Below are 52,679 nucleotides of genomic sequence, written 5' to 3' on the forward strand. Positions count from 1 at the left end.
CGAGAGATTTTGCTTAAAAATCTCTCGTAAAAACAACAAAATTTAAAGTGCTGTGGAATTTACTTTTGCACTGGAATTTACTTTTTCAAGTCACAATTAGTACAGTTTAGCCATTTCTTCGATGTTATCAGAGTTGAACTCCAGAGGCTGTCCAAGAACGATCTCTGTACCGCCGTCATCAGCTTCTGTGATTGTGTACTCGCCAAGATCTCCAGCTGTGAAAGTTTCATCAAGTTCACCTGTAATATCGCCCTTTACAAGAGAGATTGTTGCATAAGCACTAAGTTTTCCAAGGCCCTGCATATCCCACAGGTAGAAGTATGGGCAGGAATGCTCATCATCAGCACCTGTATACTCAACCATCTCAGATGGAAGTCCAAGACCTGTCAGCTTGCAGGTAGATTTCTCATCCTGAAGATATTTAGCAGCTGCTGCAATACCAACAGTTGTAGGAGCGCAGATTACTTTCAGATCCGGATATTTTTCAAGAAGAGCAGTTGTCTGGTCTGTAGATTTCTGTGGCTCATCATCACCATATGCAACCTCTACCAGATCCAGTTTGCTGTATTTCTCATCGCTTTCCATGATTGTCTTCATAGCATCGATCCATGCATTCTGGTTAGCTGCCTGAGAAGTAGCTGAAAGGATTGCCCACTGGCCTTCACCACCTGCAATATCAAGAACTGCATCAAGAAGAGCCTGTCCAACAGCTACAGTACCAGCCTGATTTACGAATACCTGACGGCTGTCTGCGTTAGGAGCAGAGTCAAAGGATGAAACCTTGATTCCTTCATCCATTGCTTCTTCCAGTTTTGCCTGAAGAGCGTTTACATCATTTGCAGAAATGCAGATTGCATCAAAATCCTGGGAAATCAGGTTGTCAAGAACTTTGATCTGTGCATCTGCTGTAGCTGCTTCCGGATAAACCACCTCAACTTCGCCGCCTTCTGCCTCAACAGTTTCTTTAAAGGATGCTGCTGCGATCTCAAAGAAAGCATTACCTGCTGATTTTCCAACCAGTGCGATCTTCTGTCCATCAGCCTCTCCGGCTAATGCAGGTGTTGCTGTTGCCAGTACCATTGTTCCGCAAAGTAATGCACTAACGATTTTTTTGTTCATGTTTTTTTCCTCCCTTGGAAATATAATTTTTAGTTTACATTATATGTGCAGCTGCTGTTACCCCATTTGCAGCCAACAACCATTTTAATAACATAGATCAGGCGTTTTTCTTAACCTTTAAAGCCTTTTTGATCTCTCCCACCACGTTGGGAAGTGCTACTGCACAGATCAGCAGTAATCCCAGGATCAGAAGGATAACCTGTGGGTGAAGATTCTGCTGTCCAAGCCCTACACGAAGACACACGATGATGAATGCTGAAATAATACCGCCTGCAAGATTTCCTTTACCACCTGTGGAAGAAATGCCTCCAAATACTGCCATTGCAATGGCATCCATCTCAAAACCGTTTCCTGTTGTGGTATTGGCTCCATAAGAAGAGGACACCATAAACAGTGCACACAATCCGCAGAAAGTTCCCATGAGTGTATAGATCAGCATACGGATCTTCTGAACATGTATACCAGAATAATAAGCTGTAAGGCGGTTGGTGCCGATAGCATATACTCTCCGTCCAAAGGTGCTCTTTCCAAGAATCAGCGCTGCTACGATGGCAAGAATCAGAACCAGGAAAAGAATGTATGGAATCCTTCCTACTTTACCACCGATTGCCTTGAATCCCTCGGAATTAACCAGGGAAACGGATCCTCCTTCACCAAGCACGATCTCTGCAATGCCTCTGAAAATAATCTGGGTAGCCAATGTTACGATCATTGGCGGAAGCTCCTGGAATCTGGTAAGGATAAACCCGTTCACTGCACCGCAGGCTGTACCTACAAGAAGAGAAATCAGGATCACCAGGATAAACGGAAGCCCTGTATTGGATACCAGGCAACTGATGGTTGCGGAAAGACATACAATCGATCCAACAGATATATCAATTTCGCCAAGAACCAGTATGTAAGCCATTGGCAACATAAGAAAGATCTCTGCCAGATAAACCGGCATCTGCCTGAGCACACTCTTTAAATTATAAAATTCTGAATACCATGCACAGAAAATGTTGACCAGGACAAACAGCAGGACCATAATCCCTTCCCAACTGAATATCATGCGTTTCACCGGATTTTCCGGCACATTGTTTATACTTCTTCCAGATTTTCCGGCCATGATCACATCTCCCTTCCTTTTAATGCATTTCTGTCAGCAATACGCTGCAGAATCACGTTCACCATTACTACCACAAGGATCAGTACACCTTTGATGGTATTCTGCCACAAAGCACCGATGCCAACCAGCGGAAGTGCTTTCGCAATGGTGGCCAGGATCAAGGATCCTAAAAGAGCGCCCAGAACAGTACCTCTTCCACCGCTCATACTTACACCGCCGATTACACAGGCTGCAATAACATCCATTTCACCGCCCTGCTGCATATCCGGCATTGCGGAAGCGTATACAGATACCTGAAGTGCTCCTCCAAGACCTGCAAGCACACCCATGATCATATAAACCATCAGTTTAATATTCTTAACATTAATACCTGAAACCTCTGCTGCACTGGGATTGCTTCCTACTGCGTAAATCTTTCTTCCTGTCCTTGTCCACTTCATAAAGAAGAAGAAAACTACATAACAGAGGATGATCACCCACACAACTGCATTGATTCCAAGCACACTGGATGTTGCAAAATTCTTAAAGCTTCCAAGTGCTGCTGCCCCGGCCCATTCACCATTATTAGATACCAGATATCCCAAGGCACGGAACACATACATAAATCCCATGGTTGCAATGATCGGCGGTACACTGGCTCTGGAAATCACCAGACCTACCAGGAAACCGCAAGCAAGTCCAATGGCAAGCGCGATTACAAAAGCAAGAATGGTGCTGGTAATCTGACCGTATTTCAGAAGCATACCAATGGACATTCCGGAAAGTGCCAATGTTGACATGATGGAAATATCAATTCCTCCTACCAGCATAACACACAGCATTCCAAGTGCCATGACCATTGTAACTGCATTGTTTTTCAACATATCCATCAGTGACTTAGGTTTCAGGAAAGAAGGGCTGATGGCTGTAATGATTGCAAATAGCAAAATCAGAATCACTGCAAGGAGAAACTCCCTGGAGCCGGTTATTTTCTTTAGAGTTGATTTCTGTTTCATAATCTTCCCGCCTCCTTTGATGTCTGTCCTTTTTCCATTGCAAGCTCAAGAATTCTTTCCTGGGTTGCCTCTTCTTTATTTAATTCACCTGTCTTCCGGCCATTGCACATCACAACGATACGGTCAGACATTCCCAGGATCTCCGGCATTTCTGAAGAGATCAGTACAATGGCATAGCCTTTCTTTGCCAGATCTCCCATAATCGCATAAATCTCTGCCTTTGCACCTACATCTACACCTTTGGTAGGCTCATCCATGATAACCACTTTCATTTCCTGGCTCAGTGCTTTGGCAACAACTACCTTCTGCTGATTACCACCGGAAAGAGAGCTTGCAGGCTGGAAAATGTCCACAGCCTTTGTATCTACTTCCTCAAGAAGCTGTTTTGCCAGCTCCCGCTCTTTCGGCTCATTATTAAATCCTTTTTTTGCATACTGGCTGATGGTAGGAAGTGTCACATTTCGTCCCAGCCCCCAGCTCATAATCAGGCCTTCCTTCTGTCTGTCTTCCGGAAGGAGGATGATGCCTTTTTTCATTGCATCAGATGGCTGTTTGATATGGATCTCCTGGCCTTCCAGATATACTTTTCCTTCATCAGGAGTAGTAATTCCGCAAATGCTTTCTACTACTTCGGTACGGCCTGCGCCAACCAACCCTGTAAGACCTATGATTTCCCCTGCATGTACGTCAAAGGAAACATTTTTAAAGTAACCAACCCTTGACAAGCCTTCCACCCGAAGCATTTCTTCACCAAGCTGTACTTCTGGCTTTGGAAACAGATCCTTGATCTCACGGCCAACCATAGCTTTGATCAGATCTGCATTTGTGATCTCGTCTACATTGTATGTGCCAATATACTGAGAATCTCTAAAAACGGTAACTCTGGATGCCAGACGGTACATATCCTCAAAACGATGCGAGATAAAGATAATGGAAACTCCTTCTTCTCTCAGATGATCTACGATCCGATACAATTCCTCGGATTCTCTTTTAGTAAGTGCTGCAGTAGGCTCATCCAGAATCACGATCTTGGCATTAGTAGAAAGTGCCTTGGCAATCTCAACCATCTGCTGCTGTGCAACACTTAAAGTTCCCATTTCAGCCGTAGCATCAAAATCTGCATTCAGCTGTCCCAGAAGCTTGTTGGCTTCCTCATTCATCTTTTTCCACTGGATCATCTTATGGACAATAATCTCATGTCCCATGAAAATATTCTCTGCAACTGTCAGATGCGGATAAGATGTAGGATGCTGATATACAGCAGCAATCCCGGCTGCCTGTGCGTCCTTAGGTCCTTTGAAGTCCACTTTCTGGCCATTCAGGAACATCTCTCCTTCTTCTGCTTTATGTACACCGGTAATAACCTTGATAAATGTGGATTTACCGGCACCATTCTCACCCATCAGCGCATGAACTTCTCCGGGCTTTAGCTGGAACTGTACATTGTTCAGTGCTTTCACTCCGGGGAATATCTTGGTAATGCCTTTTAACTCAAGAACATATTCCGACACTGTATGATTACCTCCCTCTTTGATCTGTACTAATTGTATCATGTGCCTTTTAGAGGCTAAACCGGAAAATATTTGGAAACAGGGTAAAATATTATTCAGTTAAAGAAAAATCCACAGATTTTCCCTGTGTTATGATATAATCCTTTTAACAGAATTACTAAGAGATCATAGAAAGAAAGAGGTTCTTCCTATATGAAATTACTAATTGTAGACGACGAGGAGCTTACACGGACTGGCGTTATTTCCTCCATTGACTGGAAATCATTAGACATAGACGAAGTGCTCCAGGCAGACGACGGGATCAACGGATTAGAAGCTGCCAGGATTCATAAGCCTGAGATCATACTCTGTGATGTACGGATGCCCCGTATGGATGGTATCACCATGCTTGAAAAGCTGGAACAGTTCCTTCCGGACACAGTTCCCATTTTTATGAGTGGCTACTCAGACAAGGAATACCTGAAAGCTGCTATTAAATTAAAAGCAGTGAATTATATTGAAAAGCCTTTAAATCCAGCTGAGATCCGTGAAGCTGTACAGGAAGCTTCTGAAGTCTATCGCCAGAAGCTACGTACTCATCGCGGGGAAACGCTTCATTCCATGGAAACAGCCTCACGGCTTGCTCTGGCATTGGCTACTCCTTACCGCTTCAGCGAAAAAGTGATCAGCGAATTAAGCCAGGAGCTTTCCCTTTATATGGAATCTGATACCTGTTTTACCGCCCTGATCGCCAAAATCGATACAGAGCAGGATTTCTCTGTGCCTGCTATTGACGATATTTATCAAAATATCTGCGATTATCTGTCCAATTTTCATCTTCAATGTATTTATGCAGAAAAGAAAGCACAATATCTTGTTTATTTTATTTTTGGCTCTTCCATGCCACAGGAAGCGACTCTGGATCTGATCCGGGATTATATCAGCTGCCAGTATCAGGCTTATCACAAATTTTATATCACAGCAGGCGGTTCCTTTACAGGTGTTTCCAAAGCCTACCAGTCCTATGAGTCGGCAGTGATCCTTCAGCAGAGCAGCTTCTTTTTCCCAAGCGGATCTTTTTTAAGTTCCTCTCTTCTGAAAGACAGGGATCTGCGCTCTCATCCCCCTCTTCCGGAATTTCCGGAGAAAGAATTTCAAGATCTTCTTGCCCTTAAAAATCAGGACGGCTGCAATGCCTTTCTTGGACAAATATACGATTTTTACAATCAGAATACACAGGTACTTTCCAATCACGCAAAGGATCTTTATTACAAGCTGTTCCGCTGTCTTGATGAGATTTACAGGCAGCTTCAGATCTCCCTTCCCTCTGACAGGGAAAATGCAGTAGACACTCTTGAAAACAGCTTTTCATTCCAGGATCTGCATAGCAAGCTGCTTGACCGGATCACAGATTTTTTCCGTGAGCTTCAGGATTCTGTACAGGAAAATCAGACCATTTTTCTGATTAAGGAATATATCAGCAAGAATTACGGAAATGAGTCCCTTTCGGTAAAGGATATCAGTTCTCATGTATTTTTGTCAGCTTCTTATGTATGTACCTTTTTTAAAAATGAAACCGGCAAAACCCTGAATCAATATCTGACCGAATATCGAATGGAAAAGGCTAAGCAGCTGCTTGCAGATCCCAGATTCCGAATTGCGGATATCTCCTCCAAGGTAGGATATAATGACGGGAATTATTTTGGTAAAAGCTTTAAGAAGTATACCGGTTTTTCTCCTTCTGAATATCGAGAAAGGATTTCCTGTAAACAATTATGAGAAAAATGCTGAATAAACTGAAGCACCGCTATGGGGATATGAAGCTTCAGTCCAAATTTACCATTGCACTTGTGCTTGCTGTGGCAGTTCCCCTTATCCTTCTGGGCATATTTTTCTATGGAAAACTTTACGAAATGATCGTCTCCTATACCATACGGCAGGAACAGGATATTTCCGCTAAAACTTCCCCCCAGATCGACGATATGCTTAAACAGGTCACAGATACCTATGACTCTCTGGCGGAAGAATCCTTTTATAAAACTTTATTTCACCAACCGGTAAATGCGCCCTTTTCCATGCTGACAGCTTCTGAAAGTGCAGATGATTTCTGTCAGGCTGTGAAAAAGCTTACAGACAGCTCCCTGATCACCAATATCCGGATCTACGTGGATCTTCCTGCTGCCTCTTCCTTGTTTTCCGGCACGAAAGAAAAGATTCTCTATCCGGTAAGCGGGATCCGGGGAACTTACTGGCATGGGATTTTCCAAAGCACCAATACTTCAAAGCTTTTCTGTCCTCCCTTTTATCTGGGGACTCAGGAAAAGTCTGACTGTGGGGATCTGGCTTACATCCATACTGCCAGCATTTATTATCATGGAAGCCCTATCAATGCTTATGTAGCCGTTTATTATTCCAGCAGCCGCCTGATAAAAGTATTAAATGAAAACCTTGGCTTAAAGGACAGCGTTTCCTATATTGTAAACGAAAGAAACAGCCTGGTGGCATCTTCTGATGAATCCCTGTCCGGTATTTACTGGCTGGGATACGAGGATATTTCCCAGTCCTTTATGTCTTCCAATAATTTTATCGAAAAAAACATCCTTGGCAATAAAATCTACTCCTGCTTTTACAGGATCAATCAGCCAGGCTGGTTTATGGTAACGATCCTGCCCTCCAAACCACTGATTGCCCAAAGTAATGAGATGATGATGCAGTTCGCTTTTTTCTATCTGCTTTTTCTCATCCTTGCCCTGTTCCTGTCCGGCCGGCTTTCCCGTTCTATTACAGGACGTATCTCTTCTGTGATCGGACAAATGCGTAAGGTCCGCCAGGGACCTCCGGTAGCTATGGACAGCCCGGTATATCACGATGAGGTAGGTGATCTGATCGATACCTACAACTATATGACAAGAAAAATGAACCAGCTGATGGATAATCAGGCAAAAGCCGCTGAAGATCTGAGAATCGCAGAGTTTAATTCCCTGCAGGCACAGATCAATCCTCATTTTCTTTACAATACCATGGATATGATCAACTGGATGGCCCAGCAGGGACGTACAGAAGAAGTAACAAACGCTGTACAGAACCTTTCCAGGTTCTACAAGCTGACCCTAAGTCAGAAAAAAAGCATCAGCACCATTGCTAAGGAAGAGGAGCATGTATCCATATATATTCATCTGCAGAACATGCGTTATCATGACAGCATCCAGTTTATCTCTGATATTCCGGATGAGCTGATGGATGACCAGATCCCAAAGCTGACCCTGCAGCCAGTAGTGGAAAATGCCATTCTTCACGGCATCCTGGAAACCGATTCCAAATCCGGCACCATTGTGCTTACCGGATGGCTGGAGGATCAGGATCTGGTACTGCTTATTTCAGATGATGGTGTTGGCATGTCCAAGGAAAAACTGGATACCATCCTTACCGGGACAGGCTCCTCTTCAGGCAAGGGCACAAATATTGCAATCTATAATACCCATCGCAGGCTTCAGATCCTGTACGGACCGGATTATGGACTTTTCTATTCCAGTGAACCAGGAAAAGGAACAGAGGTACAGATCCGTATTCCTGCCAGAAAGGCCTCCACATAAGAAACGTAACAGGAACATTACATCGCAGCCTCCTCTATTCGCACAGAAAATCGCACAGAAAAAGGGGCTGTCACAAAATCATCAACAATAGATGATTGAGCGGCAGCCTCTGCCGTTATAGACATAACCCCCATGCAAAGCAAAAGAATCTCTAGTTTTACTTTGGTTTTTCCACGGAGTAAAAATCTTTGGAATTCATAATCATTTTTCAAAACTCCGAATGCCCCTTCCACCTGTATGGAACGGTTCGTCCGGTACTGGATTCCGGTTTCGCTCAAGATATTTTCGTATGATTCCTGACGCTTCTCCAGAAAGCTTTTTGAAATATACAGTCGCTTATTTCCTTTCGCACGGGTACATTTTTCCTTATGGGGACAATTGGTGCAATCCTCGCATTCATACACGGTTACTTCCGATTCATAGCCACTTTTGCTTTTCTTAGTGCTGTGATCCGGAGCTTTTTGCCCAGCAAGCAGCCACATAAAGTTGATATCCCTGCGGCATGCCTACTTTTTCATTTTTGACCAAAAAGGAGCTGCTGCTCCATAGATGATTACTCATCTATTTTGCAACAGCCCTCTTTTCTTTCTTCTCATTCGGGCAATTTACTGCTTATTCCCCCAATGTCAGCATCGTATCAATACACGCTTTCGCTTTCACTCTCACATTCTCATCCAGGCTGATTTCCTCGCCTCCCTGTCCGCGGACACAATTGTACACATCCATCAGGGTCGTCAGCTTCATATTGTGGCATACACAGTCCTTTGACAGTGGATAGAATCTCTTATCCGGGCACTCAAACTGAAGATGCTGTACGATACTGTTCTCTGTACCAATGATAAATTCCTGTGCATCGCTTTCCTTTGCATATTTCATGATTCCCGTTGTACTTCCGATGTAATCGGCCATAGCAGAAACCTCTGGCAGGCATTCCGGATGAACCAGGAATTTTGCTTCCGGATGGGCTGCCCGAGCCTTTTTCACATCTCTTACTGACATTCTCAGGTGAGTAGGACATCCTCCGTGAACAAATTTAAAGGTTTTCTCAGGAATCTGTTTTTCCACCCAAGCGCCAAGATTACAGTCCGGGATAAACAGGATCTTGTCATTGTCAATATTTTTCACGATCTTCACGGCAGAAGAGGACGTTACACACACATCACAGAGGGTTTTCAGTTCTGAGGTTGTATTGATATAGGCCACAACTGTATAATCCGGATTTGCCTCTTTCAGCGCAGACAGCATTTCCACGTCCAGCTGCTCTGCCATAGGACATCCTGCTCCGCTGTTGGAAAGGTAAACTGTTTTCTCCGGTGAAAGAATTTTCACAGTCTCTGCCATAAATCTCACGCCGCACATCAGCACATTTTTCTGCGGTGCCTTTGCAGCCTGCTGACTCAGCCCATAGGAATCCCCGGTATAATCTGCCACTTCCAGGATTTCATGGTTCTGGTATGCATGTGCAAGAATACAGATGTCTTTTTCCTTCTTTAAGCGCAGAATCTCATCCTGCAGTTCTCTTGTAGTCATTATAATCGTATTTCACTCCTGTTTTTCTCTCAATTTTCTTTGGATTATATGCCACCTTTCTCTGACTGTCAACAAAAAACTTTACACCTATCTTGTCAACTGTAAATTTTAGTGTTATACTACAGGACATGTTGTCACAGAAAGGAATACCACTATGAAAACAAATATCCTCATCGCAGGCAGCGGCTGTTCCGGCCTTTACTGTGCCCTCAAACTTCCCCGCGATAGAAAAATTACCATTATAACCAAATCCGACCTTACCAGCAACGATTCCTATCTTGCCCAGGGCGGTATGTGCATGCTGAAAGAGACAGCTGACTATGACAGTTTTTTTGAAGATACCATGAAAGCCGGACATTACGAAAACGATAAAAAGTCCGTTGAGATCATGATCAAAACTTCACCTGAAATTGTAAAGGATCTTGTTTCCTACGGCGCACGCTTCGAGCGAAACGAAGATGGCAGCCTTGCCTACACCAAAGAGGGTGCCCATTCCACCAACCGGATCATTTTCCACGAAGATGTAACAGGAAAGGAAATTACCAGTACCCTGCTTCGTGAAGTTCAGAAGCTTTCTAACGTGGAGCTTCTGGAATACACCACTCTGGTTGATATTCTGGAAAAAGACAATCGCTGCTATGGTGCCGTGATCCGTCGTCCCGACGGCTCCCTTGACACAGTCACTGCCGACCATACTGTTCTGGCAAGCGGCGGAGTCGGCGGCCTTTACAAGCATTCCACTAATTTCCGCCATCTTACCGGAGATGCCCTTGCCATTGCCAGCAGACATAATATTGAACTTCAAAATCCGGATTATGTGCAGATCCATCCCACCACCTTTTATACCAAACATCCGGAGGACCGCAGCTTTTTGATCTCCGAATCCGTTCGTGGAGAAGGTGCGAAATTATACGATAAAAACATGAACCGCTTTGTAAACGAACTGCTGCCCCGTGATCTTCTTTCCCAAAAGATCCACGAGCAAATGGCAAAAGACGGCACAGATTTTGTCTGGGAGGACCTTCGCCCCATCCCGGCTGAAACTCTCCGCCACCATTTTCCAAACATTGTTGAACACTGTAAAGAAATGGGATATGATGTTTTCAAAGAGTGTATTCCGGTTGTTCCGGCACAGCACTATTTCATGGGCGGCGTAAAAGTGGATCACGAAAGCCGCTCCTCCATGGAAAATCTCTACGTAGTAGGCGAAGCAGCCTGCAACGGAGTCCATGGTAAAAACCGTCTGGCAAGCAATTCCCTGCTGGAAAGCCTTGTTTTTGCAAGACGCGCCGCACAGGATATGACAGAGCATTCTGCCAATTGCAGTCCCGATTCCAGCGCCTTGGAAAACAGCCCTGAATACAATGCCAGCGCTGCCGCCAACACCCATGACGGCACCTCCACTGCCGAATACCTGGCATCCCACGTAGATCTTCATCAGTACGAAGATGCCCAGGCTCTCGCAGAGACTTATCATCACCTCGCAGAACAGGCCATCACCCTTGGCCAGGATTCAAAAGACAGAAAGGAATTTTTATATGTATGATCAGGTAACCCTCGGATTAAATGTTGATCCGTATATTTTAAGCGCATTAAAAGAAGATATCACAAGTGAAGACGTATCCACCAACAGTGTTATGCCAGATCCAACACCAGGTGTGGTAGACCTCATCTGTAAAGAAGATGGAATCATCTGTGGACTGCAGGTTTTTGAACGTGTTTTCACACTTCTGGATTCATCTGCGAAAGCTGAATTTTACGTAAAAGACGGTGATCACGTAGAAAACAAACAGCTGATCGGAAAAGTTTATGGAGATATCCGTGTCCTTCTCTGCGGCGAAAGAACTGCCCTCAACTATCTTCAGAGAATGAGCGGAATTGCCACCTACACCAGCCAGGTTGCCGCACTTCTTGAGGGCACCGGAATCAAGCTTCTGGACACCAGAAAGACTTCTCCAAACAACCGTATTTTTGAAAAATATTCTGTACGCATCGGCGGAGGCAATAACCACCGGTACAATCTTTCTGACGGCGTACTGCTCAAGGACAACCACATCGGTGCTGCCGGCGGCGTAAAGCAGGCCATCTCTATGGCAAAAGCATATGCACCTTTTGTCCGCAAAATTGAAGTAGAAGTAGAAAATCTGGATATGGTAAAGGAAGCTGTAGAAGCCGGTGCAGACATTATCATGCTTGACAATATGTCTACCGAGCAGTTGAAAGAATCCATCGACTACATCGCTGGCCGTGCAGAAATCGAAGTTTCCGGAAATGTGACAAAAGAAAACATTGCCAGACTTACCGGTTTGGGTGTAAATTATGTATCAAGCGGTGCCCTTACCCATTCCGCACCGATTATGGATTTATCTATGAAAAATCTTCATCCGGTGGAGTAGCTTCTACCATATCCTGGAATTGCTCCCCACGGATTTCCCCATAAAAACCAGCAGACAGGAGATGAAAAAATGAAAGGTGAAGAAAGAAGAACCAAACTTTTAGATATCTTATCCTCCAGCAATAGTCCCGTTTCCGGCGGTACTTTATCTAAGAAATTAGACGTAAGCCGCCAGATTATTGTCCAGGATATTTCTCTCCTGCGTGCCAACGGTGCCACCATTTTTTCCACCAACAAAGGCTATCTGCTGCAGGAAGAAAAAAAATATTCCAGGGTTTTCAAAGTCTATCACTCAGACGATCAGGTAGAAGAAGAGCTGAGTACTATCGTGGACGCCGGTGGACAGATCCGTGATGTCTTTGTCTACCACAAGGTATACGGTGTCCTGAAAGCAGATATGGGAATTAAGTCCCGCCGTGACATCCGCAGCTACATGGAAGAGATCAGTTCTGGCAAATCCAGCCTTCTAAAAAATGTGACCTCCGGCTATCACTACCACACCATAGATGCAGAATGCGAAGAGATCCTGGATGCCATTCAGGCTGAGCTTCAACAAAAAGGCTTTCTTGCAAAATTACAAGACTACGAACCCGTTGATTTCTGGGGCGGGCAGGAATCTGCCAAATAGAACCCTTTAGCGCTTATTCAGTTTTTTATAAAGAACTGAATAAGCGCTTTCTATGTGAATATATGTAAAACAAAATCAGAAGCTTAATTATTTCCTACTGGAAAGTACTTCCTTTTCGTACTTCTCCACTTCGGTAAACCAGTCAAATCCAACCGGTGTGCCACAGCTTTCGCAAAAATAATCCCATACATCTCCAAATGGGAAAGTTTTCATTTCTTCCTGTACAGTCATAAGTTTTGTCAGGTTATTAGTATCCTGAAGTTCTTTTAGCTGTGCATTAGGCTGAAGAAGAGCAAACAACAAAGACTTGGACATATTGCGAAGTCCTGTGGTCCATGCGGAAATACGGTTGATGCTTGCATCAAAGTAATCCAGCGCAATATATACACGGTCAAGCGCATCATTACGGACGATCTCTTTTGCGATCTCTCTTGTTTCATCATCAAACAGTACAACATGGTCAGAATCCCAGCGTACAGGTCTTGTTACATGCAATGCGATCTCAGGAAAGAAGCAAAGCAGTGACGAGATCTTATCAGATACCACTTCTGTAGGATGATAGTGTCCGTTATCCATCAGCGGCAGGCATTTATCCTTATGCTCTGCTGCAAAGGACAGTGTAAACTCTGCACTTCCTGCTGTATAGGATTCCACACCGATACCAAATACTTTAGACTCTACACAGGGTTTTACCAGATTGAAATCGTATGGCTCGGAAAGGATTTCCTCGATAGATTCTTTATAACGCATTCTCGGTCCAAGACGGTCTCCAGGAATATCCTTGTATCCGTCACCTGTCCATATGTTCATAACACATGGGATGCCTGTTTCTTCAGCAAAATACTGAGAAATACGGATACATGCTTTGCCGTGGCGGATCCAGAATTTTCTGGTTTCTTCATCCGGACTGCTTAAGGTAAGTCCGTCTTTCACTTTCGGGCTTGAGAAAAATGTTGGATTGAAATCAATGCCCACACCTTTGGCTTTTGCAAAATCCACCCATTTTTTGAAGTGCTTTGGCTCCAGCTGATCTCTGTCTACCCACTGGCCATCTTCAAAAATAGCATAGGATGCATGTATATTGATTTTTTTCTTTCCAGGAGCCAGTGACATAACCTTTTCCATATCTGCCATCAGTTCTTCCGGTGTCATTGCTTTTCCAGGATAATTTCCTGTTGTCTGGATACCACCTGTTAATGGACCGTCCTGATCAAATCCTTTTACATCATCCCCCTGCCAGCAATGAAGAGAAATAGGCACATTTTTCAGAACCTGGATGGCTTTGTCTGTGTCTACTCCAACCTTGGCATATCTGGCTTTTGCAGATTCGTATCTTTCCTTTGTGGTCATTGTTGATTCCTCCTTTAAATAATCTCTTCCCAATGGATTCTGATTACATCATTTATATATTTTGATATCAAAAGACTGGTGGATCGCAGTTCTTGCTTCCTCTACAGATCTAAACTCTCCAGCCTCCAGCATCTGTGCTGTAATATTTCCAATAGCGGTAGCTTCTGTAGGACCTGCATGAACTTCTTTTCCTGTTGCTTTTGCAGTCAGTTCATTTAAGTATCCTGCATTTGCGCCACCACCTACAATGTGGATCCTGCTGTAGGTTCTGCCTGTCATTTCTTCCAGGCTCTTTGCTGTACGTGCATAGCATTCTGCAAGGCTTGTATAGATCACAGTTGCGATCTGGCCTAATGTTTCCGGAACCTGCTGGCCTGTCCGTCTGCAGTAATCCTGGATTTCTTTCGTCATATTCTCCGGTGAAAGGAAGCACTGTGCATTTGCATCCACTCGGGATGGGAAATCCTTCGCCTCCTCTGCCATCTGGCAGATTTCTCCAAATCCATATTTATCCTGGAATTCATGGCGTACAGACTGGATCATCCAAAGTCCCATAATGTTTTTCAGATAGCGGAATCTTCCTCCGTATCCCCCTTCATTTGTCAGGTTCATACCACAGCTTTTCAGTGAACAGTCTGCTTCTTTTCTTTCCAGTCCCATCAAAGACCAGGTACCGGAACTGATATAAATAAAGTCATCATCATTTGCCGGTACTGCCAGAACAGCAGAGCCTGTGTCATGGGTAGCCGGAGCTACAACTACCAGGTCAAACCCTACTTCTTCCTGTACTTCTTTTGTAAGATGGCCAATGGGTGTACCTGGCATGATCAGCTTCTGGAACATTTTTCTTGGATATCCCAGCATATCGATCAGTTCATAATCCCAGTCCTTTGTCAACGGACTTACAAGCTGTCCTGTGGTTGCTTCTGTGTACTCGCAGGTTTTCTTTCCTGTGAGAAGGTAATGAAAATAATCCGGTACATGAAGCAGAGTGTCTGCCTTTTCCAGATATTCCGGATGTTTTTTCTTTACAGCCATCAGCTGGTATATGGTATTAAAGATCTCTTTCTGGATGCCTGTACGCTCATACAGCTTCTCCTGTGGAATGATCTTATATACTTCTTCATCCATACCCTCTGTACGATGATCTCTGTAACCAACTGTATTGCCAAGAACCTGTCCGGCTTCATCCAGAAGGACATAGTCAACTCCCCATGTATCTACTCCCATGCTTACCGGGATCTTGCCCAGCTCTTTACATTTTTTCAGTCCATCCTTGATTTCTACGAAAAGCCTGTCAAATTCCCAGCAAAGCTCTCCGTCCTTTTTTACCATCCCATTTTCAAAACGGTGCACTTCTTCCAGCACTATTTTTCCATTTTCCAGATGTCCCAGGATCAGTCTTCCGCTGGATGCTCCAATGTCTACTGCCAGATAATACTTTGTCATTTTTAAAACCTCCTCAATATTTGTATAATTCCTCGTATTTTGTCTGAATCTATGCAGGAATACCTTCATATTGATGATACCATATTACTACATAAATCAGCAATGTATAAGAACCTGGTTTGCCATAAAAAAGGTTCTTATTTGCAAACTGAAAATAGATTCAAGTTTCTAAAAAGAAAACCGGAGGGTAGCCTCCGGTTTTCCTGATAAGTTTCGTTCGTACATTAGCGCGAATGCCCATCTCAAGACCTTCGGTCTTTCGATGTTCGCTGCGCTCACATAGCCTCTCTTATGAATCTTTTCGTCTGCAAGCAGCCGAAAGCTTCATATTTCGAGTCTGCATTCGCTTTAGTCGTACAGGTTCTGTGCGATTTCTTCGTCGTTCATGTTCTCAGCTGTGTACCACTGGCATCCACTGTCAACGTCTTCTACAGTCTCACCTTTTGCTGCTTTGCAAGCAAGTTCAACTACAGATGCGCCCATAGCTACAGGAGCCTGTGTGATAGCGCCGATGAATGTGCCGTCAGCAACTGCTGCTTTGATGTTTGCGCCGGAGTCAAATCCAACACCAACAACCTGATCATCACCAGAGCCAAGTTTCTGAAGGTTCTCATTACCTGTGATCATAGCCTCTGCGGAGTGCTGGTTGGAGCCGTATACGCAGATTGTATCATCTTTATTTAACAGTGTCTGGCAGTCGATTGCGGACAGCTCAGATGTTACCTGTGAAGGAACAAGGATCTCGATTACAACATCACCGTCGTCTGTAGCTTCAACCTTGGCATCTCCAACGTATCTGTCATTTCCTTCAAGAGAAACTGTTTTGCCGTCTGCGATGATCAGCTCGCCCATCTTGTCGATAAATCCAAGACCTCTGTTTACGATAGACTCGGAAGTAGCATCCTGGCCCATAACACCGATTCTTACTTTGCCATCAGCATTTGCGATTCTGTCTTTTAATACTTCATATGTTTTCTCTGCTGCAAGAGCACCTGCTGCATAGTTGTCTGTAGAAGCGTTTGCAACTACTGCGCCTTCTGGAGCATCCGGAACACCAGAGTCAAAACCGATGATCGGGATACCTGCATCCTGAGCCTGTCCGATAGCATCCAGGCATGCGCTTGTATCAAGAGCAGCAAGTCCGATAGCGTCTGGTTTCTGGTTGATTGCGGAGTTCAGTTCCTGAACCTGCTCTGCAATATCAGACTCGGAGTTTGGTCCTACGAAATTGATGGAGCATCCTAATTCTTCTGCTTTTTCCTCAGCACCCTTTAAAACTGCCTGCCAATACTGATGCTGGAAGCCTTTGGATACGATCTCGATCTTCAGTCCTGCATAATCAGACTCAGCATGAACTGTAACTGCACCAACCATAGTTCCAACCATTGCAGCACATAATGCAACGCTCATTAATTTCTTTCCTGCCATTTTTAAATCCTCCTTGATTTGAATTATATAGTTTGTAGTTTCTGCATACCCCTTATGCAGTCTTTTTATTTTTCAGTACATCTATGAAGATTGCCAGGACCAGTACCAGACCTGTAAAGATCTGCTGCCAGTTTGCCTGCAGTCCGATGTACGGAAAACCTGTTTTCAGCAGTGACATTACGAAAACACCTAACAGAGTTCCTGTAACTGTCCCTACTCCACCATTCATGGATGTTCCACCGATGATCGCTCCGGCGATAGCATCCAGCTCCAGTCCTGCTCCGGTTCCTGGCGGAATCGCCTGGAATGTAGCCGCATAGGCGATACCTGCAAGTCCTGCGAAAAAGCCGGAGATCAGATAAGCCAGAGACTGATATTTTACTACATTTACACCTGATAATCTTGTTGCTTCTTTGTTGCTTCCAATAGCGATAATATAACGTCCTGCTCTTGTTTTATTCAGGAAGATGGACATCAGGATCACACAGATCAGTACCAGAATAAATCCTACCGGGATCATCTTTCCGTTCATTTTCAGTTTGAAAATGCTGCGGAACCAGCCGTTTTCAGCTGCAGCCGGAGGCCAGGTAACACTCATGGCTCCTGTAAGAAGAGAACCAAGACCTCTGGTGATCATCATAGTGCCAAGTGTTGCGATAAAGGGAGGCAGATCCATCACTGCAACCAGTAATGCGTTTAACAGACCGATCAAAACTCCCAGTGCAATGGCTGCCAGCATACCAACCACTACAGGCATTCCTACCTTTGTGATCAGATGACCGCCAAACAATGCGTAACAGATCATTCCTGTTCCTATGGAAAGGTCTACACCACCTGTGATCAGGCAGAAGGTAACACCAATTGCCATGAAGCTGATGTAATATGAATAATCAAAAATACTAACTAATGTAGAATACTGTCTGAAAGCCGGACTTCCCACTGAAAACATGATCGCCAGGAAAATAATTACCAGCACAACCACGATTTTCTGGGTTCCAATAGCTTTTACAATAGGGTTATTGGTAAAAGCATTCCCCTTTTTTTCTCTATCTGCCATTTTTCCTTCCTCCTCTTATTCTCTTCTGGTAGCCGCATGCATGATATTTTCCTGTGTTGCCTCTGAGATATCAATCTCACCGGTCTTCTTGCCTTCACACATTACCACGATACGGTCACTCATTCTCAGAATCTCTGTCATTTCAGAGGAAATCATAATGATCGACTTTCCTTCTGCCACCAGCTCATTCATCAGGTGATAGATCTCACTTTTAGCACCTACATCAATACCTCTGGTAGGCTCATCAAAGATCAGGATGTCACAGTTTCTTACCAGCCATTTAGCAATAACTACTTTCTGCTGGTTTCCACCGGAAAGATTTACTACCAGCTGATCTACTCCTGGTGTTTTTGTTTTCAGGTCATTTACATATTTCTTTGCAATCTCATTTTCTTTTTTCTTGTTAATGAAGATTCCATTCATGAAATTCTCCATGCTTGCCATGGTAGAATTCTCTGCCACACTTTTGGCTACAACAATTCCGTAACGCTTTCTGTCCTCTGACAAATAACCGATTCCACATTTTACAGCATCCATAGGGCTCTTGATATCTACTTTTTTACCATTTACGTAAATATCACCGCTTTCTTTAGGATCTGCTCCAAAAAGTGCTCTTGCAGTCTCTGTACGTCCTGCACCCATCAGGCCGGAAAAACCAAGGATCTCTCCTTTGTGAAGTTCAAAGCTTACATCCTGTACCATCTTCCCTGCATTCAGGTGTTCTACCTTCAGAACAACCGGTGCGTCTGGCGCCACATTGCTTTCTGTCTTCGGATCTTCATAGATCACACGGCCAACCATCATATTGATGATATCATCTTTTGTACAATCCTTTGTGATCAGTGTTCCTACGTAACTTCCATCACGCATAACTGTTACACGGTCTGTGATCACCTTGATCTCGTCCATACGATGGGAAATATAAACGATTCCCAGCTGCTTATCCCTCAGATCACGGATGATCTTGAACAGTTCTTCGATCTCTGCTTCTGTAAGAGCTGCAGAAGGCTCATCAAAAATGATAACCTTTGCCTCATGAGAAATCGCTTTGGCGATCTCACACATCTGCTGCTTACCAACAGTAAGATTTCCCATTTTTTCCTTTGGATCAATATCAATGTTCAGCTGTCTGAAAAGCTTTGCTGCTTCCTCATTCATCTTCGCATCATTGATCAGCTTGCCATTCATGATCTCACGGCCGATAAAAATGTTCTGAGCCACTGTAAGATGATTCAGCATGTTCAGCTCCTGGTGCACGATCACAATACCTGCATCCTGTGCATCCCTTGGGCTTGTAAACTCTACTTCTTTTCCTTCATATGTAATCGAACCTGAATCCTTGGAATAAATACCTGTCAGAACTTTCATCAGAGTGGATTTACCGGCTCCGTTCTCTCCCATCAGAGCGTGAACTTCACCTTTTCTGATCTCCAGGTCAACATGGTCCAGTGCATGAACACCGGGGAAAGACTTATCTATACCCTTCATTGTTAAAATGACTTCACCCATATCTCTATCCTTTCTCTCTACTTTATTGTAGTCACACATCAGTTCTTTCTCTTCTTACTCCGAACATCTGCATACACAGCCAGAAGAACGATGATACCGGTAATTACATACTGATAATCTTTCTGGAAGCCCATTGCAAGGATACCTTCCTGAAGAAGTGATACGATCAGAACACCAATAATACTTCCTCCGATAGAGGCCACGCCACCTGCCATGGAAGTTCCTCCCATAACACAGCTTGCGATAGCATCATTGTTGAATGTATCACCAAGTCCCGGCTGAACTGTTGTATAGGAACCAACATAGGCGATTGCTGCAACTCCTGCCAATGTTCCGCAGATCACATATGCCAGCATTTCCCATTTCTTAACATTAACACCGGATAAGCGGACTGCTTCTTTGTTACTGCCCAGGCACAGGATATATCTTCCTGCTTTTGTATTATTCAGGATGATTGCGCAGATCACTGCGATCACAAGCAGGATCAGAAGACCAGTTGGAACATCTGTGTTTCCGATCTTCATTCTTACCAGGCTTCTGTACCAGCCAGATGCATCACTTGACTGTGGCCAGCTGATGGTCTGTGTCTGTGTAAATACAGAACCGATTCCCTTTGCCAGCATCATGGAAGCCATGGAAGAGATAAATGACGGAAGTCCCATGTAGGCTACCAGGAATCCATTCCAGATACCAAACACAAGGCCTACCAGAACACATACCAGAAGAGCTGCTCCTGTAGGTATGCCGTCTTTTGTCAGAAGTCTTCCTGCGATCAGTGCTGCACAGAACATTACCGGACCGATTGAGAAATCAATACCGCCGGTAGCAATCACAAAGGTAACTCCCAATGCCAGGAATCCTAGAAAGTAAGCATAGTTCAATGCACTCAGGATTCGGGAATAGCTTAAAAACGTAGGGCTGATGATCGCAAATGCAATGTACATAACAAGAAGCACACCACATAATACAATCCTGTTAAATCCAACCTTTTTTACAAATGGGCTGTTTTTGAAATTTTCCATTTCCGTTCCTCCTCATTTCATTTCCCTTCAACTGTGATTATTATATCCTGTGGCCATCTGGATTTTAATGGAATATATTCTTGAAAAAGGTTAAAAATTTACGGTAAGGAATTTTTTTACCTTTTTTCCCAAATGCAAAAAGAGAACGGATCACTCCGCTCCCTTTTTTGATATTTATGTATTCTTTTTTGTATTAAATGGAAATAACAGCTTTTCCATCTCACTGTTGTACATGTTTTCCGGAGTGATCAGTTCACAGCCGGAATCAATGTTCTTTTCCTCCTTTTTCCCTTCCAAGTGAAGAATCGTTTCTTTTACTCCAAGATATCCCATCTTAAAAGCTTTCTGTACAACAAATGCTTTAAATACGCCCTGTTCCATCAGCTGCACTGCTTCCTGGGAACTGTCAATGCCAACTGTAGCGATCCGGTCCTTTGCTTCCGCCTCCTTCACCGCCCTGGCTGCACCTACAGAAGAATACTCATTCATGCCTGCGATCATCTTCAGATCCGGATACTTTTCCATCAGTTCCTTTGCCAGATTGTAAGATCTGTCAAAAAGAGAATTGCAGTACACCACTTCCACAATATTCTTCTCATAATCTCCCAGGCCTTCGCGGAATCCCTGCTCACGTTCCACAGCTGTGGAAACTCCTTTCACATGACTGATCACTGCAATCTTATCATCCTTGCCTATGATCGTCCTTGCATATTCCCCCAGCCTGCGCCCTGCTTCCACATTGTCTGTAGCTACAGTCAGATCCTGCAATTCCTCTGAGGTACAGGAATCAATATAGGTAATGCAAATACCTTTTTCTTTTGCTTTTTTCAGATCTTCATTGGCTGCACTACTGCTGGATGTGGAAAAAAGGATTCCATCCGGATTTTGTTCGATTGCTTTTTTAAGAAGCCTGATCTGCCCTTTTACATCCTGTTCATTTTTCGGTGCCATCACTTCCAGCTGTGCCCCGTATTCGCTGGCTGCCATCCTGGCCCCGGAAATAAGAGAAGACCAGAAATCACTGGTTCCGTCTTCGGTTTTGGGAATATAGATCAAAGACAATGGTGTGCTGCTTTTCTGCCTCTGCAGGATATAACCTGTAAAAAATCCAAGAAATATCAGGAAGCCGATCACACCCATGGCGATCCATTTTTTATATTTTTTCATGATCTGCCTCCTGTTTCATAGGAATCATATTCATAGGAATCACAATAGAAGCAGTGGTTCCTTCCCCTTGCCTGCTGCTGTATGTAATGCCGTAATCCATTCCATAATACAACTGAAGTCTTTTCTGTACATTATAGACTCCAACCCCATTTGACCGATAATTTACTTTGTGTTTTTCAAAAATATGGGACAAAGTCTGCTCATCCATGCCTGCTCCATTGTCCTTGATCTGGATCACTGCATTTTCCCCTTCCCTGTATCCTCTGACAATGAGAAGGCCTTTACCTTCTTTATATTTCAGTCCATGGTAGATCGCATTTTCAATCAAAGGCTGAAGCACCAGCTTAATGATAGGCACTCCCATGATCTGGGCATCAACCTGGATCTGAAACTCCAGTTTATCCTTGTAACGCATTTTCTGGATAGTCAGGTAGCTTCTTGCATATTCCACCTCCTGGCCAATAGGTACCTGTTCCTCTTCATTGCTGATACTCTGTCTGAGAAGCCTTGCCAGGGAAGCAGTCATAACCACTACTTCCTCATTTTTCTTCCCTTCTGCCATCCAGATGATAGAGTCCAGGGTATTGTACAGAAAATGTGGATTGATCTGGGACTGCAATGCCTTCAATTCACTTTTTCTTTTCTGCTGCTGCTCATAAATATTCTGCTTCATCAGTTCCTGGATCCTGCTGGTCATCACATTGAAGGATCTGGTCAGGCTGCCCACCTCATTCCGAGAGGTCACTTCTACTTCCGCTGCCCCGAAATCCCCTTCCTGTACCCTTGCCATAGAATCCCGAAGCTGCTGCAGCGGCCGGGTAATATTCCTTGAGATCAGATTGGAAAGAACCAATGCTGCGATCACCAGGATTGCCGCTACCAGCACATAAATGCTTCTGGCCTTTTTGCTGTCTTTCAAAAGCTCTGCCACATTGGTACAGCCAACTACAGTCCAGCCGGTTTTCTCAGACCGGGAAATCGTATAGATCTTGGCATTATCCCCACTTCCATCCATCAGTGTTTCCTTGTCTGTATTCATAACAAGATCGATATTTTCAGTCTGAAGCTCATTATAAAGCTGTTGCTGCTGGGGATGATAAACAACATTACCATCCTGGTCAAGAAGGAAAACGTATCCCTTGGAACCAATACTGTTCTGGTCGCACAATTCACTGATAGCACTGTAATTCAAGTCAATAAATACAACACCTTCTCTGTTGCCGCTTCCTGTAAAATTACGCACTCCGCGGCTTACTGTGATCACCCAGGGGCGTTCTCCCCTGATCACATGCTGCACATGAGACGAGGTAAGTACAGAACGGTTGCTGGTTATAGCATTTTTATACCATGCCTGGGTGTCAAGATCCAGATAAGCATTCTTCTGCTGGCCGCCATTATTAAAAAGCCGGTTCCCGTCTTTTTGGATCAGGCCAATGTTACGAATATCGCTGCGGCTTTTCAGGATCGTCCGAAACTGCTCTACCAGTCGCTGTCTGCATTCGGAAACCTGAAGTGTTTCTTCATCCTTATCATACAGAAATGATTGGGTGTCCCGGCTGCCTGAAACCATCGTTACAATATTGTCCATGTAATCAATATAGGAATCGATATTCTGGTTGGTCTGGCGCACAATCGTCCTGGTATAAACCACTGCATTATCAAATACAGAGGTTCTGGTAAAGCGCAGGGAAATTGCTACCACAATGACCACAGCACACAGCACCATCACAGATATAGCAGCAAAAAGTGCACTCCTTACACTTTTAAAATGCCGGAGCACATCCCTGTTTTTCTTTTTTTCTTTCATCGGCGTTTCTCCCGGGCATATTCGGTAGGCGTTTTCCCAGTCATTTTCTTAAAACAGATCCCGAAATAATGAGGATCTGCAAATCCTACCTTCTCTGCAATCTCATAGTTTTTCAGGGTCGTACTCTCCAGAAGCTCCATTGCCTTTTCAATCCGCAGCCGTCCCAGTACTTCGATAAATGTCTCACCTGTCAATTCTTTAAAAATAGTGGAAAAATAGCTGGTACTGATATTCAGATAAGAACATATCTGATTCAGATTCAGATCCGGCTGCATATAACGGGTCTTTATGTAGTCCATAGCCAGGGCCGCCTGTCTGTGTCCGCTGGAGCTATTCATCATCTGAAGTTCCTCAAAGGACTTTTTTGCATATTCTTCTACCAGTGTCACCGCTTCCTGGAAGGTGCGCTGTTCTGGTATTTTTGCCTGCAGTGACTCTCTTTGCTTTAATTCTTTTTTATGATCCCCGGTAACAGATCCAAGACAAAGGCCAATGGTACGTATGATCTGCTGCAAATAGCCACATGCCCGGGTTTTCCCCACCCTTGCCTTCTGAATAAGTTGTACAATCTGATCCAGATTGCTTTGTACCAGATCCCATTCTCCTGTTTTCATGCCTTCTGCCAGATCCTCCAGAAACACCTGAATGGAGAGTCCGCTTTCCTGTTCTTTTTCATCTTCCATATTAATAAGAAGATTACCTCCAAGAAGATATCTGCACTCAATCCCTTTCTGTGCCTGCTCATGGGAAAAATGCAATTCTGTCAGACTTCTCACCCAGCCACCGATGCCAACGGATACTCCCATGCCGATGGCCTCTCCGGCTTTCTCCTGGATTTCTTTACATACTGCCTGGATCCGGCTTTCAAATTCTTTATTCTTTTCACCAGTAAAAAGAACACAGACCCGGCTACTGCCTTCCTGGTATGCAATGCCTGCATTCTCACGGCTTACGATCTCATCACTGATATTGAAAAGCACAAAGGTCATCAGCTGGCTTTCCTGTCTCTGGTCTGCTTCAATCTGGAAGAGCTGGGAATAGGCATCCAGGTCAAGGATCGCTACCCTGTAGGACTGGGCATCCAGATGAATCCCCAGCCTTTCCAGCTGATAAAGGCTTTCCTGAATATCCCTGGTGCAGGACACAAGCCCCTCGATAGCTCCGAACCGGATCATCAGTGCGTTGTCCCGATAATCCTCAGAGGTACGAAGCAACGAATCCATCTGCTCCCTGGCCCCCCGCTTCTCATCAACCTTCTCTTTTACTCTGCCGATCACTTCCCGCAACTCCATAGCGGTAACAGGCTTAAGAAGATATTCACTCACCCCATACTGGATAGCCTTCTGGGCATATTCAAATTCTCCAAAACCGCTAAAAATCACAATAAAAATATCCGGATACTCTTCATGAAGAAACTTACTTAATTCCATGCCATCCATATAGGGCATACAAATATCTGTAAGAACAATATCCACCGGATGCTCTGTTACAAATTCCATAGCCTGCCTGCCATTCTCGCAATCTCCCACCAGCTGGCAGTCCATGGCTCCCCAATCAATATTCTCCCGGATAGCGTCTCTTACCAGGATCTCATCATCTACTAATAAAATACGATACATTATTTTTCCTGTTTGTAAAAGCACCTTATACATTCCCCAATCTTCTGCCCGCCGGTACTTTTTACGATCTCCCTCTCCAATTCTTTTCTAATATAGTATCATATTCGCCCCTTTATTACAACGGAACTCCTGAATTTTGCACAAAAAGCATTCCTATTTTCAGCTGTGGGTGGTATAATCTGAATAGTCAAATATCATTTTCAAGGGAGGAAATTAGTTTGAAAAGAAAAAACATTGCCATCCTTCTGGCTGCTGCCATGGTCTGCACTCCTGCAGGTCCGGTCTGGGGTACAGAAGAAGCTTATACAGATGATGCCAGTCTTTTTGAAGAAGCTTCCAATAATTTTTCTAATAGCATTTCCGATGACATGTTTCAGGATGTAACAGATGAATCTTTAGACAATACAGATGCTTCTGACGAATCAGAAAATGCAGACTTCCAGGATGTGGCTTCTGCAGACTCCACGGACCTGGATACACCGATAGATATAGCCCATGAATCTTCCGTAGGAACAGATGTTTTCGGTGCAGATGCAGACGATGTTTCACTTTTTTCGGATGGGGACCCATCTCTTAAGAATGAGGATGTGACAGCAAGTACCAGTATCCAGGCTGCTTTTGACATAGATACAGGGATCCTGACTCTTTCCGGTACAGGCAGTACAGGAGACTTCAGCCAGAATGTGCGTCCTTCCTGGGACTGCTATCGTGACCAGGCTACACAGATCCAGATCACTTCAGGGATCACCCAGATTGGATCCGCTGCTTTTTACGGATTTTCTAAAGTAACTTCTGTATCCCTTCCGGATACATTGGAAGGGATCAGTGATGGTGCCTTTGCAGAATGTACCTCCCTGACTTCTGTTTCTTTGCCAGATTCAATTGCAAGGATTGGTAATTTTGCTTTTCAGGCAACCCAGATCACTTCCCTGACTCTTCCTGCTTCTCTGACCACGCTTTCTGACAAAATGCTTTTTGGCTGCGAATGGCTGCAGGAGCTGCTTGTTTCCCCGGAGAATCCTTCTTATCAGAGCGTGGACGGTGTTGTTTTCACAAAAGACATGACCACTTTATGTCTTTACCCACCTGCCCGCTCAGCGCAAAGCTACCAGGTACCTGATTCGGTAAAGACCATTGGCGTGTATGCTTTTTATGCAGCCAATCTGCAGACTGTGGATCTGAACCAGGTATCCAGGCTTGGACTTGCCAGCTTTTATAAAAGCCGCCTGACCTCCATCAGGATCCCTGATACCTTAACGGAAATGGGAACCAGTGCTTTTTCCAGCTGCGGACAGCTGGCAGATGTTACCATCGGCAACGGATTGACCCAGATTCCTACCCAGTGCTTCCAATATTGCGGCAGTCTTTCCAGCATAATATTCGGTACAGGGATCCGCGAATTCGGCAACAACAGTTTCAGCTATTGCAATTCCCTGGAACGGATCCAGATCCCGGAGGGTGTTACCTTGATCCCTAACGGATGCTTCGGACAATCTGCTTCCCTGAAAGCAGTGGTATTTCCTTCTTCTCTGAAGGAGATCCGGTATCAGGCATTTATGGGTTGCCCTTCTCTTAATCAGATTACGCTTCCGGAGGGCCTGATTTCTATTGGTAGATATGCATTTTATAATACAGGCATCACCTCCGTGATTCTGCCCTATGCCTCTGTAACAGTAGGTGACCATGCTTTTCCGGATACAGCCTCTGTATCTATTCGTCCAGATACCCGGGTGAACCCTGCAGATGAACTTCTGAAAACAGCCAGCAGGGTTCCCATTAATATTACTTATGATTATGAAAGTGCGTCCCAGCTGGTTGCCCTTGTAAATCAACAGCGTTCAGCCAAAGGCCTTTCCCCGCTTACCATGGACACAGCTCTGTTGGATGCAGCCATGAAGCGTGCCGGTGAGCTTTCGGTGCTTTATTCCCATACACGGCCTATTGGTGTTTCCGGACTTACAGCCTGCCTGGATGCTTCTTACGAAAGCATTTCTGCAGGACAGGGAACCGCTTCTGAAGCATTGGCAGTGTGGATGAACGGAGATGATCAGGCAGGTATTTTTAATGCCGATTACACGGCTGCAGGTGTTGGAGCCATCACTGCCGGAGGTGTAAGCTATTGGGTACTCCTTTACGGAAAGCAGGTTACCACTCCCGCTGATATGAACGCTTATACCAGCAGTACTGTTTCTGCAGAAATACCCTTTATTTCTTCATCCGGTATCCCGTTTAAATTTTATGCAACCGGCAATATGAAGCTTGGCCTTAGCGAAAGAAAAGAAGTTGAGTTTTTTATTGACAATGGCTTTTCCCATGTACAGATCTCTCCATCTGCCCTTACTTTCGCAAGCGCCAGCCCCTCTGTGTGCAGAGTATCCTCCAGCGGGATCCTGACCCCCAAGCGTGCCGGAAAAGCCAGGATCACCATAACCCTGAAGGGGGACTCCCAGGTCACCACTGCTTTGACCGTTACAGTGGATTCGCGTCTGCGTACCCCGAAGATCCATACTGTGAAGGCTACAAGTTCCCGTTCCCTTCGGATCATGTGGGACAAGATTCCTGGTGCCGCTTCTTATACTCTCTATTACAAAGAGGGTAATGTCAAATCATGGAAAGTCCTTCAAAAAGGCATCAAACGAAATGGTTACAATCACCGTTATTTAACGCCTGGAACCACTTATACCTACACAGTACGTGCTGTTTCCAAAACAGGAACCAGCCGATATGATTCGAAGGGAAAGAAAGGAATCCCTAAAGCCATTGCACCAGCCTTAAAAAAAGTATCTTCTCTTTCTGCAAACAGGAATCTGATTTCCTGGAAAAAGGTAGCCGATGCAGATGGATACCGTATTTACATTAAAAAAGGAAAACGCTGGAAATTATTAGGTTCCACAGATGCCAGCACCACTTCCTTTATCCATATAAGCTCACGCTCCTTCCCGGTTGCTCCCGGAAAAATAAACACGTATACAGTAAGAGCTTTTACAAACACAGGCAACCGACAGGTGCTTGGCTCCTATCTTACCTCCGGCATCACGGCTGCCACTCCTCTGTCCAGAGTAACACTGAGAATCCCCAAGTCTGTTTCCCAGGGGATCCGCCTCAGCTGGAAACGGTGCAGCGGTGCTACAGGCTATGTGATCTACCGCTATGAAAATGAAGGCTGGAAAAAGGTGGGAGTAAGCCGCAGTCTTACCTATACAGATACAAAAGCTGTAAAAGGCAGCACTTATCGTTACAGGGTACGTGCTTACAGCCGTTCCGGTCAAAATGTTGTATACGGCCGCAGCTCCAGCACCAAATCCGTAAAACATATATAAGATATCACCTCACATCTCTTCTAAGAATATCTCGTCATTTTGGCTATCTGATGTGGGGCATGTAACATATAACAAAATTGAAATGCGAAAGGAGATTTATAACATGCAAATCAAAGATTATGCTACCGGTATTCAGCACATCGGCATTCCTACAACCGACATGGCAGAAACCCTTTTATTCTACTCAGAGCTTGGATTTGAAATTGCCTTTTCCACAACAATGGAGGATACCGGTAAGTCTGTAAACTTTTTAAAACTTGGTGATCTTGTAATTGAAGCCTATGAGTGTGATTCTACGTCTATGTCTTACGGTGCTATAGAGCATATTGCCATTAATGTTACAGATATTGAAGCTGTATACAACCTGGTATGCAGACATGACCTTAACACCTTAAATGACCAGATCCATTTCCTGCCTTTCTGGGACAATGGAGTGAAGTTTTTTACCATTGAAGGCCCCAATAAAGAAAAAGTTGAGTTCAGCCAATTTCTTTAAATAAGCTGCGAATATTTCCAATGTTACGGTTGCTTGTGTTTTTTGCAGATTTTCCGTAGAGCAGTTCACAGTAACTTTTCCGTAACTATTTCATCTTTTTCAGTAAAATATTGCCTTGCAATCTCTTCTGTCTCCATGTACTCTATAAAAAAAGAACAGAAGGGAGAGCAAACAATGTTATTGGGAGTTCCTGAAATTTTATCACCTGAATTATTAAAGGTATTATGTGAAATGGGTCATAGCGACCGTCTTGTAATTGCAGACGGTAATTTTCCTGTAGAATCTATGGGTAAAAATGCAGTGATCGTACGGTGCGATGGCCATGGTGTACCTGAGATCCTGGATGCCATTCTTACTATGATCCCACTGGATACTTATGTAGATCATCCGGTTAATCTGATGGAAGTCATGCCAGGAGATCAGGTGGCTACACCTATCTGGAATACTTATAAAGAAATTGTTACCAAGCATGATTCCCGTGGTGCTTCTGCTGTGGGCAATATTGAACGGTTTGCATTTTATGAAGAAGCCAAAACTGCTTATTGCATTATTGCAACAAGTGAAAAGGCTGTATATGCCAACGTAATGCTTCAGAAAGGCGTTGTAATCAACAAATAATCTTTCATTACAAAGTTATTTCATAGTACATAAAAAACGGCCATATATCCTCCTGTTTCATCAGAAAGATATATGGCCGTTCTTTTTGTGTTCTGATTTAATTTTTCTTGTTCTTTTTCATAAGAACCACTACTATGATCAACCCTATCACTACAGCTGCCAAAAGTATCCATAAAGCCAAATTACCAATCCCTTTTTCAGCCTTTGTTTCCTGGGAAGAAGCTTCCTTTGCCATCGCATCCTTCTCAGCAGAAGCTTTATCCGTTGGTGTAACTGCCTCCTCTGTAGGTGTCACCGCCTCTTCGGTAGGTGTTACTGCTTCCTCTGTAGGTGTTACTGTCTCTGATTCCTTTGTTGGCGTAGCTTCAGGCCTCTTAGTAGGTGTAGCCTCTGGTTCCTTTGTTGGTGTAGCTTCCGGCTTCTCTGTAGATGTAGCCTCTGGCTTCTCTGTTGGTGTTGCTTCCGGCTTCTTAGTCGGTGTAGCCTCTGGCTTCTTAGTAGGTGTTGCTTCCGGCTTCTTAGTCGGTGTAACCTCTGGTTCCTTTGTTGGTGTGACTTCCGGCTTCTCTGTAGGTGTAGCCTGTGCCTTCTTTGCAGGTGCAGCTTTCGACTTCTTTACAGAGGCTGCCTCCGGCTCCTTTGTTGGTGTAGCTTTCTCAGTTGGATTTACATTCTCAATAATCTCTATCCCATCTGCGTCCTCTCCCTTGGAGTCTTCGCCTTTGGCCTGATGAATATTTACCCAACCTTCCAATCCTTCATAGTCCGTCTTTCCCCATAGGCCATCCTCGCCTGTATCTGCCTCTGCTGTAATATGCAGCACCTGTCCATTTGGTATCTGGTCTGCGCCGGACACTGTGTCATACTTCTCTCCAGGGCCATGGTACAAAGCAACGCTGCCATCTTTTGCTGCAACCGTAAGGTCATAATCTGCATCCTTACCACCATATAAATAATACTCAGACTGTACAGCCTGTGAACGGGTAACCGGCTTCAGATCATCTGTAGGAACAAATCCATACATGCCATGATATTTGGTATAACCCCATATACGCTTATCTTCTGTTTGCTTTTCACCTTCTATATGAAGGGCTGTCCCATTAGGAATCAGCTGATCATTCAGCTTCTGGCTAGAAAGATCCGGCTCAGCATATATATCAATACCGCCTTCTTTACTTTCCACGATCATATAATAATCTGTGGGATAATCTATACTCTGTGTATTACCTGCATCTGCCCATACTGTAATGGTAAACAGAACAGTAAACACAGCTCCCAAAAATCCTTTTAGAATATTCTTCATATGGTTCTTCCATTCCCTTTCTTTCTGCTAATGCAACTGTCCATTTCCCTCATAAGATACATCGATTGGAAAATTGCCTATTATTTTTTATTCTATCATTTCCATGGAAAGTTTCAATCTTTTTTTGTCATTTTTTGCAGAAAAAACGCCTGACCATCCATACAGACGGTCAGGCAGGTGAATACTACTATTTATAAAGTCAGGATACAGGATGCAGTCTACGATACCTGCAAATTACTTCTTATCTGTACTCCCACACTCATCCCATTATTTGTATAATGGTCCGTAATTCTTGCATGCACGGTAATCAGCGCCTTCTTTATCCATACCGAAAGCATTCCATGCTGCCGGACGGAAGATCTGATCTTCAGATACATTGTGCATACATACAGGAATACGAAGCATGGAGCACATAGTGATCAGGTCTGCACCAATATGTCCATAGGAAATTGCGCCATGGTTAGCACCCCAGTTGTTCATAACGTCGTATGCAGATTTGAATGCGCCCTCTTTGCCATCGCATCTTGGTACGAACCAAGTACATGGCCATGTATAATCTGTACGTTTCCAAAGAGTATCAGATACATCCTCAGGAAGCTCTACAGTCCATCCCTCTGCAATCTGAAGAACCGGTCCAAGACCCTTTACAAGGTTCAAGCGGATCATTGTTGCAGGCATGGTTGCCTTTGTAACAAATCTGGAGGAGAATCCGCCGCCACGGAAATATCCGTTATCAGCTGCATTCCATGTAGTAGCAGCCATGATTGCTTTCTGATCTTCCTCAGTAACATTCCACCACTCTTTCATGACTGGTGTGCCGTTCTCATCTTTTGCCTCTCCGCTTGCATCCAGACAGCATGCACCGGAATTGATCAGGTGGATCAGACCGCCATTTTCTTTAACCAGGCCTTCTGCATCATAACCTGTCACACGCTTGATCGCGCTTGGGCTCCAGAAAGTACGTACATCCGCAAACATCTGTGCACGTCCTGTCAAAAGTTTCATAAACATCATTCCAAGACCATTCAGAACATCATTCTCTGTAGCAAGGATGTATGGCTCTCTTGCTCCATTCCAGTCAAAAGATGTATTAAGGACTGCCTCTGCAAAGTCTCCATTGGGGTAGAAGTCTGTCCACTGTCTCTGTCCCTGGAATCCAGCTCCAAGTGCATTATGGCCAATCGCTTCTTCAGAGAATTTCGGATCCAGCTTATCGCATCCGTTCATCAGCTCCTGAACGATAACTGCCATCTTAACAACAAATTCAAACTGCTCTTCTTTCTGTTCTTCTGTCATCTGCAGTTCCGGTGGGTTCTTATCAAATCCGATGGTACATGTTTCTTTTGCCCATTTCAGAGCCTTCTCAAACTCTTCGTGATCATAAATACCTTCTGTCATACGACGGATGATCTCTACCTCATCCACAGACTCTACACGCATTCCAAGGTAGGACTCGATGAAATCAGAGTCAATAATGGAACCGCCGATACCCATACAGATAGAACCGATCTGCAGCCAGGATTTACCTCTCATAGAAGCAACTGCAACTGCTGCACGTCCGAATCTAAGCATTTTTTCTTTAACATCTTCAGGCATCTCCATGTCATCTGCATCCAGAACCTCATGTCCGTAAATACCAAATGCAGGAAGTCCTTTCTGTGCATGTGTAGCAAGAACAGATGCCAGATATACAGCTCCCGGTCTTTCTGTTGCATTAAAGCCCCAGACTGCCTTAATAGTCTGTGGATCCATATCCATTGTCTCAGAACCGTAGCACCAGCATGGAGTAACAGTAAGGGTAATGTCTACGCCCTCTCTTCTGAATTTATCAGCACATGCTGCTGATTCACCAACTCGTCCGATGGTAGAATCTGCGATTACAACCTTTACCGGCTCGCCATTGGAATATTTCAGATTTTCTTCAAATAATTTTGCAGCAGCCTTTGCCATTCCCATGGTCTGTTCTTCCAGAGAACCTCTTACGTCCAGAGTGCCTCGTCTGCCGTCAATCGTAGGACGGATACCGATTACTGGATATTCACCGATCAGTCTGCTCTTTGCCATAATATTAAATACCTCCCATAATAAAATTTAGAATGTGTATCTGTCTTAGTCTATCCCCTGACAGATACATATGTACAACCTTCTCTGATTTTCATTATACCGTTGTGTGCACATTATTACTTGTGTTATAATAGCAAATAATAGCATAATATTCACTTTTTCTATTTTAATGAAAGGAGATGTATTTTTTGCACGGATTGGATCAGAATGAAGACCGGCCAAGAGGTACGTATCAGTTTCCTTTTGAATTTCATCACATTGACAGCAGCCACCCACGCTATGAAATGTCTTATCATTGGCATGTAGAATACGAGATCATGCGAATCCTGCGCGGAAGCCTTACTGTCACTTTAGATGAAAAAAGCTTTACTGCACAAGCAGGTGATGTTATTTTTGTCAACAGTGGTATTCTTCACAGTGGCATACCAGACAATGACTGTGTATATGAGTGTATTGTTTTTGACATTAATACATTTATCAAGCAAAACACCCTGTGTGGAGAATACATCCAGAAGATTGCCCATCAGGAATTAATGGTATATCATCATTTTACAGGAAAATACCCGGATATTGTAGATACTGTGAACGATATCTTTCAGGCTATCCTGGAAAAAAGCATAGGATATGAAATGACAGTTATTGGACAATTTTATCATTTTTTCGGACTTGTTTTTGGTAAACAATTATATCTTGACCGGATTTCCAAAACAAGACGTGACTATAAGAGACTTCAGCAGCTGAAGCAGGTGGTCGAATTTATTGAACAGAATTATTCCAGTCCTCTAACCCTGCAGCAGCTTTCTGCCTCTGTTTCCATGTCCCCAAAATATTTCTGCAGATTTTTTTCCGAAATGACCCACCAGACCCCGATGGACTACCTGAACAGACAGCGGATTGAGGAGGCCTGCTACCAGCTTTCCACCACAGATGACTCCATTACTGAGATTGCCTATCGGACAGGCTTTAATGATTTAAGCTATTTTATCCGTACCTTCCGTAAATACAAAGGTACCACGCCAGGAAAATATAAAAAAATATAGACAAAACCGGAAGTCTTCACTGTTTATCAGCCTGACTTCCGGTTTTTAGACAAAAAAATAAAAAGATGGGAGATTTTCGCTGTTCAGAACTGACAGCAGACATGTTTTTTACTTATTCCCTCTTTCGTTTCCTCCATTCTATCAAAGCATCTGCCAGAATACAACCAAAAGAAAACCCTCTCATTTTGCATATTTTGACAGGTTGCACCTGTTTTCCCTTCTGATCCTGTCTTTTTTTCCAACATAAAGATATATTTCACCGAAAGTTTGCAGGATGTTTATATCCACCCTATTTTTATTTCCATCAAAAAAAGACATCTTACATGAAAAAAAACGCAGGTCTGTTTCCTTCATAAAATAAAATGTCTTTTCTAAAATTTCAAGTCGAACGCACGTGAGGCTTGATGCACAGTTCTAAAGATGGCTGCCCAAAACTGCACCATCACAACTTTATCATAGTACCTGATCCAGAATGCTCAGTCCATACTCTGCCAGAGAATGGTCTTCCTCTCCAGTGCCGCCGCTAACACCCAATCCTCCGATAATAGTATCCCCTACTTTCAGGGGTACACCACCGCCAAAGATCACAATCTTCCCATTGTCCATTTTATCCAGTCCATAGAAAGTCCCTCCTGGCTGGGCAAGTGCTGAGAGTTCCATTGTTGTCATTTTAACAGCTACAGAAGTATATGCCTTTTTGATAGCTACATCAAAGCTTACCAGAAATGCGCCATCCATCACATGAACTGCAATGGGATTCCCATCCGGACCACAGACGGCGATCACAGCCTTCTTTCCTCTTCGCTGTGCCTCCTGCTCTATGGCTTCGATCAGCCTTTTGGCACTGTCCAAAGTGATCTTTCCCTGTATTCCCATTCTTTTCAAAACTTCCTGTATCACAGCCTCACTGACTGGCATTTCCTTCTGTCCCATAATACTTCCTCTGTTCTGCAAATTTTTCTTATCTGCAAATTCTTCTTTTCCTGATGCACTATCTTTTGAATGTCCCATTTCTCTGGCATCTATATACCTTGCCAGTACATAAAGATAATCTGCCAGACGATTCATATATTTTTTTGCACCATTGTCTGCCCCGAATTTCACACTGACAGCAGCCAACACCCGTTCTCCCCGCCTGGCCACAGTACGTGCCACATCCGTCTCTGCTGAAAGACGGCTGGCACCTGGAAGAATAAACTTCTTTGGTCTGTCAAACAAACCTTCCAGCCGATCAATTTCTGCTTCCAGAAAACTGGTTTCCTCATCACTGATCCGATAATCCCGTTTATAAGGATCGGCGATCCCAGCCATTAAAGTGATCAGTGTAGACTGGATCTTTTCCAGATTCTGTATCATGTCCGGATCCGTTAACATGGATTTTACCAGACCAATGTGACTGGTCAGCTCATCAATGGTGCCAACCAGCTGAATCCTGTCATCTGACTTTGACACATTTTTTGTATGTACAAGACTTGTTGTCCCTTTGTCTCCGCCTTTCGTATAAATATTCATAACAGTGATTCCTCCATTTTTCCGGTTATTACAGATTTAAAGGGCATCTTCTTTACAGCCCTTGCGCTATTGGCTCCCAAATTACGACACTGCCAGAATCTGGGACAATTCAATTCAAAAACATTTTTCCCTTTAGGAAGATGCTGCATCTGCATGGCAAGCTTGCTACCTGTGATCCCGATCCCACAGCCTAGCATAGAGACAGCTGCTGCTTCAAAAGCCAGTGTATCCAGATCTCCCTGACGGCTGTATATACGATATAATACGCCTTCTTCTTCGATCCCGGCACAGACTTCCTTCAGATAATCCTCATCCGGCCTGCAGGTATACAAGATGATTTCCGGCCTGTTCACAACCATTGCCTCTTCTCCTTCCTGTTCTTACTTTACCCTTGGTGTTTCTCCCCAAGATAGGACATCAAAAGTCCTGTTGCTACTGCATTTCTTGGACCTTCTGTCCCTCTGATATTTCCTCGTCCGCATACGATCCTATATTCCGAAAGAGCCGCCATCAGCATCTCTGGTATCTCAAAATCCTCTGCTGAACCGCCAACTAAAACCACATTGGGTATATTTTTAAGGTCATTCCCCGGTGCTATTGTCCTAAGTGCACGAATCGCATTTCTCACAAATACCTTTTTCTTGGCATCCTGCCGCACCTCTAGGATACGTTCCATAGGAAGGTCTTCTTCAATCTTCAGCATCTCGCCTGGTGCAAGCAAAACCACATGACCAAAATATCTTGGATCTATGGATTCCGGGAAGAACTGCATAGCTCCATTTTCCAAACGCATATGAAACAGACTTTCCACCTTTCCCATAGGATACTTCTTGATCTGTTCTGCTGTAACCCGGCTGCCAAGACCAAGTTCTGTCTGTATCAGCATGGAAACCAGTTCACCGGCACCTGCCTGATGGGTAGTCCTTACAGAACCATCCGGTTCAAGGACAGCTGCATCTGTAGATCCTCCTCCCATATCCAGAATTACCAGCGGAAGCCTGGTACCAGGTGTAGTCATTGCACCAAGGGAAGCCATCACTGCCTCCACCCCGGCAACTGATGCCTTTACGTGGAGTTCTTCCTCTAATCTGTCTGCGATCTGCTGCATAGGCAGATGCTGGGTCTTTACCATAGCTGCAATGCCAACCGCCTTCTCCATACAGGTTTCTCCAGCCAGAGATCCGCTGATCTCTACAGGCGCCAGGGTGTCCACAGCCAGGATGTCTGTGATCCGTATCTCATCTCCTTTGCTGCCAGCTACCTCAGCCATACCATTCTTGATCCGCTTCAACATATTTCCCACATTGGTATTATCCTGCCCTGTAATATCCTGGATCTCCCCTGCCTGGGCAACTGCTTCCATGATCACATCTGCACCTGCATCAATATTCACCTGCAGATCTTTCTCCCCTTTTAAATGGATCTCCCCTGCCGGCAAAATATTCTCTCTCATATTTCCATGAGGTGTGCGGATCACTACTGCACTTCTTTTTCCCACAAGGCTTTTGGCAATAGGGGTAATGGCTTTTGTTTCCTGTGCATCCAGCCCGAGAAGGGTTGCGATCCCATAAGGGTTGGAAAGCATCCTGACAGATGTACCTGGCAAGGCAACCTCAATAGCAGCCAGCTTTCCTTCTGGAATCCTGGTGATATGTTTCACTTCATCCACAATGGGCATCTTGCGGTTCAATCTATTTTCCACAAGTACAGCCTCATCTGCCTGAAGGATCAGTCCTCGGATATCCAGTTCCGGCAGAAACTGGTTCAGCCTGGCGGCTGCTTCTTCATATGAAAATCTGTTGGACACAGCTACTATATAGGCTACTCCTGCCTCGCCCTTCCATAAATTCTCAAGAAATATCAGACGGCCGACCGCCTCTCCTGCACCTGCTGGTGTAGAAGGATTATGTCCAATCATGGAAGACTCTGTGATGATCGTCTCTGTAATGGTTTCCATTGCAGTATCCCCGATCACAGGTGCAGCCTCATTCAAACGAATAAGGGAAAGCCGCTCCACAGGCTCATGGATCCGCTCCATTGCTTCTGTAAGAGCTGCCTTGATCCCGTGAACATTAGGCAATGTTCCCTTGGTACCCGTGGTCATCCTGGAAGCACTGGAAAGAAAGCGAAATCTGCCATTGTCTTCTATCGTCCCAATACATACTTCAGTTGTGGAATTTCCTATATCAACACCAGCAATCAGTTTCAAAGAAGAATTCCCCTTTTTTCATATATTTCTGCCGCTTCCAGTACAAGCTTTGCACAATGAGGCGCCTGGTATTTTTCCAGAAGCTCCTGTGCCATCAGCACCAGTTCCTTTTTCGAAGAACGATTAGGTCGCAGCTTGTTGTACATATCTAAAATCACATCATCCGGAACATTCACCAATTCTGACGCTCTCTCAAAATTTGCAGTCATTTGAGGATTATCTGCTTCTTGGGCTACTTTTCCCTGACGTTTCAGCATTTCAGATGAAATCTTAATGTCTTCAGCTGTTACATTTCCTTTTTTAACTTCTTCCAGAGTGATCTCATTCAACTTTTTCCCTGTCTTAGAAGTTATGGTATCTGCTTCATTTTGTCCAAGAGGATAATTACTCATCATACTCCCTCCCAACTGATCATCCCTTTTTCCGGATCCAGCTGTTCTGTCTCCACAATATGCATCAGAGCTGCCTTTACCTGATATTTGGCACGCACCATAGGGTCATTGGTACATTCAATAGGTGTTACTTTCTCCCCTTTTGCATATTTGGCAGCATTTCTGCCAATCTTCCTGTAAGTATCCAATGACATAAGCGGTGCCTGCGGAAATAGTTCCAGATTAGATAAGGGATATAGATCCTTTTGATGGATCACAGTGGTACCTTTTGACTGGATCCCTATACCAATCCCTGAACCGGAAAGCTTGGCAGCCTGAAGTGCCATAAATCCAACGTCTGAAGTGTCCAGAACCTTTACAACTCTGGAAACCATGCCTTCTTCCTCAATCCCAGCCTGTACATTCTGCAAAACCTGATCTAAAGGAATCCCACAGATCGTAGAGCGAATCTCTGTCTGAAAAGCAGCTCCCACACCGATTACGATCTCTTTTGGATCAGTACCCTGTTCTGCTTTTACAGCGCCCTTATAAGAATGCTTTGGCTTCATCCGTGTTCTTCCGGCAAGTTTATAGCCTTCTTTGTTGTTTGTTGTATCTCTTACTGTATCCAAGTGGAGCTGCCCGTTTTTCTGCAACTGTTCCACTACTGCTGCAGTAACAGCACGTATCAGTTGTTCATCTATTTTCATAACACAGCCTCCTAAAATTCGTCTACATTGATCCTATGAGGAATGGCTTTGATTTCTTCCCAACGCTCTCCTGTTACACGATAACCGGTTCCCGGTCCCATATAATCATTAGGTGTATTAACCCCGGACATTACCTGAAAATGTTCATCCAGGATAGCAGCTGTGTGCATATAATCACCAATCACTCTTTGCTTCAGCATGTTCAGGATACTTTGCGCCAGTTCCTCAAATCCGCTTTCTGCCAATGCTTTCACCACATCAATCCCTGTGATCCCACGCTTCATCAGATCATCCGCTGCCATAATATCTGCCGCAGAATCTCTGTTCAATGTATCTTTACTTCCATGTGCATAGGTAACTGCTTCCACCTGTTCATCGGTAATCTCAGTAAGCCCCAGGTATTTAAATACTGCCTGAACTGCCTTTCCTGCAGTGCGGCGTACACGGATCACTTCATCCTCAGTAACCGGCCTGAGCCCGCCATCCACCTGCATATCTCTTTGCATTACATTGTAATCATCAAAATCCTCTGCATCAAAATTGGAGCCTGCAAACATATTATCGTAATTTGGCTCAGCTGCGTAACCTGAAAAAATAAAATCCGTTCCAGGCATAAACTGAAGCATAGTTCTTGCTGTCCTTCTCATGTCTGAGTTAGAAAAGCTTTGGTCATTGGAAGATGCACATTCCAGTCCCAAAAGTGCTGCCACAAGATTTTCTCCCATAACCTCACGGATACCAGCCGGAACGCCGGCCGCAACACCAATACAGCTTACAGAACCATTCTGGATTCCCTGGGAACCAGCGCCTTTGGTTACATAAAGGCATCTGCATTCCAGATAAAGCATGGATTTCTGTTCACTGCTTCCCATCAATACTTCGGAGCCTGCACCTGAAGTAAATCTGACTTTTAGACCTCTGGAGGCATAAGCTGAATTAAGAAATGCCTTTGAATAAGGAGTATCATCCCCATCAATAAAGACTTTCTCGGTTCCATATACAGACAATGTCTCTGCGTAGGTAGTAAACCCACGAATCCCCAGTTCCAACTCTGTGGCCTCTTCTGCAGAGCACTGGGTCAGAACTCCCTTCTTGCCAGCCTGTGAGCCAATCAGAAGTGCTATGGCATTAAAAGGCGCATATCTTGCCACACCCATGGTGGTTTCTTCTTCCCTGAATCCACGAAGTGCACCTTCAGCAGCATCTGCTGCAATCTGCACCGGATCGTCCTTCAGATTTGTAATATGTGCCTGATTGCCTGGCACCTTTCTTGCACGCATTTTCTGCATGCCCATCATCATTTCCACCACGTTCAGATGATTGATCACTTCTGCCATTTTTGCAGGTGTGATCCCTGATACGATCGAAAGGATTTCTTTTCTGGATACGGAAATATCTACGATCTTCCGTGCGATCTCAAGAGAAGGCACCGCCATGGACGCTTCTGCCCGATCCACCCGAATTGCATAATCTGCAATGAACTGATCCAGAAAATCAAAATCTCCTCTTTTCTTTCCGTCCAGTTCTGTAATCATTCCATTCTCTACCTTTACCGATGGTTTGGGATCGTAAGGACTGTGCATTGCCACAAATCCCATCTCCGGCCACTCATCAATAAAACCATCCAGATTTACTGCCCGCTTGTCTAAAGCTTCTATTCTTTTTGATCTTTTCATAGTATCTACCTTTTCTAATAAAAAGACTTTTTAAGTGATACGTCCCTGCATTCCGCATAACAGAAACGTATATGTTCATTAGTTAAGCGGATATCCGTGACCCGCCCGGCTAATTAATTAGGTTCAAAACTGTATATATTTACAGGACAGTTATGGAACTGTCCTGCTGCTTGCTCATTTAAAAAGACCAGAGTTTTGTATAGATCTTTACGATGTCTTCTTTGGTAGGAACTCTTGGATTAGTAGCTGTACATGCATCGGCCAAAGCTGCCTCGGCCATCCGGTCGATTGCTGCAAAATAAACATCCGGTGTGATCGTTTTCATTTCCTGAATGGTCAACGGTATGTTCATCTCTTTTTGCATAAACTGGATCCAGTTCACAAGAGAACGTACACTCATCACTTTATTATAATTGCTTAGTCCAAGGACGTGTGCAATATTAGAATACCGCTTCACAGCCGGAAGATATTCCTTCTGGCTCTTGCTGTGTTTATTGATATTTGCATTGAACTCCACAATATGGGGAAGAAGCATTGCATTCGCCCTTCCATGGGGAATATGGAACATAGCACCTAGCTGATGTGCCATACTGTGGGTAATCCCCAGTCCTGCCGTGTTAAAGGAAAGCCCTGCAAGGCAGGAAGCTACATGCATCTTCTGACGTGCATGCATATCATTGCCATCCAGATAAGCACGAAGTAAGAATACACCACATATCTCAATTGCCTTCTCAGCCAATGCTGCTGAAAATTCATTGTGATCCGTGCTTACATAAGACTCCAGTGCATGGGTAAATACATCCATTCCTGTATCTGCTGTTACAGAAGCAGGTACACTGCGAACCAGTTCTGCATCCAGGATGGCCTCATCTGCCGTAAGGCTGTCAGATACAAGCGGGTATTTTACCTGGGCATCTGTATCATTTACAACTGCAAAGGAAGTCACCTCTGAGCCAGTCCCACTTGTGGTAGGAATGGCAATCAGGCCTACCTTTCCATAATTATTGATCTTTAAAGCGAATTCACGGATGGCTTTGGAGGAATCAATGGCAGATCCGCCGCCCACAGCAATCACTGCTTCTGGCTGATACTCCAGAAACTTTTTCACTCCTTCAGCAATCTTCCCTATTGGTGCATCCGGTACTACATCTGTAAAAAGATCATACTGTATCCCTCCGCTTTTCAGTGGTGCTGTGATCAGATCAATCATATCCCCATTTGCAATAAAAGGATCTGTAATGATCAGCACTCTTTTATAAGGAATCACCTTCAGCCGCTCCAGTGAATTATCACCAAAATGGATCACTGTTTTCATTTCAAATGTTTTCATAACCACATGCTCCTTATTCTTCTGATTCGCAGGATGGGTACAGGCACTTTATATCCCATTCATCAAAAAGCTGCATCCACTCATCAGCTGGTCTTACATCTGTCACCACAATATCCACATCTTTAAAAGAACCTGCTATGCAAAAAGCTGACTGGTCAAATTTGCCATTATCCAGCACAAGAATCTTCTTTCTTCCCGAAGCAATCATTGCACGCTTGGCACAGCCAAATGCTTCCTGGGATTCCATGATCCCTCTATTTCGATCCAGTGCTTTGCAAGAAAAAATAGCAGTATCCACATAATAAGACCTGAAAGCTTCATCGGTCTTTGAACCAAGAAATGCCAGATATCCTTCTTTCATCGTCCCACCAGTAGACAGGATGTTCCAGCCTGACACATCAGTCAATTCCAGGAGGATTTCCATGGAATTAGTTAAAAGAGTGAGTTTCTCTTTACTTTTCAATGCTTTTGCAATAAATACATCTGTAGTACTGGCATCCATAGAGATTGTCTCTCCCTCATGGATCAGGGAGGCTACAATCTCTGCCATTCTCTGTTTGCCAATCACATTCTGATTCTTACGGATGTTAAAAGGCAGATCAATACTTACATTCTCATTGATCACCGCACCACCGTAGCTTTTAATGGCAAGCCCTTCTTTTTCAAGCTTATCCAGATCACGGCGTATGGTTTCCTCAGAGACGTTATAAAGCTGGCTGAGTTCGCTGACCACAACCCGCTTTTCTTCCTGCAGTTTTGTTAAAATCAAGTTCCGTCTCTCTAATGCGAGCATTAATCTGCCTCCTTTTTCTTTTTTTGTTGTAAATTACAAGATACTGTCGATCATTCTCCTGTCCGGATGTGCAATAACGGAGGAATCAAGGTACATTCCCTTTTCCGCAACAAGTTCCTTTGCTCTCTGGATAGATGCTTCCACAGCAGAAACCTCTCCTGTGATCATCATATAGGACTTTCCGCACATACCTTTAGCAATACGAAGTTCGATCAGATCTACGATAGCTGTCTTAGCAGCCTGGTCAGCAGCTTCAATAATGGAGGCTGCGTCATAAGTTTCAAGTATTCCCAGGGCACTGATTTCTTCCACCTGTGTGGTACCGTAAATAGCCGGGAAAATAGATTCATGAGGATTGCCAAGGACAAAACTGTCAATACATTTATCCTCATAAGTAGTTACTGCTGTCTCAACAGCAGCTTTTACTGCGCTCAGATCTCCGGTTATAATTGCAATATATTTGCCCGGACATACGGTCTGTGCCTCCACGATCTCCACTTCCGATGTTTTTACCATAGCATCTGCAGCGGTTACACCTGTGGATGTGGTTTTAAATTCAATCATCCCGATTGCTTTGCTCATGTTCTGTCCGTCCTTTCTACATCTTTGCAATTACAATATAACGGTCTGTTACTTCTGTTACTTTACCTGTGATCGATGCATGGATCCCTACACTTAAACCATTTGCAGGTGCTCCGATCATCTGACCCCTCTCAACCTGATCTCCTGCCTTTACAATTGCCTGGGCAGGGGCTCCGATATGCTGGCTTAAAAGGATTCGAACTTTTGGTACAGGTACGAGAGTTTCATCCAGTGGTGCATTCTTATCATATCTGGTAAGTCCAAGCCTTGCCATCAATCTTTCTTCAGGCACCTTACGATACTCTCTGGATTCTTTTACCGGCACCGGCTGAACCCCCTGCGGAGGTCTGATCCCGGCATTACGTAACCCGCCTTTCATGTCTGCCAGCAAAGTCCTTGGTGCCAGACTCTGTGGACATGCATACATTTCACAAACACCGCAGGAACTGCAGAAACTTGCATTTATGTATGGATTCAGATCCTGAAAATCATGATTGGATGCTGCTCTCATAAAGCGTGCCGGATCAATCGGATGTCCCAGATTATTTCTCGGGCACAGATCCGTACAGGTATTACACTGGCAGCAAATTGATGCTGCTCTTTTCAAATCTATAGAAGAAGTCCTCTGCTTCTTCTGCACGATCAGATGATCCTTAGGCAGGATCAGGATCGCATTTGTCGTCTTTGTCACCGGATCAGAATGCTGCCCAATACGTCCCATCATCGGTCCGCCAACAAAATATACCGGATCTTTTACTGTAATACCGCCTGCCTGCTCCACTACCTCTTCCAGTGTACAGCCAAGAGGAACTCTTACAGTTACTGGTTTATTTACCTCTGCAACAACAGATACATATTTGTCTGTTACAGGTTTTCCTGACTCTACAGCCCTGTATACGTTATACAAAGTCTCTACATTAAAAACGGCCACACCCTGCTCAATAGGAAGTCCGCCAGGTCTTACGACTCTGCCGGTAGCTTCATAAATCAGCACTACCTCGTCTCCCATAGGATAAACTTCGTCCAGAAGATGAATCCTCATTCCCGGAAATTCTTCAATATGCTGCTTCAAAGCATTTACCGTCTGTGTATAGGACCTTTTGATCCCGATAATCGCTTCTGACGCTCCCACAGTCTCTGCAACCATATGGAAGGTCTTCATGATCTCATATGCGTGCTTCTCTAATAACTGTCTGTGTAATTTCAGTAATGGCTCGCACTCTGCACAGTTCATGAGAATCGTATCCGCTTTATCGGTCAGTTTCATGTATGTAGGAAATCCGGCACCGCCGGCACCAACTACACCATTCTCTTGAATAATTTTCTGTAACTCTTTAATTTCCATGGCGTTACTCCAATCCCGCACCATCGTCTACAATACCTACAATAGCTGCATCCACCGGTGCTGTTTCTACGCCGCAGCCGATTCTTGCTGCGCTTCCCTGTGCCACCAATACATATTCTCCGATCCCTGCACCGATAATATCAATGGCAACGATCTGACTGAGGTCACCTTTCATATGATGGACAGGCTCAACGATCATAAATTTATTGCCTACCAGTTTTTCACTTTTCCGTGTAGAAACCACACTGCCAACTACTTTGCCTATAATCATATGAACCTCCAGTGTTCTAAATCCACCTGCAGGAACTGTCCAAGTATCCTGTTGGATCCCTGTGGAACAGTCCCTGCAGGAGAAAAACTATTATTGCGTTCTTTACCAGATCTTACTTGATAATCGTTACGGTATTACCAGTAGCGATCTGTGCCGCATTCGCCTCATCTGTATCGATGTGCATCTCTAATGTAAAGCTGTCATCCACACGGATCTTAACATGATTGAAAATCGTTCCACGTTCATTGTCTGCTTTTACAGAAACAATGTCACCGTCCCTGACTCCTGCTGCCTGAGCATCCTTTGGAGACATATGTATATGACGCATTGCCACAATACATCCCTCTTTCAGATAGATGGCACCTTTAGGTCCAACAATAGCAATAGGGGCACTGCCCTTCACATCACCGGACTCTCTTACAGGCACCTTCATGCCAAGCTTAATAGCATCTGTGGCAGAAACCTCTACCTGAGATGCTTTCCGCACAGGTCCAAGAATACGTACATTCTCAATCGCACGAAGCTTCAATCCAACAATTGTCACTGTTTCATTAGAAGCAAACTGTCCGCCCATCAGCTCTTTTTTCTTTGTAAGCTGATATCCTGAACCAAACAGTGCCTCTACATGTTCCTGTGTCAGGTGGATGTGTCTTGCAGAAACTCCGATAGGCACCATAAAACCATTGCCTTTTTCTTCTTTTTTATTGATTGCATTGATCACCATTTTCGTGATCAGCTCAATGTTATTGGTTTCCAAGATTGCACCCGCTTTCTTTCCGATTGTATTCTATCCTGTGGATTATTTTAAAACCGGAAGGATCTTTTCTACATCGTTATGTGGTCTTGGGATCACGTGTGTAGCAACCAGTTCACCAAGTCTGGATGCTGCTGCGCTTCCTGCCTCAACAGCAGATTTAACAGCTCCTACATCGCCACGAACCATAACTGTTACCAGTCCGGATCCGATCTTCTCTGTTCCAACAAGTGCAACATTTGCTGCTTTGCACATCTGGTCAGCTGCCTCAATTGATGCTGTAAGTCCTCTGGTTTCAACCATTCCTAATGCTTCCTGTGTCATTCTTTTTTCCTCCTTATGATCTGTCTGTGATCTTTCTACAGGTTCTTTTTTGATTGTTGTTTTCGCCGTTCTTCTCCTGGGAGCGGCAGCCTTTTTCGGGGCTTCATTTTCCGCTGTATTTTTCTCGTCAGCCATTATTCATCCCCCTGTACTTCAGATTTTTTCCATCGGCTCGCGCTTAATTCCACTATCTTGACAATCTCTTCATGGGGGCGGGCGATCACTGCATAACTGACCGGTTTCTTGATAGCCTTTGCTACAGCAGTCTCTACCGCCTCTGTTACAGCCGCCACATCGCCTTCTACGATGATCGTCACCAGTCGTCCGCCCAGCTTGCGTTCCCATGACGCCAGCTGAACATCTGCGGTTTTACACATAATGTCCAGGGCATCCATAGCCGCCACAACACCTGTGATTTCGATAAAGCCATATGATTTATTCATGAGCGAACTCCTTAATTACCTGATTCTTTTCAGATGGTAGGAAGGATCTTTTCTACATCATTGTGCGGTCTTGGGATCACATGTGTAGCAACCAGTTCTCCAAGACGGGATGCTGCTGCGCTTCCGCTCTCTACTGCAGCCTTAACAGCTCCTACATCTCCACGAACCATAACTGTTACCAGTCCGGATCCAATCTTCTCTGTTCCGATCAGAGATACCTCTGCTGCTTTGGTCATTGCATCTGCTGCTTCGATTGCTGCTGTAAGTCCTCTGGTTTCAACCATTCCTAAAGCTTCCTGTGCCATTTTTTAATCCTCCTGAATTATCTAAGTAAACTGTATTGTTATCGTCTGTTGCTTCTGTCTTGTATTGTATAGTATCTTTTTTATTTCTGCAATGTCTATTGCCTATCCAGGGCACTAATCTTTAACATTTTTTCTGTACCGGTATCCGGATTTGGAATCACATAATGCTGAACCACACCGGTCATGCTTTTTGCAACTTTCATACCTGCTTCTACAGCTGCTGTCACATCCGATACGCTGCCCCGATATTTAATGCAGACAAGAAGTGGTACTGGCAGGCTGTCCGCATTGGCAGGTTTGTTCTTATCAAAAACCTCCAGATGGACATTTGCTGCCTTACAACCGGCATCGGCTGCCACGAAAGCCGTTGTCAATCCGAACACCTCTAAAATTCCTACAGCTTCTGCCATCTCTTCTCTCCTTTATCCCGCCGGTTATTTATTAATGATCGCAATCTTCAGTCCTGTCATTGCAAGATTGGTCTTATGCGCTTCGTTGATCTCTTCCAGGGGGAATCTGTCTGTGATCAGATCTGACATTGGAAGACCGATGCCTTTTGCCCTCTTCAGGAAATCAAATGTAGTTGCATAATCTCTCAGTGTATATACCCAGGAACCAACTGTTGTGATCTCTTTGGAGCAAATATCAAAATGAGGATTAATGGTAGCATCTCCTCCATTAATGAAGAATCCCAGCTCGCATAAGCCACCGCCGTTGCGGATAAACTTATAAATATTGGAATGTGCTACCGGGGATCCTGTACACTGGAAAGCAAAATCAGCAAGATGTCCACCGAATGCATCTTTTACTGCACCTGCAAGTGCCTCAATACCCTTGTGGTCTTTAAAGTTTACAGTCATGCTTGCGCCCATTCTCTTGGCAAAATCAAGACGTTTCTGTTCTCCATCTACTGCACAGATATTTTCAATACCCATGGTGCGAAGTACTGCGATACAGATCAGACCGATAGGGCCGCATCCCTGTACAACAACTCTGCTGTTAAACCGAAGGATGCCTGTTGTCTTCGCTCTTTCTACTGCGTGCACCAAAACTGCACTTGGCTCGATCAGAATACGGGAATCCAAATCCAGATCGCTTACATTAAAGAACGTAGATCCGAAGCTGCCGCCTCTGATATAGATATAATCAGAAAACCATCCATTCAGATGAATATCATCGTCAGGAAGCAGTCCATAAACATCTGCGCCGCCTACATTCTTCTTATTCAGATCATACATTGTAATGTCAGGATCATCTTTAAAAATCATACAGGTAACAACCTTATCACCGATCTTAACAGGTTTTCCGGCTGTATCTGTCTTTACATTCTTACCCATGGCAACGATCTCACCAGTTCCTTCATGTCCCAGTGCAACCGGGATCAGGCTGAACGGATCTCTTTTAAACTCATGAGCATCTGTACCACAAATACCACATCCTTCTACCTTTACAAGGATGTCATCATCTCCAACAGGAGGAATCGGGAACTCCTTAATATCGTAATGCTCAAGTGCTGTCAACATAGCAACCCTTGCTGTTTTCGGAATGCTGCCTGTTGAAGGTGCAGGTGCTGCTTTGGAAGGAGCAGAGGCATTTCCTGACATTCCTGCAAGTACCTGTTTTACTATTTCTTCAATATTTACATTATTCATATCCATTATCTACCATCCTCCTGTCAGCGAATGCAAAGGCTGTCTGCCATTACACAACGTCTTCTCTTTGTAAAGGTGCTTGCGCTTGTAAGACCCTCGCCTGTACGGCTGGCAATGGTAAAGGTACAATAGCCTTCTCCGCCAAAGCCAAGAGCAGCATAAGACGGTGCATTCTTTACAAGAATTGCTGTATCGATTGCTTTCGCATACTTGGTAATGTTATCAATATTTTTAGAATGAATGTGAGCAGAGTGACGATTGCCATGTTCAAGCCATACAGCCTGTTCTACTGCATCATCAAAATCTTTTGCTCTTACTACACCAAGAATCGGCATCATAAGCTCTGTGGTGATCAGAGGATGCTCCTTTGGTCCTTCAAATACAATACACCGGATGTTTGCAGGTACATTTACACCAATCATGGAAAGTAATGTTCTGGCATCACGTCCCACACATTTACGATTCAGCTTGCCGCCTGCAAGTACAACCTCTGTAAGTTTATCCTGTTCTTCTTTAGAAGCAAGATAACAGTCATTCTCTGTCACAAGGTAATGCATCAGTTCATCTACGATGGAAGAAACTGCAACGATCTCCTTCTCTGCAATGCAGGGAAGATTGTTATCAAATGTACAGCCATTCACAATATCCTGTGCAGCCTTGCGCACATCTGCGGTCTCATCCACCAGTGCCGGAGGATTGCCGGCACCTGCACCGATCCCTCTTTTACCGGAAGAAAGAACTGCTGTTACAACACCAGGACCTCCAGTGGCTGCGATCAACGGAATGTCCTTGTGCTTCATCATGATCTCACTTGTATCCAGTGTTGGTTTTTCTACGGTTACAGCTATATTATCAGGCCCGCCTGCTTCCAGAGAGGCCTCATTTAAAAGATTGATTGCATAAATCGATGTTTTGATTGCTGCCGGATGAGGGTTAAATACAACTGTATTTCCACCTGCCAGCATGCCTATTGTATTGCAGAGAATTGTTTCACTTGGGTTGGTACAAGGAGTAATCGCACCGATCACACCAAAAGGTCCCATCTCAATAAGTGTCAGCCCTCTGTCCCCGGACCATGCAGTTGTGCTGATATCCTCTGTACCCGGTGTTTTATCTGCAACCAGATGATGTTTCAGGATCTTATCTCCTACATTTCCCATTCCGGTTTCATCCACACCCATTCGTGCAAGAATTTCTGCATTTTCCTTTGTTTTCCTGCGGATGCAGGTAATAATCTTCTCTCTCTGGTCCATTGACATTGCACGAACGATCTTCTGTGCTTTTTTTGCAGCTTCGATCGCTTCGTTCATATCTTTAAAAACGCCATGTTTTCCGGACGGAGCATCTGCAATCTGCATTTTTGCCATTACTTCCTGTACAATATCCTGTACCATGCTTTCGCTGATTGGCATGAGATTGTCCTCCTAACTTTTCTTACATTCCCAGCTGTTTCATTACCTGTTTAGTGATCTGTGCTACCAGATCTGCATCTCCTGCTACGTCTTTCTTCGCTTCAGAAGAACCACATCCACCACCGCAGTTATGGCAGTTTACGCCATCTTTGTTCAGGCACAGATTTGCAGGATGTTTGCCCGGAAGGCCCATTTTTCTTCTGATCTCATAAAGCTTCTGAACAGTTTCTTTATCAAATTCCTTTGGTCCGCCCAGCATCTTGGACTGGTACAGAAGCTGTGCATAAAACTCAACAGATTCCATCTTCATGTATGCAGCAAGAAGGTCTGTTGACCAGGTAAGTGCGCCATGGCTCTCAAGAAGAACTGCATCATAATATGGAAGATATTTCTCAAGTCTATCCGGAATCTCATTGGTAGATGGAGTACCATACTCAGCAATCGGAACACATCCTAATGCGATAACTGCCTCTGGCATAATCGGCTGTGTAAGAGGAATACCTGCAATTGCAAAAGATGTTGCATATACAGGATGTGCATGTACAACAGATCCTACATCCGGTCTTTTCTGATATACTCTCATGTGCATCTTGATCTCAGAAGAAGGACGGAATCCCGGATTTGCCTGGATCACATCTCCCTTAGCATCTACCTTACAGATATACTCCGGAGTCATAAATCCTTTGGATACACCAGTAGGTGTGCAGAGAAATTCATTGTCATTCAGTTTTACGGAAATGTTACCATCGTTTGCTGCTACCATGTTACGGTTGTAGATACGTTTTCCGATTTCACAAATCTGTTTTTTGATCTCATATTCGTTTACCATGCTTTTTTATCCTCCTTAAGCATATATAGCGTTTCCTGCTCCCTTTTTCGCAGTAACATTTTGTTTCTATTGTGATTCTACCTCATTCCACACAATAAGTCAAGGTATATCTGTTGTTTTATGTTGTTTTTAAAGGTTTTATTATGTTGTTTTTATTGTTTTTTCAGGAAATCACCTGTTTTTTTCATTGACAAAGCTTTTCACGCTGTGTCATACTGGTAGCAAAGGAGTTGTTTAATTATGTTTTTATCAGATATACACACTCATTCTATTGCCAGTGGCCATGGCACCTCCTGTACCATTACCCAAATGGCAAAAGCAGCTTCATGCAAAGGACTTTCTCTTTTAGGGATCACAGACCATGGTCCTTCTACTATAGGCGCAGGTACTGTTTCTTATTTTCGCAGCCTGTCCGCAGCCCCCAGGAAGCGTTTTGGCATTCAGCTGCTTTTAGGTGCAGAGGTTAATATCCTGGATGAACAAGGCCGGATCGACCTTCCAGCAGATGTCCTTTCAGGCCTTGATTATGCGATTGCCAGTATGCATGTCCAGAACCTTCGTCCCGCAGACAGACAGAGCAATACACTTGCACTGTTAAATGTGATGCAGCATCCCTGTGTAAAGGTTCTCGGCCATATTGATAATACTCAATATGATCTTGATTATGAAGCCGTGATCCGGTCTGCCGCACATAGCCAGGTTCTTATGGAGATCAACGAGGCATCTCTTGCGCCTTATGGATACCGTGGCGATACCAGGCCTAATTGCCGCAGGATTTTAGAACTGTGTCTCCAATATCAGGTTCCTGTGCTCCTTTCCAGTGACAGTCATGGGATCTCTCACATCGGTGATTTTACTTATGGGGAAACTTTTGCAAAAGACTGTAATTTTCCACCGGATCTGATCCTTAATAACCAGATTCCCAGACTGCTTTCCTTCCTTATGAAAAGATAGGTTTTTATATAACAGGAGCATTAGATGGGTATTTCCATTACATTTTTTTACTTTATTGGAACATTACGGCATAATTTCCTATAAAAAAAGCTGCTGTATGGATTCTCCTTTCAGAGATTTTCCGTACAACAGCTTTTCTTATTTATATCTTTATTACTCTTATCTTTGTTATTCTTGTCACTGTTATTCTTGTTTTTATTACTCTTGCCTTTATTATTCCTTTTTATCATTAGCTTTCACGCTTCTGATCTCATCCATCAGTTTTGCAAGTTCCTGATACTTACCGGTTACGTAACCATAATTTCTGCGCTTATGAGGCAGTAAACACCCTGTACAATCTTTCAGGCCTTTTTCCGTATATTTAAAATTCCCTCCGCACTTATCTCCCAGGGCATATAATGGACAATAACAAAACAGGCAATTAAAATCCTGTGGGTCTGCACCTTTGTGGCACGGAAAAAACTCACATTCTTTATGACTGAAAAAGGAATATTCTTTGCCTTCCCAATATTCACCGGCCATTCCATCCGCCTCCTGTTTTTCTTGTAAAAAAGAGGGAGCGATGCTACTTCGGGGTAGAAAATGAACCGTTCATAAATACGCGGAGGGAACGGACATCCGAAGTAGTATCGCCTGCCATTTAATCGGTATAATTCTCATGAACAGGCGCATTCCATAAAAAATGTCTGCTACCATTAAAGAGCAGACAACACTAAGGGGCTGCGGATTCCCCGAAGTTGGTTGTTACACTTTACACGGAAGTTTAACCTCGCCATACTAAGCAGGTTTCCTGACTTCAGGATCATCGCTTCCTCTCCCCTTCTCATGCATCAGCACAATGGGATATTGAGATTGGCTTCCCTGTTACAGTGACCGGATCGCTCAGGACTTTCACCTGATTCCCTCTTCTGTCATCTTCTAGAAATGATCAGCACTTAATATGTTCAATATGGAATTATACTGGTATCATAATACCCTTTTACTATATATTTGTCAATGTTTATTTTTCCATACAAGTTTCCAAAGCGCCCCTCCGGAATTTACGCGGGAGTTTGACAGTTGAATATAAGAAAAAATGCTTGCAGGCCTTATGGTACCTG

At 44.1% G+C, this 52,679-nt stretch carries 47 protein-coding genes, 1 pseudogene and 1 riboswitch; of the genes and pseudogenes, 10 read left to right on the forward strand and 38 right to left on the reverse strand.

Features of this window, described 5'->3' with window-relative positions; genetic code table 11:
- Positions 1 to 96 precede the first annotated feature (96 nt).
- The 4 genes from G5B11_RS11630 to G5B11_RS11645 form a co-directional block, all read right to left on the reverse strand.
- Positions 97 to 1,119 (reverse strand): substrate-binding domain-containing protein, encoded by a 1,023-nt coding sequence (locus G5B11_RS11630; RefSeq protein WP_173728292.1) that lies wholly within the window; start codon positions 1,117 to 1,119, stop codon positions 97 to 99.
- 97 nt (positions 1,120 to 1,216) lie between these two features.
- Complete coding sequence (locus G5B11_RS11635; protein WP_173728294.1) at positions 1,217 to 2,227, reverse strand: ABC transporter permease; 1,011 nt, start codon at positions 2,225 to 2,227, stop codon at positions 1,217 to 1,219.
- Between the two features lie 2 nt (positions 2,228 to 2,229).
- The gene (locus G5B11_RS11640; RefSeq protein ID WP_173728296.1) at positions 2,230 to 3,222 is read right to left on the reverse strand and encodes an ABC transporter permease; all 993 of its coding nucleotides are present in this window, start codon (positions 3,220 to 3,222) and stop codon (positions 2,230 to 2,232) included.
- Positions 3,219 to 4,733 carry a sugar ABC transporter ATP-binding protein gene (locus G5B11_RS11645; protein ID WP_173728298.1) on the reverse strand — a complete coding sequence of 505 codons (1,515 nt, stop codon included), beginning with the start codon at positions 4,731 to 4,733 and terminating at the stop codon, positions 3,219 to 3,221. Before G5B11_RS11645 ends, G5B11_RS11640 begins: the two co-directional genes overlap by 4 nt.
- A 192-nt stretch (positions 4,734 to 4,925) precedes the next feature.
- Between G5B11_RS11645 and G5B11_RS11650 the strand changes: the two genes are divergently transcribed.
- Together G5B11_RS11650 and G5B11_RS11655 are read left to right on the forward strand one after the other, a co-directional pair.
- A complete protein-coding gene (locus G5B11_RS11650; protein WP_173728300.1) occupies positions 4,926 to 6,491 on the forward strand; it encodes a response regulator transcription factor in 1,566 nt (521 codons plus the stop codon).
- 5 nt (positions 6,492 to 6,496) lie between these two features.
- Positions 6,497 to 8,305 (forward strand): sensor histidine kinase, encoded by a 1,809-nt coding sequence (locus G5B11_RS11655; RefSeq protein WP_244092995.1) that lies wholly within the window; start codon positions 6,497 to 6,499, stop codon positions 8,303 to 8,305.
- A 128-nt stretch (positions 8,306 to 8,433) separates the two neighbouring features.
- On the opposite strand, the pseudogene G5B11_RS19465 reads toward G5B11_RS11655, so the two are convergent.
- Positions 8,434 to 8,745: pseudogene (locus G5B11_RS19465) on the reverse strand (transposase); the annotation flags it as partial.
- A gap of 172 nt (positions 8,746 to 8,917) precedes the next feature.
- Complete coding sequence (nadA, locus tag G5B11_RS11665; protein ID WP_173728305.1) at positions 8,918 to 9,835, reverse strand: quinolinate synthase NadA; 918 nt, start codon at positions 9,833 to 9,835, stop codon at positions 8,918 to 8,920.
- A 154-nt stretch (positions 9,836 to 9,989) separates the two neighbouring features.
- Between nadA and G5B11_RS11670 the strand changes: the two genes are divergently transcribed.
- The 3 genes from G5B11_RS11670 to G5B11_RS11680 all read left to right on the forward strand — a co-directional run bounded on the left by G5B11_RS11670 (position 9,990) and on the right by G5B11_RS11680 (position 12,858).
- The gene (locus G5B11_RS11670) at positions 9,990 to 11,381 is read left to right on the forward strand and encodes an L-aspartate oxidase (protein ID WP_244092996.1); all 1,392 of its coding nucleotides are present in this window, start codon (positions 9,990 to 9,992) and stop codon (positions 11,379 to 11,381) included.
- A complete protein-coding gene (nadC, locus tag G5B11_RS11675; RefSeq protein WP_173728308.1) occupies positions 11,374 to 12,231 on the forward strand; it encodes a carboxylating nicotinate-nucleotide diphosphorylase in 858 nt (285 codons plus the stop codon). Before G5B11_RS11670 ends, nadC begins: the two co-directional genes overlap by 8 nt.
- Before the next feature lie 69 nt (positions 12,232 to 12,300).
- Positions 12,301 to 12,858 (forward strand): transcription repressor NadR, encoded by a 558-nt coding sequence (locus G5B11_RS11680; RefSeq protein ID WP_173728310.1) that lies wholly within the window; start codon positions 12,301 to 12,303, stop codon positions 12,856 to 12,858.
- Between the two features lie 87 nt (positions 12,859 to 12,945).
- Here the strand turns inward: G5B11_RS11680 and G5B11_RS11685 are convergent, their stop codons facing one another.
- The 9 genes from G5B11_RS11685 to G5B11_RS11725 form a co-directional block, all read right to left on the reverse strand.
- Positions 12,946 to 14,208, reverse strand: a complete 1,263-nt coding sequence (locus G5B11_RS11685; RefSeq protein ID WP_173728311.1) for an L-rhamnose isomerase — start codon at positions 14,206 to 14,208, stop codon at positions 12,946 to 12,948.
- Between the two features lie 48 nt (positions 14,209 to 14,256).
- Positions 14,257 to 15,657, reverse strand: a complete 1,401-nt coding sequence (rhaB, locus tag G5B11_RS11690) for a rhamnulokinase (protein ID WP_173728313.1) — start codon at positions 15,655 to 15,657, stop codon at positions 14,257 to 14,259.
- A 348-nt stretch (positions 15,658 to 16,005) separates the two neighbouring features.
- Positions 16,006 to 17,085, reverse strand: a complete 1,080-nt coding sequence (locus G5B11_RS11695) for a substrate-binding domain-containing protein (RefSeq protein ID WP_173728315.1) — start codon at positions 17,083 to 17,085, stop codon at positions 16,006 to 16,008.
- A gap of 52 nt (positions 17,086 to 17,137) precedes the next feature.
- A complete protein-coding gene (locus G5B11_RS11700) occupies positions 17,138 to 18,142 on the reverse strand; it encodes an ABC transporter permease (protein ID WP_158420062.1) in 1,005 nt (334 codons plus the stop codon).
- Positions 18,143 to 18,157: 15 nt separating this feature from the next.
- A complete protein-coding gene (locus tag G5B11_RS11705) occupies positions 18,158 to 19,651 on the reverse strand; it encodes a sugar ABC transporter ATP-binding protein (RefSeq protein WP_173728350.1) in 1,494 nt (497 codons plus the stop codon).
- A 38-nt stretch (positions 19,652 to 19,689) separates the two neighbouring features.
- Entirely contained in the window at positions 19,690 to 20,673 is a 984-nt protein-coding gene (locus tag G5B11_RS11710; protein WP_173728317.1) for an ABC transporter permease, read from the reverse strand.
- 174 nt (positions 20,674 to 20,847) lie between these two features.
- A complete protein-coding gene (locus G5B11_RS11715; RefSeq protein WP_173728319.1) occupies positions 20,848 to 21,840 on the reverse strand; it encodes a substrate-binding domain-containing protein in 993 nt (330 codons plus the stop codon).
- Positions 21,827 to 23,647, reverse strand: a complete 1,821-nt coding sequence (locus tag G5B11_RS11720) for a cache domain-containing sensor histidine kinase (protein WP_173728321.1) — start codon at positions 23,645 to 23,647, stop codon at positions 21,827 to 21,829. The genes G5B11_RS11715 and G5B11_RS11720 overlap by 14 nt, the downstream gene beginning before the upstream one ends.
- Entirely contained in the window at positions 23,644 to 25,266 is a 1,623-nt protein-coding gene (locus G5B11_RS11725) for a response regulator (RefSeq protein WP_173728323.1), read from the reverse strand. The genes G5B11_RS11720 and G5B11_RS11725 overlap by 4 nt, the downstream gene beginning before the upstream one ends.
- 218 nt (positions 25,267 to 25,484) lie before the next feature.
- Here G5B11_RS11725 and G5B11_RS11730 point away from each other — a divergent pair, with 218 nt between their 5' ends.
- The 3 genes from G5B11_RS11730 (at position 25,485) to G5B11_RS11740 (ending at position 29,700) form a co-directional block, all read left to right on the forward strand.
- Positions 25,485 to 28,586: a leucine-rich repeat protein gene (locus tag G5B11_RS11730; RefSeq protein WP_173728324.1), complete on the forward strand. Its 3,102-nt coding sequence runs from the start codon at positions 25,485 to 25,487 to the stop codon at positions 28,584 to 28,586.
- A gap of 103 nt (positions 28,587 to 28,689) precedes the next feature.
- Positions 28,690 to 29,082 carry a VOC family protein gene (locus tag G5B11_RS11735; protein WP_158420056.1) on the forward strand — a complete coding sequence of 131 codons (393 nt, stop codon included), beginning with the start codon at positions 28,690 to 28,692 and terminating at the stop codon, positions 29,080 to 29,082.
- Positions 29,083 to 29,256: 174 nt separating this feature from the next.
- Positions 29,257 to 29,700, forward strand: a complete 444-nt coding sequence (locus G5B11_RS11740; RefSeq protein WP_173728326.1) for an RbsD/FucU family protein — start codon at positions 29,257 to 29,259, stop codon at positions 29,698 to 29,700.
- 97 nt (positions 29,701 to 29,797) lie between these two features.
- Here the strand turns inward: G5B11_RS11740 and G5B11_RS11745 are convergent, their stop codons facing one another.
- Together G5B11_RS11745 and G5B11_RS11750 are read right to left on the reverse strand one after the other, a co-directional pair.
- On the reverse strand, positions 29,798 to 31,003 hold the full coding sequence (locus G5B11_RS11745; protein ID WP_173728328.1) for a hypothetical protein: 1,206 nt from the start codon (positions 31,001 to 31,003) through the stop codon (positions 29,798 to 29,800).
- A gap of 267 nt (positions 31,004 to 31,270) precedes the next feature.
- Entirely contained in the window at positions 31,271 to 33,067 is a 1,797-nt protein-coding gene (locus tag G5B11_RS11750) for an L-fucose isomerase (RefSeq protein ID WP_158420053.1), read from the reverse strand.
- A gap of 179 nt (positions 33,068 to 33,246) precedes the next feature.
- Here G5B11_RS11750 and G5B11_RS11755 point away from each other — a divergent pair, with 179 nt between their 5' ends.
- Complete coding sequence (locus G5B11_RS11755) at positions 33,247 to 34,107, forward strand: helix-turn-helix transcriptional regulator (RefSeq protein WP_244092997.1); 861 nt, start codon at positions 33,247 to 33,249, stop codon at positions 34,105 to 34,107.
- Between the two features lie 180 nt (positions 34,108 to 34,287).
- On the opposite strand, the gene G5B11_RS11760 is transcribed toward G5B11_RS11755, so the two are convergent.
- The 20 genes from G5B11_RS11760 to G5B11_RS11855 form a co-directional block, all read right to left on the reverse strand.
- Positions 34,288 to 34,461 (reverse strand): hypothetical protein, encoded by a 174-nt coding sequence (locus G5B11_RS11760; protein WP_173728332.1) that lies wholly within the window; start codon positions 34,459 to 34,461, stop codon positions 34,288 to 34,290.
- Between the two features lie 99 nt (positions 34,462 to 34,560).
- Positions 34,561 to 35,619 carry a cob(I)yrinic acid a,c-diamide adenosyltransferase gene (locus tag G5B11_RS11765; protein WP_173728334.1) on the reverse strand — a complete coding sequence of 353 codons (1,059 nt, stop codon included), beginning with the start codon at positions 35,617 to 35,619 and terminating at the stop codon, positions 34,561 to 34,563.
- Complete coding sequence (locus tag G5B11_RS11770) at positions 35,616 to 35,978, reverse strand: glycerol dehydratase reactivase beta/small subunit family protein (protein ID WP_158420050.1); 363 nt, start codon at positions 35,976 to 35,978, stop codon at positions 35,616 to 35,618. The genes G5B11_RS11765 and G5B11_RS11770 overlap by 4 nt, the downstream gene beginning before the upstream one ends.
- 26 nt (positions 35,979 to 36,004) lie before the next feature.
- Positions 36,005 to 37,828 carry a diol dehydratase reactivase subunit alpha gene (locus G5B11_RS11775; RefSeq protein ID WP_173728336.1) on the reverse strand — a complete coding sequence of 608 codons (1,824 nt, stop codon included), beginning with the start codon at positions 37,826 to 37,828 and terminating at the stop codon, positions 36,005 to 36,007.
- Positions 37,825 to 38,223, reverse strand: a complete 399-nt coding sequence (locus G5B11_RS11780) for a diol dehydratase small subunit (protein WP_244092998.1) — start codon at positions 38,221 to 38,223, stop codon at positions 37,825 to 37,827. The genes G5B11_RS11775 and G5B11_RS11780 overlap by 4 nt, the downstream gene beginning before the upstream one ends.
- Positions 38,220 to 38,909 carry a propanediol/glycerol family dehydratase medium subunit gene (locus G5B11_RS11785; RefSeq protein WP_173728338.1) on the reverse strand — a complete coding sequence of 230 codons (690 nt, stop codon included), beginning with the start codon at positions 38,907 to 38,909 and terminating at the stop codon, positions 38,220 to 38,222. The genes G5B11_RS11780 and G5B11_RS11785 overlap by 4 nt, the downstream gene beginning before the upstream one ends.
- A gap of 11 nt (positions 38,910 to 38,920) precedes the next feature.
- Positions 38,921 to 40,585, reverse strand: a complete 1,665-nt coding sequence (locus G5B11_RS11790; RefSeq protein WP_158420047.1) for a propanediol/glycerol family dehydratase large subunit — start codon at positions 40,583 to 40,585, stop codon at positions 38,921 to 38,923.
- A gap of 178 nt (positions 40,586 to 40,763) precedes the next feature.
- Positions 40,764 to 41,915 (reverse strand): 1-propanol dehydrogenase PduQ, encoded by a 1,152-nt coding sequence (locus G5B11_RS11795; RefSeq protein ID WP_158420046.1) that lies wholly within the window; start codon positions 41,913 to 41,915, stop codon positions 40,764 to 40,766.
- Positions 41,916 to 41,928: 13 nt separating this feature from the next.
- Positions 41,929 to 42,708 carry a DeoR/GlpR family DNA-binding transcription regulator gene (locus tag G5B11_RS11800; RefSeq protein WP_158420045.1) on the reverse strand — a complete coding sequence of 260 codons (780 nt, stop codon included), beginning with the start codon at positions 42,706 to 42,708 and terminating at the stop codon, positions 41,929 to 41,931.
- A gap of 33 nt (positions 42,709 to 42,741) precedes the next feature.
- Positions 42,742 to 43,290 carry a BMC domain-containing protein gene (locus G5B11_RS11805; RefSeq protein WP_158420044.1) on the reverse strand — a complete coding sequence of 183 codons (549 nt, stop codon included), beginning with the start codon at positions 43,288 to 43,290 and terminating at the stop codon, positions 42,742 to 42,744.
- 16 nt (positions 43,291 to 43,306) lie between these two features.
- Positions 43,307 to 44,635 carry a 4Fe-4S dicluster domain-containing protein gene (locus G5B11_RS11810; protein ID WP_173728340.1) on the reverse strand — a complete coding sequence of 443 codons (1,329 nt, stop codon included), beginning with the start codon at positions 44,633 to 44,635 and terminating at the stop codon, positions 43,307 to 43,309.
- Positions 44,636 to 44,639: 4 nt separating this feature from the next.
- Positions 44,640 to 44,906 (reverse strand): EutN/CcmL family microcompartment protein, encoded by a 267-nt coding sequence (locus tag G5B11_RS11815; RefSeq protein WP_158420042.1) that lies wholly within the window; start codon positions 44,904 to 44,906, stop codon positions 44,640 to 44,642.
- A gap of 112 nt (positions 44,907 to 45,018) precedes the next feature.
- Positions 45,019 to 45,630, reverse strand: a complete 612-nt coding sequence (pduL, locus tag G5B11_RS11820; RefSeq protein WP_416796795.1) for a phosphate propanoyltransferase — start codon at positions 45,628 to 45,630, stop codon at positions 45,019 to 45,021.
- 75 nt (positions 45,631 to 45,705) lie between these two features.
- Positions 45,706 to 45,984 carry a BMC domain-containing protein gene (locus tag G5B11_RS11825; protein WP_158420208.1) on the reverse strand — a complete coding sequence of 93 codons (279 nt, stop codon included), beginning with the start codon at positions 45,982 to 45,984 and terminating at the stop codon, positions 45,706 to 45,708.
- Positions 45,985 to 46,118: 134 nt separating this feature from the next.
- Positions 46,119 to 46,427, reverse strand: a complete 309-nt coding sequence (locus tag G5B11_RS11830; RefSeq protein WP_158420040.1) for a BMC domain-containing protein — start codon at positions 46,425 to 46,427, stop codon at positions 46,119 to 46,121.
- Between the two features lie 29 nt (positions 46,428 to 46,456).
- Positions 46,457 to 46,732, reverse strand: a complete 276-nt coding sequence (locus tag G5B11_RS11835) for a BMC domain-containing protein (protein WP_158420039.1) — start codon at positions 46,730 to 46,732, stop codon at positions 46,457 to 46,459.
- 95 nt (positions 46,733 to 46,827) lie between these two features.
- Entirely contained in the window at positions 46,828 to 47,142 is a 315-nt protein-coding gene (locus G5B11_RS11840) for a BMC domain-containing protein (RefSeq protein WP_158420038.1), read from the reverse strand.
- Between the two features lie 24 nt (positions 47,143 to 47,166).
- Positions 47,167 to 48,390, reverse strand: a complete 1,224-nt coding sequence (locus G5B11_RS11845; protein WP_173728342.1) for a zinc-binding dehydrogenase — start codon at positions 48,388 to 48,390, stop codon at positions 47,167 to 47,169.
- A 17-nt stretch (positions 48,391 to 48,407) separates the two neighbouring features.
- Positions 48,408 to 49,796, reverse strand: coding sequence for an aldehyde dehydrogenase family protein (locus G5B11_RS11850; RefSeq protein ID WP_158420036.1), 1,389 nt, complete (start codon positions 49,794 to 49,796; stop codon positions 48,408 to 48,410).
- A 22-nt stretch (positions 49,797 to 49,818) separates the two neighbouring features.
- A complete protein-coding gene (locus G5B11_RS11855; RefSeq protein WP_173728344.1) occupies positions 49,819 to 50,625 on the reverse strand; it encodes a class II aldolase/adducin family protein in 807 nt (268 codons plus the stop codon).
- Between the two features lie 240 nt (positions 50,626 to 50,865).
- Here G5B11_RS11855 and G5B11_RS11860 point away from each other — a divergent pair, with 240 nt between their 5' ends.
- The gene (locus tag G5B11_RS11860) at positions 50,866 to 51,579 is read left to right on the forward strand and encodes a phosphatase (RefSeq protein WP_173728346.1); all 714 of its coding nucleotides are present in this window, start codon (positions 50,866 to 50,868) and stop codon (positions 51,577 to 51,579) included.
- Between the two features lie 213 nt (positions 51,580 to 51,792).
- On the opposite strand, the gene G5B11_RS11865 is transcribed toward G5B11_RS11860, so the two are convergent.
- The gene (locus G5B11_RS11865; RefSeq protein ID WP_173728348.1) at positions 51,793 to 52,101 is read right to left on the reverse strand and encodes a cysteine-rich small domain-containing protein; all 309 of its coding nucleotides are present in this window, start codon (positions 52,099 to 52,101) and stop codon (positions 51,793 to 51,795) included.
- 241 nt (positions 52,102 to 52,342) lie between these two features.
- Positions 52,343 to 52,533, reverse strand: a riboswitch (cobalamin riboswitch).
- Between the last annotated feature and the right edge of the window lie 146 nt (positions 52,534 to 52,679).

The sequence above is a fragment of the Blautia glucerasea genome (genome assembly GCF_013304385.1).
In the GTDB taxonomy this organism is placed as follows: Bacteria; Bacillota; Clostridia; order Lachnospirales; family Lachnospiraceae; genus Blautia_A; species Blautia_A ammoniilytica.

Coding starts and splice junctions, on each gene's coding strand:
- G5B11_RS11630 (WP_173728292.1), bottom strand. CDS start 1,119: ATGAACAAAAAAATCGTTAGTGCATTACTTTGCGGAACAATGGTACTG.
- G5B11_RS11635 (WP_173728294.1), bottom strand. CDS start 2,227: ATGGCCGGAAAATCTGGAAGAAGTATAAACAATGTGCCGGAAAATCCG.
- G5B11_RS11640 (WP_173728296.1), bottom strand. CDS start 3,222: ATGAAACAGAAATCAACTCTAAAGAAAATAACCGGCTCCAGGGAGTTT.
- G5B11_RS11650 (WP_173728300.1), top strand. CDS start 4,926: ATGAAATTACTAATTGTAGACGACGAGGAGCTTACACGGACTGGCGTT.
- G5B11_RS11655 (WP_244092995.1), top strand. CDS start 6,497: ATGCTGAATAAACTGAAGCACCGCTATGGGGATATGAAGCTTCAGTCC.
- nadA (WP_173728305.1), bottom strand. CDS start 9,835: ATGACTACAAGAGAACTGCAGGATGAGATTCTGCGCTTAAAGAAGGAA.
- G5B11_RS11670 (WP_244092996.1), top strand. CDS start 9,990: ATGAAAACAAATATCCTCATCGCAGGCAGCGGCTGTTCCGGCCTTTAC.
- nadC (WP_173728308.1), top strand. CDS start 11,374: ATGTATGATCAGGTAACCCTCGGATTAAATGTTGATCCGTATATTTTA.
- G5B11_RS11680 (WP_173728310.1), top strand. CDS start 12,301: ATGAAAGGTGAAGAAAGAAGAACCAAACTTTTAGATATCTTATCCTCC.
- G5B11_RS11685 (WP_173728311.1), bottom strand. CDS start 14,208: ATGACCACAAAGGAAAGATACGAATCTGCAAAAGCCAGATATGCCAAG.
- rhaB (WP_173728313.1), bottom strand. CDS start 15,657: ATGACAAAGTATTATCTGGCAGTAGACATTGGAGCATCCAGCGGAAGA.
- G5B11_RS11695 (WP_173728315.1), bottom strand. CDS start 17,085: ATGGCAGGAAAGAAATTAATGAGCGTTGCATTATGTGCTGCAATGGTT.
- G5B11_RS11700 (WP_158420062.1), bottom strand. CDS start 18,142: ATGGCAGATAGAGAAAAAAAGGGGAATGCTTTTACCAATAACCCTATT.
- G5B11_RS11705 (WP_173728350.1), bottom strand. CDS start 19,651: ATGGGTGAAGTCATTTTAACAATGAAGGGTATAGATAAGTCTTTCCCC.
- G5B11_RS11710 (WP_173728317.1), bottom strand. CDS start 20,673: ATGGAAAATTTCAAAAACAGCCCATTTGTAAAAAAGGTTGGATTTAAC.
- G5B11_RS11715 (WP_173728319.1), bottom strand. CDS start 21,840: ATGAAAAAATATAAAAAATGGATCGCCATGGGTGTGATCGGCTTCCTG.
- G5B11_RS11720 (WP_173728321.1), bottom strand. CDS start 23,647: ATGAAAGAAAAAAAGAAAAACAGGGATGTGCTCCGGCATTTTAAAAGT.
- G5B11_RS11725 (WP_173728323.1), bottom strand. CDS start 25,266: ATGTATCGTATTTTATTAGTAGATGATGAGATCCTGGTAAGAGACGCT.
- G5B11_RS11735 (WP_158420056.1), top strand. CDS start 28,690: ATGCAAATCAAAGATTATGCTACCGGTATTCAGCACATCGGCATTCCT.
- G5B11_RS11740 (WP_173728326.1), top strand. CDS start 29,257: ATGTTATTGGGAGTTCCTGAAATTTTATCACCTGAATTATTAAAGGTA.
- G5B11_RS11745 (WP_173728328.1), bottom strand. CDS start 31,003: ATGAAGAATATTCTAAAAGGATTTTTGGGAGCTGTGTTTACTGTTCTG.
- G5B11_RS11750 (WP_158420053.1), bottom strand. CDS start 33,067: ATGGCAAAGAGCAGACTGATCGGTGAATATCCAGTAATCGGTATCCGT.
- G5B11_RS11755 (WP_244092997.1), top strand. CDS start 33,247: ATGTATTTTTTGCACGGATTGGATCAGAATGAAGACCGGCCAAGAGGT.
- G5B11_RS11760 (WP_173728332.1), bottom strand. CDS start 34,461: ATGAAGGAAACAGACCTGCGTTTTTTTTCATGTAAGATGTCTTTTTTT.
- G5B11_RS11765 (WP_173728334.1), bottom strand. CDS start 35,619: ATGAATATTTATACGAAAGGCGGAGACAAAGGGACAACAAGTCTTGTA.
- G5B11_RS11770 (WP_158420050.1), bottom strand. CDS start 35,978: ATGGTTGTGAACAGGCCGGAAATCATCTTGTATACCTGCAGGCCGGAT.
- G5B11_RS11780 (WP_244092998.1), bottom strand. CDS start 38,223: ATGATGAGTAATTATCCTCTTGGACAAAATGAAGCAGATACCATAACT.
- G5B11_RS11785 (WP_173728338.1), bottom strand. CDS start 38,909: ATGAAAATAGATGAACAACTGATACGTGCTGTTACTGCAGCAGTAGTG.
- G5B11_RS11790 (WP_158420047.1), bottom strand. CDS start 40,585: ATGAAAAGATCAAAAAGAATAGAAGCTTTAGACAAGCGGGCAGTAAAT.
- G5B11_RS11795 (WP_158420046.1), bottom strand. CDS start 41,915: ATGAAAACATTTGAAATGAAAACAGTGATCCATTTTGGTGATAATTCA.
- G5B11_RS11800 (WP_158420045.1), bottom strand. CDS start 42,708: ATGCTCGCATTAGAGAGACGGAACTTGATTTTAACAAAACTGCAGGAA.
- G5B11_RS11805 (WP_158420044.1), bottom strand. CDS start 43,290: ATGAGCAAAGCAATCGGGATGATTGAATTTAAAACCACATCCACAGGT.
- G5B11_RS11810 (WP_173728340.1), bottom strand. CDS start 44,635: ATGGAAATTAAAGAGTTACAGAAAATTATTCAAGAGAATGGTGTAGTT.
- G5B11_RS11815 (WP_158420042.1), bottom strand. CDS start 44,906: ATGATTATAGGCAAAGTAGTTGGCAGTGTGGTTTCTACACGGAAAAGT.
- pduL (WP_416796795.1), bottom strand. CDS start 45,630: ATGGTGATCAATGCAATCAATAAAAAAGAAGAAAAAGGCAATGGTTTT.
- G5B11_RS11825 (WP_158420208.1), bottom strand. CDS start 45,984: ATGACACAGGAAGCATTAGGAATGGTTGAAACCAGAGGACTTACAGCA.
- G5B11_RS11830 (WP_158420040.1), bottom strand. CDS start 46,427: ATGAATAAATCATATGGCTTTATCGAAATCACAGGTGTTGTGGCGGCT.
- G5B11_RS11835 (WP_158420039.1), bottom strand. CDS start 46,732: ATGGCACAGGAAGCTTTAGGAATGGTTGAAACCAGAGGACTTACAGCA.
- G5B11_RS11840 (WP_158420038.1), bottom strand. CDS start 47,142: ATGGCAGAAGCTGTAGGAATTTTAGAGGTGTTCGGATTGACAACGGCT.
- G5B11_RS11845 (WP_173728342.1), bottom strand. CDS start 48,390: ATGGATATGAATAATGTAAATATTGAAGAAATAGTAAAACAGGTACTT.
- G5B11_RS11850 (WP_158420036.1), bottom strand. CDS start 49,796: ATGCCAATCAGCGAAAGCATGGTACAGGATATTGTACAGGAAGTAATG.
- G5B11_RS11855 (WP_173728344.1), bottom strand. CDS start 50,625: ATGGTAAACGAATATGAGATCAAAAAACAGATTTGTGAAATCGGAAAA.
- G5B11_RS11860 (WP_173728346.1), top strand. CDS start 50,866: ATGTTTTTATCAGATATACACACTCATTCTATTGCCAGTGGCCATGGC.
- G5B11_RS11865 (WP_173728348.1), bottom strand. CDS start 52,101: ATGGCCGGTGAATATTGGGAAGGCAAAGAATATTCCTTTTTCAGTCAT.